Origin of the sequence: Faecalicatena contorta (assembly GCF_021531995.1) — a bacterium.
Lineage (GTDB): Bacteria > Bacillota > Clostridia > Lachnospirales > Lachnospiraceae > Dorea_A > Dorea_A contorta_A.
Map to the genome: position 1 here is coordinate 1 of NZ_JAFBIZ010000011.1, position 44,726 is coordinate 44,726.

Here is a 44,726-nt window from a genome sequence, read left to right on the forward strand (position 1 = left end):
GTATACTTTAAAATTGTTAACGCAATCCCATTGCGTTATTCTACAATTCATACTCAAAATCAAAACAATATATGAAGAAAGGAAATGAAAAACATGACAATTTATCAGGCAGAAAATTATCAGGACATGAGCCGTAAAGCCGCAAATATTATCTCAGCACAGATTATTATGAAGCCAAACTGTGTTCTCGGTCTGGCGACCGGTTCCTCACCTGTAGGAACTTACCAGCAGCTGATTGAATGGTACAAAAAAGGAGACCTTGATTTTTCCCAGGTAACAAGCATTAATCTGGATGAATATAAGGGATTGGGACCTGACAACGATCAGAGCTATCGCTACTTTATGAATACCAATCTTTTCAACCATGTAAATATCGATAAAACACGTACTTTTGTGCCGGACGGGCTGGAAGCTGATTCAGAAAAGGCATGTAGTGAGTACAATCAGATCATTACCCGTGAAGGAGGCATCGACCTCCAGTTACTTGGCCTTGGACATAATGGACACATTGGATTCAATGAACCTGGTGCTGCATTCGAAAAGGAAACACATTGTGTAGATTTAACAGAAAGCACGATAGAAGCAAACAAACGCTTCTTTGACTCTGAGGACGAAGTTCCAAAGCAGGCTTATACCATGGGAATCAAAAGCATCATGCAGGCCAGAAAGATCCTTGTGATTGTAAGTGGTGAAAGCAAAGCCGAGATTCTGAATGAGGTTCTTCACGGTCCGATCACTCCTGCTGTTCCGGCTTCGATTCTCCAGTTACATAACGATGTAACCATCGTTGCAGACAAAGCAGCACTTTCCAGGATTTCCGGATTATAAAGTTCAACAAAAAAGCGGGTGTTTCAAAACCATGATTTATCATTTTCATAGTTTTGAAACACCCGCTTTTTCTCCCGCGAGATGACTCTATATTTCTTTTTTACATTTTCTGCGATTATATAATATCAATACCAGCGAGACGATCACGATCACTCCTGCAAGCATCTGTGAAACCGGCAGTCCAATCTTCGGAAGAAGCAGCTGATCCGTTCGAAGGCCTTCAATCCAGACTCTTCCCAGTCCATATCCCAGTAAATATACCAGAAACACTTCTCCGTCAAACTTTTTATGTTTACGATACAGCAGCATGATCACCAATACCATCAGACACCACAACGACTCATACAGATACGTCGGATGTACCTGTATATAATTCACGCCCTTTATGGTTGCCATATTCTGCCGCATCAGTTCCGTAATATCAGACTGTCGCACCGCATCCTCAGGAAGCCGCATCGCAAGAAGACTGTCCGTATATTCTCCAAATGCCTCTCTGTTAAAGAAATTACCCCATCTTCCGATCATCTGACCGGCCACCAGTCCCAAACCGGCTGTATCAAAGATCAGATACGGTGACAACTTTCTCACTTTTGCAAACACAAAAACCGTAATAATTGCCGCAATCACACCTCCGTAGATTGCAAGTCCTCCCTGCCTGATATTCAGAATGCTCTTCAGATCATCCTTATACATATTCCATGAGAAGATCACATAATACAATCTGGCTCCTATGATAGAAAAAATGACAGCATATATAACCAGATCATAGTATACTTCCGGATTCTGACCGCTCCTTTTTGCTTCGGCAACAGCAATCAAAAGTCCCGCAAGAATTCCAAGTCCTATAACGATTCCATAATATGCAATATCAAAGCCAAAGATAGTGATATGATCTCCGACGGATGTTAAATGAATCCCGATATTCGGGAAATCTATTGTTCTGTGCATCTGTTAACCGACTTCCTTTTACTCATTTCTTATACATTGAACCGGAACAGCATGATATCGCCGTCCTGCACAACATAATCCTTTCCTTCCAGACGGATCAGCCCCTTTTCCTTTGCCGCCGCATGAGTTCCACACGCAATCAGATCATCATAGGATACCACTTCCGCACGGATAAATCCTCTTTCAAAATCAGAGTGAATCTTTCCTGCTGCCTGAGGTGCTTTTGTTCCTCTGGTAATCGTCCATGCACGAACTTCCGGCTCGCCTGCTGTCAGGTAACTGATCAACCCGAGAAGTTTATAACTTGCTTTAATCAATTTTTCCAGACCTGACTCAGAAAGCCCGAGATCCTCCAGAAACATCTTCTTTTCATCATCGTCCAGCTCCGCAATCTCCTGTTCGATCTGTGCACATACCACAAAGACCTCACTTTCTTCAGATGCCGCATATTCTCGTACAGCCTGAACCCCTGCATTAGAAACACCATCATCTGCCAAATCATCTTCTGCGACATTTGCCGCATAGATCACCGGCTTGTAAGTCAGCAGATTATAGCTCTCCAACCATGCCTGCTCATCCTCATCTTCTGCACCGTCAAATGTTTTTGCAAGCTTTCCTTCTTCCAGATGTTCTTTGATCTTTTTCAGCAGCTCCAGTTCTTTCGCTGCAGATTTATCATTTCTTGCAACCTTGACTGTCTTGGCAATTCTTCTTTCCAATATCTCAAGATCAGAAAAAATAAGCTCAAAATTAATTGTCTCAATGTCTCTCAGCGGATTAATACTGCCATCTACATGCACAATATTCGTATCCTCAAAGCATCTTACTACATGTACAATCGCATCTACTTCACGAATATTTGCAAGAAACTGGTTTCCAAGCCCCTCTCCTTTGGAAGCGCCTTTTACCAGACCTGCAATATCAACAAATTCGATTGCAGCCGGAATAATCTTTTTCGTATGATACATCTCTCCCAAGACATTCAGTCTCTCATCCGGTACTGTAACCACACCCACATTCGGATCAATGGTACAGAATGGATAGTTGGCCGATTCCGCTCCCGCTTTTGTCAACGAATTAAACAATGTACTTTTTCCCACATTTGGTAATCCAACGATACCTAATTTCATCTTCTATATTACCTCCTCAAAGCCTGATAATCCAAACACAACGATAATCAGTATATCATATTCGGACTTTTTTGTGAATAAATCAGAATAACATCTCTTCTACTTTTCCTGATCCCGTGTCTGCATCAGAATCACTGTTCCGGTCGGAAAACTGATCGTCACCTCATCACCCTCGATCTGATTGCTGACACAGAGACTGTTATACGGCGTCAGTATATGGTTACTGAGCGGGTATTTCGCCCCTGTGATACTGAAGCCGAAGATCTCTTCTCCAAGCGGAAATACTGAAAAATACGGTCCGTACGCTTCTTCTTTTTTCAGTACAGTCTTCCCTCCTCCGATCAGGCGGATCAGATTCTGACTGTCCAGAATCACGGCATCGATCCCTGCCTTAAATGGAATGCTGAGACTCTGCACATTGGCCCAGAGATGATCGATTCGTCCTCCGGTAGCACCAAGGATAATCAATTCTTTACAGCCAATCGTCATGGCAAGCCGTATTGCAATCTCCGTATCAGACGCATCTTTTACCGGATTAAACTCCCTGATCGGAACACTGGTTTCATTGCGATAATAATCCGCAATTTCCTCTTTCACACTGTCAAAATCTCCCACTATATAATTCGGAAGGATCTTATGGCGATACAGGAATTCCATTCCTTTGTCCACACCAATAATCCAGTCATTTTTCTCCTTATTCAAAACAGAAAGAGCAAACTCCTCATTCAGTTTCCCTCCGCTGATTATCACAATCCTCTTACTCATAATCCTTTAATATCTCCATAAACTCTTTTGTATTCTGTCCCGCATCGCCTTTGAAAACTGCCGATCCGGCAACAATCACATTTGCTCCTGCATCCAGAACTTCCCGGACATTACCGAGATGAACCCCTCCGTCCACCTGTATGTCAGCAAAAACTTCTCTTTTTTCCACCATATCACGTACCTTACGAATCTTATCTAGTGATTCCGGAATAAACTTCTGTCCGCCAAATCCGGGATGTACACTCATAACCAGAATCATGTCCACATCTGCAAGATAGGGTTCAAGCGCTTCTGCCTCTGTCTCCGGACAGATGGATAATCCGGCTTTCATACCACACGCATGGATCTTATCCAGAGTCGCCTTCACATCTTCACAGGCTTCCAGGTGGATTGTAACAATGTCTGCTCCTGCCTTTTGAAATTCCTCAATATAACGGAACGGCTCCTGTATCATCAGATGTACATCCATTACCTGTTCCGTCGCACTGTGAATGGAAGCCAGGACCGGAATTCCAAAAGATATACTCGGCACAAATAATCCATCCATAACATCAAAATGAATATATCCAGCACCATTTTTTTCGGTTTTTCTCATTTCCTCCCCCAGTATTTTAAAGTCTGCCGAAAGAATGGACGGGGATAATACATATTTCACCGCTAATACCTCCTCTTATTCTTCATTTCTTCATATATTTCAAGATAATCCTCATATCGGATCCTGTGAATCTTCCCTTCATTTACCGCCTGCTTTACTGCACAGTCCGGTTCGTGCACATGGTCACATCCCTGAAACCTGCACATGCCTTCATACTCCATAAACTCCGGAAAACAGTACTTCAGTTCCTCTTTTTCAAAATCATTTACATAGAGCGAACTGAATCCCGGTGTATCCATGATATATGAGTTTTCATCAATTGCAAATAATTCAGAATGTCTTGTGGTGTGTCTGCCTCTCTCAATCTTGCTGCTGATTGCTCCGGTCTCCATATTTGCTTCCGGCTGCAGCAGATTGATGATTGAAGATTTACCCACACCGGAAGGCCCGGCAATTGCAGTCATCTTTCCATGCAGCATACGACGGATCTGTTCTATATTCTGTTCTTCCTTCGCACTGACAAAAAGCAGAGGACATCCACATTTTCCATACACGGACTTTAATTGTTCCACCTGTGATTCCTCTGCAATATCCTCTTTATTAAAGCAAAGGATAACCGGTATCTCCTTACTTTCCATCATAACCAGAAAACGATCCAGGAGATTAAAGTGTGGATCGGGCTTGGCGATTGCAAACACAACCAGCGCCTGGTCAATATTAGCTACCGCCGGACGTATCAGTTCATTCTTTCGCGGAAGAAGCCTTACAATATTACCGGTCCTGGAGTTCTCATCCAGCACCTCGATCTCCACATTATCGCCTACCAGAGGTTTTACTTTTTCCTTGCGAAACACACCTTTTGCTTTGCATTCATAAACAGCGGATTCTACTACATGAACGTAGTAGAATCCTGCAATACCCTTTATAATCTTTCCCTTCATAAAATAATCCTGTCTGACTATTCTTTCTGTTTTTAATTCGTATCTGTTCCTTCCGAATCACCGGACTGGCTTGGTCCAAGGCTGATGATATAACTAATTGTCTCCCCCTTGGATACACTTCCGGACGGTGGACTCTGAGAGATAATACATCCCTTCGGATAAGTATCACTGTGCTGTGAACCGGATACATTGGTATACAGACCATTGGATGCAGCCCAGTTTTTCAGTTCACTTTCCGCTTTACCTACAAAGCTCTGCACCTGTATCTTTTCTTCCGGTTTTGCACCGTTACTTACCACAATGTCAATCTCTGTACCTTCCGCAACCTTAGAACCTGCGTCCACTGACTGTGATACCACCTGTCCCTTAGGAACATTGTCATTATAATCATACGTCACTTTTCCGACGGACAGTCCTGCACTCTTGATCATACTCTGTGCTTCGGAATCTTCTTTTCCGAGAAGATTTGGAACCGTCTTCTTATCGCTTCCCTTGCTGACCTTCATAACGATCTCTGTTTCCTTGGTTGCTTCTGCTCCTGCTGACGGTGTGGTTCCAATCACTTTTCCCTCTTCTACGTCGTCACTGTATTCAAACTCGGAAGATATCTTATTGAATCCCGCATTTTTCAATGCTTTCTGAGCCTCATCTTCACTCTTTCCGCTTACATCCGGAACAGGGATCTTATCTCCGACCAGCCCCGAGCTGATCACCACGTGGATCGTTGTGTTTTTCGCTACTCTTTCTCCAGCCTCTGTTTTCTGCTCGGATACTGTTCCTTCTTCATATTTTTTAGATTCTTTCCGTTCATCCACCTTAAAGCCAAGGCCCTTTTTATTCAGAGTTTCTTTTGCCTCCTCTTCTGTCATTCCCACAACGTTTGGCACTTTGACCTTCTCTTCTGTCTCCTCAGAACTGAGTGACGGTCCAAACTTGAATACACCTGCTGCTTTACCAATGGTAAATACCAGTATGAATACAATGATCACAGCGACCACGATTGTCAGGATCTTCATAATCTTTCCCATGCGTGGATTTACTTCATCGGAAGATCTCCCCTTTTTCCCACGTCTTGGCGCATAATCATCGTCGTCGTAATCATCATCGTCATCATCATCGTCGTCATCGTAATCATCATACTCATCGTCATATTCGTCGTCGTAATCATCATCATCATCATATGAACTGCGGATATTATCCAGTTCATCATCCGTGATAATGACTGTATCTGCATTCCGAAGCGGCGGAATTACTACAAAGTCACCGTCCGGATCCACAAGTGAACGCTTCAGATCCTGAATCAGTTCCCCGGTACTCTTATATCTTCGTTCAGAATTTTTCTGCGTACATTTTAATATGATCTGTTCCAGACTGTACGGAATATCCGGAACCAGATCGGAAGGCGGCGTGATCTCCTGCTGAAGATGCTTCATCGCAACCGCCACGGTAGAATCCCCATCAAATGGCACCTGTCCCGTTACCATCTCAAAGAGCGTAATACCAATAGAATAGATGTCACTCTTCTGATCACTGAATCCACCTCTTGCCTGCTCCGGAGAAGTATAATGAACGGAACCCATTGCATTGGTACTGACCGTATTGGAAGTTGTTGCCTTGGCAATTCCAAAATCCGTTACTTTTACCTTCCCATCTCTGGATATAATAATATTATGCGGTTTAATATCTCTGTGAATGATATTTGCCGCATGTGCCGCGCCAATACCGCTGCACATCTGTATTGCAATACTGATCGTCTCTTTGTGGGACAATCTTCCTTTTCTTTCAATGTATTCCTTTAACGTAATTCCCTCGACCAACTCCATAACCATATAATTCAGGCCGCGGTCTTCACCAACATCGTATACATTCACAATATTCGGATGCATAAGCCCCGCTGCCGCCTGTGCTTCAGAACGGAATTTACGCACAAAATTCTCATCTTCTTTGTACTCTTTCTTTAATACTTTGATCGCCACGTAACGATTCAGCATGGTATCTTTGCCTTTATAGACATCCGCCATACCGCCGGCACCAATCTTGCTGAGCACTTCATATCGTTTTCCCAGAAATATTCCATCTTTTACCATACACTCACCTCATCTGCAAGTGGCTCTGCTATGATAACCCCTATATTATCTCTCCCACCATTGCTATTTGCCTTTTCAATCAACATCTGCACTGCTTCTACTACATCCCGGGCACCCTTTACAATGTCAAACATATCCTCGTCTTCAACCATATTGCTGAGTCCATCTGTACACATCAATATCGTATCTCCCCTTTTCAGACGATATTCATAGATATCTGCTTCTACGTCTTTCTTTACTCCGATTGCCCGTGTAATAATATTCTTGTCCGGATGATTTCTGGCCTCTTCGGCTTTGATTCCTCCGAGACGAACCATCTCCTCTACAAGGGAATGATCCTTGGAAAGCTGACGAATCTTATCATTGATCAGATACAGCCTGCTGTCTCCCACATTTGCAAAATACAGTGTATTACCAACGATTGTCGCAGCAACCAGTGTCGTACCCATTCCTTCCAGTTTAATATCAGTTGCCGCAGCTTCAATCAGCTTATGGTTTGCAACACTGACTACGTTGCGCAGGATCTCCTCAGGCTTATTCAAAGGTGTCTGCTGAAGTTCTTCTTTCAACACATTCACTGTATATTTGGACGCAAAATCTCCTGCCTTGTGGCCTCCCATTCCATCGGCAACCGCAAGCAGGTTGGGGAATGGACCAATCGGTTGATCCGTCACATATACATAATCCTGATTGACCTCGCGTTTCCTTCCCACATCAGTCATTGCATATAATTTCATCTGCTTCTCCTTTATCGGCGGCAGCATGTCGTCTCCGCAGCTGTCCGCAGGCCCCGTCAATATCAGAGCCTCTTTCCCTTCTTATAGTAACATTAATTCCGTTTTTTTCAAGTTTATTTTTGAATTCCAGGGCATTTTTCCTGTCTGGTTTCTTAAAATCTCTTTCTTTGATCGGATTGACCGGAATCAGATTCAGATGACAGTTTCTTTTTTTCAGAATCGCTGTCAGTTCTCTGACGTCATCCGGCTGATCATTCACACCTTTAACCAGACTGTATTCAAATGTAATTCTTCTTCCTGTCTTTTCAAAATAGTAATCACATGCCTCCAGAACTTCTTCCAATTGATACTTATTAGCCACCGGCATCAGCTTCTTTCGTTTTTCCTGACTGGAACCATGAAGTGACAGTGCAAGCGTAATCTGAAGCCCCTCTTCTGCAAGCCGTTTCATATTTGGTACGATTCCACAGGTCGATGCCGTAATATTACGCTGACCGATATTCAGCCCATGTTCATCGCTCAGCATATGAATAAATTTCACAAAATTATCGTAATTATCCAGTGGTTCTCCCGTTCCCATGACTACCACGTTCGATATTCTCTCCCCAGACACCTTCTGTATATGATAGATTTGTCTGAGCATCTCCGAAGGCTCCAGATTTCTCTCCAGACCACCGATCGTGGATGCACAGAAACGGCATCCCATCCGGCATCCCGCCTGCGAAGAAATACATACGGAATTACCATAATTATATTTCATTAAAACACTTTCAATCATATTGCCGTCATTCAGTTCAAACAAAAACTTTTCTGTCGGATCCACTTCTGATATCTGATGTTCGATCATCTTTACCTTACGGATCTCATAGTGCGTATCCAGCTTTTCCCTCAGGCTCTTGGACAGATTGGTCATCTCCTCAAAACTGTCGGCAAGCTTCACATGAAGCCACTCATAGATCTGCTTACTTCGGAACGCTTTCTCTCCGATTTCTAACATCTCTTCTTTTAACTCTTCATAATTACAGGAACATATATCTTTTTTATCCATGATCTTTCCTCTGAAACATTGCAATATAGAATCCGTCTCCGGCATCGTTTCCCGGAAGCATCTGCTTCTCTCTTACCAGATCGAATTCCGGAAATGTCTCCTGAAACCAGCAGGCATTCTCTTCGTTCTCTCCTCTGTTGATCGTACAGGTACTGTACAGCAGCTTCCCACCGGGCTTTACATACGTCTGTACAACAGACAGTATCTGACGCTGAAGCTTCTCCAGATCTTTTTGCGTCTGCTCGGTCATCTTATATTTCAGATCCGGCTTTTTCCCGAGAACTCCAAGCCCTGAACACGGAAGATCGGCAATTACTATATCAGCTTTTCCGGACGCATCCGCATCATACACCGTTGCATCCCTGCAGACCGCCTCTATATTCGTGAGTCCGCTTCTTAAGATATTATCCCGAATCAGCCCTGTCTTGTACTCTGACAGATCTCTGGCTTCCACATGACCGGTACCATTCAAAAGCTCTGCGATGTGAAGCGCTTTGCCTCCCGGAGCCGCACACACATCTATGACATAATCATCCCTCCTGGGGTCTGCCCACAGCGCAACCTGCATGGAGCTTAAGTCCTGTACCTGAAAAAGACCCTCCTGAAAGCTTGGAAGCCCAGACAGGTGATCATATCCTGACAGATACATTGCACACTGGATATTCGGATCCTCCCTCACAGTCACTCCTTCTTTCTCCAGTCTGCGAAGGAACTCTTCCCGACCGACCTTTCTTTCGTTGTATCTGACTGTCAATGGCTTTTCCTCCAGAAATTCTGCTGCCATACGCTCCACAGTCTCCCTGTCATATACAGAAAGCCATTCTTTCAGAATCCATTCCGGCAAAGAATATCGCATCGACAGCCATGCCAGCGTATCCTCCTCATCCGGATACTGTATCTTGTCTTTATTTCTTCCTATATTACGAAGAACACCGTTGACGAATCCCTTCAGGTTCACGAACCCCCGTTTCTGTGCAAGCTTGACTGCCTCATTGCATACGGCTGAATCCGGCACGCTGTCCATATAAAGCATCTGATATACTGACAATCTCAGGATAGTCCGTATCACCGGTTTCATCTTATTCACTCTTACTTTGGAAAACTGATTGATGACTGCATCGATTTCTATCATGCGTTCAAGCGTGCCATTTACCACTCTCGTGATAAACGCACGCTCCTTTTTCTCAAGATATTGATATTGGTCCAGAACATTTTTCAGAACAATGTGACTGTATTCCCCATCCCTCGTAATCATTAACAGCGTATCCAGCACAAGTTCCCGCTCATTCACAGACGACGCCATAGCTTATCCTCCATCTCATTCCTCTTCTCACCTAATCGTTCCTTCTGCCGCCCGTCAGCAATATAATACGTAAAAGCTGCAGGATTGCAGAAGCAGTACCGGCTACATAGGTAAGCGCCGCTGCCGTCAGAACTTTTCTGGTATCCTTTACTTCATTCTCATAGAGCAGACCGCTGCCTCCAAGAATCCGAAGCGCACGGCTGGATGCATTGAATTCTACCGGAAGTGTCACGATCTGGAATAATACAGCGAAAGAAAATGCCAGTATTCCAAGATTGATCAGAAGCGACGATGAATTACCGCCAATAAACAGTCCGATGATGATCAGCGGCCATGCGATCGTACTCCCGAAATTAGCCACCGGCACCAGGCTGCCTCGAATCTTCAGAGGTGCATAACCAGTCGCATGCTGTACAGCATGTCCGCACTCATGTGCCGCCACTCCAAGTGCAGCAACAGAAACGGAATTATATGTTGCATCTGACAATCTTAATACTTTATTCTTCGGATCGTAGTGATCTGTCAGATTGCCGGACACATGTTCCACTCTTACATCATAGATACCGGATCTGCGAAGAATCTGTTCTGCAGCTTCTCTTCCGGTAATTCCGGAATGATTTCTTATTCTTGAATACTTGTTAAAGGTCGAATTCATCTTTGCCGAAGCTGCCATGCAGAGAATCACACCCAGTAATACAAGCATATATGTCGGATCAAAATACATTGGATAATACATATTTCTGCCTCCTTACCACTCATCTGATATCTTATAGTATATATGAAAAACTGGCAGAAAAACTGCTTTTCATACTTTTTTAACAATTCTTAATGATTTCTGAAGAAAATCTGTTTCCCACTTCAATCTGATATCCTCTCAGAAAAGCATCTGCTTCCATACGTTTCTTGCCCGGTATCTGAAGGGCCAGTACTTTCAGCAGGCCGTCACCTGTCTGAACCAGGAATCCATCCTTTTCCACCCGGACAATCGTGCCACAGGCTTCGGATGTCTGCTCTTTTACGACCTTTGCCTCCCAGATCTTCATTACCTTGCCATTCCAGTCTGTATATGCACTCGGCCACGGATTCAATCCGCGGATCAGTCGCTCAATCGACACAGCATCCTTGCTCCAGTCGATATCTCCCAGCTTTTTATCCAGCATTTTTGCATATTCCGTTGTGCTTTCTCCCTGTTTTTCCCAGACAGCCGTCTTGTTTTCAAGCGCTTCCAGCGTCTTCACACAGAGCCTTGCCCCTGCCTGCGCAAGCTTGTCGTGAAGACTTCCTCCGGTTTCATCTTCTTCTAATGCAATCTCTTCCTTCATGATCATATCGCCGGTATCCAGGCCTTCATCCATCTGCATGGTTGTTACGCCGGATACCTTTTCTCCGTTGATTACTGCCCATTGTATCGGAGCAGCTCCGCGGTACGCCGGCAGAAGTGATGCATGTACATTGATGCATCCATATGGCGTCATTTCCAGAATTTCTTTTGGAAGAATCTGCCCGAAAGCAATGACCACCATCACATCCGCTTCGTATTTTCTCAGTTCCTCAATACATGCCGGATCCCGTACTTTTTTCGGCTGGAATACCGGAATCCCATGAGAGACTGCTGCTTCTTTAACCGGTGTATACTGCATTTTGCCGCCTCGTCCTTTGGGCTTATCCGGCTGCGTCACGGCCAGCACCACCTCATGCCCGGCCTTCACCAGTGCTTCCAGGGTTCCCACCGAAAAGTCAGGAGTTCCCATAAATATCACTTTCATTCTATTCTTCCTCCCCGTAACTCACATCATGAATTCCACCCTCTGCAAGCTCTACATACATCTTTCCCTCCAGGTGGTCGATCTCATGGCAGAATGCTCTTGCAAGAAGTCCTTCACCTTCCAGCTCAACCTCTTCCATCTCTTCATTCAGTGCTTTGACTTTCACATAGTTTGGACGAGTCACAACTCCGGCTTTTCCCGGAACACTCAGACATCCTTCTTCGCCTGTCTGTTCTCCGCTCTGCTCTATAATCTGTGGATTGAGCATTACAATCGGGCCATCACCCACATCAATCACTACGATACGTTTCAGAATACCCACCTGTGGTGCTGCAAGGCCTACCCCCATTGCCTCATACATTGTATCCAGCATATCATTGATCAAAATCTTCGTCCGAAGGGTCATCTTGGTAACTTCCTTACATTTTTTTGTGAGAACCTCGTCTCCAAGTTCTCGAATCGTTCGAATTGCCATGTTATTCTCTCCTTTTGCTAAAATATATTCATTGGGTTAAAATCAAACTGAATTCTCAGCGATGCAAATCCCCGATTAATCTCTATATAACGCTCCATCTGATTCTTAGCCTCCACAAGAACCTGATACTCTTCACACTTCAGATAGAGCACCAGACGATAGACATCATTTACCCTGCCTACATAAGGACTTGCCGGTCCGATGAGCTGAATCTGCTGATTCCGGTCAATATGATTCACATACTTTTTCAGGTACTCTGCCGCCAGTTGCAGCTGCTCCTCATCTGCACCTGTCATCAGAACTGCCAGAAGCTGAGAGACCGGCGGATAACCCATCAGTTCCCGGTACCGCATCTCTTCTTCATAGAACCCTTCGTAATCCTGCTTTGCTGCCATCTGTATGCTGTAATGTTCCGGATTATATGACTGTATCACCACTTCTCCCGGCCGATTTCCTCTGCCGGCTCTTCCGGCCGCCTGTGTCAGAAGCTGAAAAGTACGTTCTCCGGACCGGTAATCGTCTGCGTACAAAGACATATCCGCCGCAAGAATTCCAACCAGTGTAACATTCGGAAAATCATGACCTTTTACGATCATCTGCGTTCCAATGAGAACATCTGCTTCTTCACTTGCAAAGGATTCCAGTATCTGTTCATGTCCTTCCTTTGTTCTGGTCGTGTCCATATCCATACGAAGCACCCTCGCTTCCGGGAATTCCCTTTTCACCAGATCTTCAATCTGCTGTGTTCCTGCCCGGAATCCACCAATGTAAGAAGATCCGCAGGATGGGCATGTGGATACAGACGGCATCTCATATCCGCAGTAATGGCAGACCATCTTTCCTCCCCGATGTGCAGATAAAGACACATCACAATGAGGACATTTTACTACATATCCACAGGCTCTGCAAGAAACAAACCCCGCATATCCTCTGCGATTCAGAAACAGCATGATCTGTTCTTTCTTCTTCAGCCTCTCACACATCATCTCCTTCAGACGGTCTCCCAGTATCGACCGGTTTCCTTTTTTCAGTTCTTCTCTCATGTCCGTAACATAGACCTGCGGAAGCTTTGTATTCCCCGCTCTCTCTGTAAGTTTCAACATCTGATACTTTCCACACTGGCACGCATAGAAAGCTTCCAGAGAAGGAGTTGCCGAACCCAGAACCACACTGGCCCCCTCCTGCCTGGCACGTCTGATTGCAGTTTCTCTTGCATGATACCTCGGCACCTGCTCACTTTTGTAGGCTCCCTCCTGCTCCTCATCGATCACGATCAGGCCCAGATTGGGAAAAGGGGTGAAAAGTGCTGATCTTGGTCCGATCATCACATCCACTTCTTCTGCCTTCACACGTTCGATCTGATCATAACGTTCCCCCTGTGACATCCTGGAATTCAGAACAGACACACGATCCCCAAAACGACCGTAAAAACGCATAACTGTCTGATACGTCAGCGCGATCTCCGGAATCAGAACGATCACCTGCTTTCCCTGTCTCAGCACCTCTGCAATCATCTCCATGTAGACTTCTGTCTTACCGCTCCCGGTTACTCCGTATAAAAGATACGTATCCCGAACTCCCGTGCAATAGTCTTTCCTGAACCGCTCCATCGCATGGATCTGTTCCTTTGTATAGACATATTCCTTCTGTTCTTTCTTTCTGTAATGGATCGGATTACGGTATGCCTTTTCAGATTCCAGCACCAGAACCTTCTGCTCTTCCAATGCTCTGACCACGGATCTCGTCACATTCAACTTCCGAATCATCAGATCATAATCCTGTTCCGGCTGTTCCAGAAGTGCTGCCAGAAGTCTTGCTCTCGCTTTCTGATTCTTATGAAGATAAATATCCAGCTGTCTTTTCCCCTCTTTCTCATCCAGAAGAAGCCGAAGACGCCGTTTTTCTCTGACTTTTTCTTCTTTTTTAATTGGCAGCACCGTTTTCAATGCCTGAATCATCGTTCCGCCATAGTATTCTTTCATCCAGGCAGCAAGCGTTACCAGTTTCGCTTCTATCGCAACGCTCTTTTCAGCGATCTTTAAGATCTCTTTTATTCTGGCAGTGTCATACTCTGTGCTTTCTGAAAAGCCTACGATGTACCCTCTGGTCTCTTTATTGCTTCTCCCAAAAGGAACGATAACTTCCGTACCAACCTTAAGCATCCCCTCCAACTGAGAGGGGATGCGATATTGAAATATCTTATCTAATTTTTCGTGCGTAATATCGATAATAATATCAGCGTACATGTAACTCCTCTAATACTTCCTGAATCAGGACTCTTTCATCCATATCATATTTGATTCCCTTAATCTCCTGATATGTCTCGTGTCCTTTGCCGGCCAGGATAATGACGTCTCCCGGCTGCCCGTGTTCAATCGCATACTTGATTGCTTCTTTTCTGTCACAGATCGCAATATAGGATCCATCCGTCTTCTCCATTCCGACAATGATGTCATCTATGATTGCCTGCGGCTCTTCAAATCTCGGATTATCCGATGTTATGATCGTAAAGTCTGACAGACGTCCGGCAACTTCTCCCATCTCATAACGTCGTGTCTTCGAGCGGTTACCTCCGCACCCGAACACGGTAACGATCCGCTCCGGATGGTAATCTCTGAGTGTCAGAAGAAGGCTCTCCAGAGCCATTGCATTGTGTGCATAATCGATCATCAGCGTAAAATCATCGGATACCTTGATCATCTCAATCCTGCCTTTTACTTTTGCCACCTTAAGTGCCTGCTTAATATTATCCTCCGGCACTGCAAAATGTCTGCAGACTGCAATCGCGGTCAATGAATTATACACACTGAAATCCCCGGGTATGTCAATCTCTACATCAAAATCCATAAGTCCGCTTACATGATACTTTACTCCCAGATATCCCGGTCTTGAAATGTGTTCTACATTTGTCGCACGAAGATCTGCCTTTTCAGAGAATCCAAAGGTCTCCACCTGACAAGTAGCTCCCCGAAACACATCTTCATACCATGGATCGTCTACATTGGCAATTCCGATCCTGCACTGTCTGAACAGAAGTCCTTTACAACGCTTATAATCCTCAAAATCTTTATGTTCATTCGGTCCGATGTGATCTTCTCCAAGATTCGTAAAGATTCCAATCTCAAACGGGATTCCGGCTGTTCTGTGCAGCATCAGCCCCTGCGAAGACACTTCCATTACAACACTGTCACATCCGGCATCTACCATCTGTGCAAAATACTTCTGGATCGTATAGGACTCCGGAGTTGTATTATTCGCCGGAATCGTCTGATCTCCGATGATGGCTTCGATCGTACCGATCAGTCCCACTTTATGGCCGACTCCTTCAAGAATGGACTTTACCATATACGTTGTCGTCGTCTTTCCTTTGGTTCCCGTAATTCCGATGACTTTCAGTTTCTCTGCGGGATATCCGAAGTATGCACATGACATCAGTGCAAGCGCGTAACGGGTATCTTCCACACGGATCACCGTAAGAGATTCCGGTGCCTCCACATCCTTTTCCACGATCACCGCCGATGCACCTTTGCCTGCAACCTCCTGCACATAAGTATGTCCGTCAGACACTGCTCCGCTGATACACACGAACACACTTCCATCCGTCACCTTCCGCGAGTCATTGATCAGCTCTGTGATCTCAATATCATCCTTTCCCTGTATTACTTCATATTGTAAACGTTCTAACAACTGAGTTAATTTCATCGCATGATACCTCCTTCGTTATCGAATCAATTGCTTCGCTGTAACACTTCGCAACATTCTTTTTACAGTATACCATCATTTCTTTGTGCAGCAAAGAAAAAATTGTGCTATAGTAATATGAGAAAACAATTACACATGAAAAGGGGAATGTTACTATGAAAGCTTATGAAAGATTACTAAAATATGTAATCATCCGTACACCAAGTGATGAAAACAGTGATACGGTACCATCATCCCAATGTCAGTTTGATCTGGCAAAAGTCCTGGAAGCAGAGATGAAAGAACTGGGACTTACAGATGTCTTCCTGGACGACCAGTGCTATCTGTATGGAAAGCTTCCTGCAACTGAAGGCTATGAAGATAAGCCGGTTATCGGATTTATTGCTCATATGGATACCGTATCCGACTTCTGTGATCACGATATCAAACCGGTCATCACAGAAAACTACGACGGCGAAGAACTGGCTCTTGGAGACAGTGGAATCAGCTTAAGCCCTGATACCTTTGCTCACCTGAAGGATCTGAAAGGACAGACACTCATTACTTCTGACGGAACAACTGTACTTGGCGCTGATGATAAGGCAGGTATTGCTGAGATTCTTACGATGATTGAACGCATACAGGCTGAAAATATCCCGCACGGCCCACTGCGCGTTGCGTTTACTCCGGATGAAGAGATCGGTACCGGCGCATCTCACTTTGATGTCGAGCGTTTCAACGCTGACTATGCATACACACTGGATGGAAGTACAGAGGGCGAGATCCAGTACGAGAACTTCAATGCCTGCAAGGCAGATTTCCACATCAAGGGATTCAATGTTCATCCTGGTACTTCCAAGGATACCATGATCAATGCAAGCCTTGTTGCCATGGAGATCAATTCTATGCTCCCGGGTATGGAAACACCACGCGGAACCGAGGATTATGAAGGTTTCTATCATCTGACGAGTATGAGTGGTGAAGTTGGAGAAGCAACTCTGAATTATATTGTAAGAGATCATGACAAGAACTTCTTTGAAGCAAGAAAGCGCACACTGAGACTGATTGAGAAAGACATGAATGAGAAATGGGGCGATGGAACCGTAACTCTCACCATTACTGATCAGTATAAGAATATGGCAGAGATTATCGCAGACTGCATGCATCTGGTTGACAATGCAAAAACTGCCTGTGAAAAAGCCGGTGTTGCACCGCTGGTAATTCCAATCCGCGGCGGTACAGACGGATGTCAGTTAAGCTTCAAGGGACTTCCTTGTCCGAATCTCGGAACCGGTGGACACGCTTACCACGGCCCATATGAGCATATTACCGTTGAAGGCATGGATAAGAGTGTAGACGTTATTACAGAACTCGTAAAATTATACACTGAATAAAATAATTTCTATTACATAATAAAGGGACTGCTGCAAAATATGGAATACTCCATATGGACCCTTTACACTTTGCAGCAGTCCCTCATTACGTTATGCACTTTACAAAATGACACAGACAGGTCTGTGATCAGATCTCTGATATTTCTTCTTTGAATCCTTCTCCCACTACTTCATTGGATTCCATAATGATCGTAAATGCTTTCGGATCGATTTCATGTACCATTTTTTTGATGGTATACATCTGCTTGTTATTGCAGGCACACATCACTACATCCTTTGGCTGTTTTGAGTAGCTTCCCACGCCCTTCAGGATAGTGGAACCTCTTCCGGAATATTCATCAATCCGCTTTGCGACTTCATCTCCATGCTCCGTCACGATCAGTGTCATCTTTCCTTCATCAATTCCGTACATGATCCGATCCATAACGATCGCCATCAAATATGTTACGATAATACCGTATATCAGCCCATCTACATCCTTAAATACCAATATGGTTCCCAGAATAATTGTACACATATCCAGTCCAAATGTAATAATTCCCAATGTAATATGTGGCTTCACTTTTTTTATTGCAACACTGATAAAGTCCTGACCGCCGGTGGAGGAGCCTCTCATAAAGATGATGGCATAGCCTGCACCTGCCAGTATCCCCATACAAAGTGCCGCCAGAAACCTGCTTCCCTCATAGACCGGAAACAGAGGCGCTACATAATCCATAAAGAAAGATGATATAAGCATCGATTTTACAGATTTCAGGAAAAACTGTTTCCCCAGAAATTTGTAGCAGAAGATCGACACCGGAACATTCAACAGAATTGTCCCCGCACCGACCGGAAGGCCAAACAAGTGATATAAAATAATCGCAATCCCTGAAAAACCCGCAACCGGAAAGTTCGCATGCAATGCAAAATTATATACACCTACCGCAATCAGAATACTTGCTCCAATATCTACAAGTATGTCAATCATTACCTCTTTCCACTTTATATTTTTCATACCAATTTTTCTCCTTTACCAGAATGTTTTCATAATATATTTTCCCAACTCCATAAACAGAATGTGCATTGTCGCACACAGTGCATTTTGCGTAACATGAGAATTCCAAAAAAATTCCTGTTACACAAAAAAGCAGCCGCAAACTATATAAATATAATCCGCAACTGCTCTTATGTGACTAAGTATAGCTACAATTAATTTACTTGTCAAGGGGTGATTTGCCCGGGCCCTTCGTCACGATGTTTGTACCGTATTTTCCCCGTATCTTTTCCAGTGCTTCGTTCAACTGTTTCTTTTTCTTTCTCACCTCTTCCGATTCAAACTCCATATCAAACAGACTCAACTGCTCCGGTTCCCCTTCTTCTGCAAGTTTGGAACTTCGGATCCCCAAGAGCCGGATCGGTTCCTGATTCCATAATTCCCGAAAAAGCAGTACAGATGCCTCATAGATGTCTGCGTCCTGATTGGTCAGCCGTTCCAGCTGCTTCTGATGGGAAGCGCTTTTAAATGTATGATACTTGATCTCCACGCTCAGCATTCCCGCCTTCTGACCGGCTTTCCTGAGTCTCCCGCCTACGCTTGCTGCCAGTTCCTTTAATACTGCCTTTGCTGCTTCTTCTGTAATCACATCTCTTGGCAATGTTATAGAATTCCCAATTCCTTTCGCCTCTGCTTTCTCCGTCTCTACCTGAGAATGATCGATTCCATTGGCAAATTCCCACAATTTCCTGCCGTGACTTTTCAGATGCAGTTCCAGTATCACAGGATCCGTATGTGCAAGATCACCGATTGTATGAATCTCCAGCTTCTTAAGTGTCTCTACACTGGAACGACCCGCCATATAGAGTTCTATGATTGGAAGCGGCCACATTTTTTCTGGAATTTCTTCCGGAAACAGCGTGTGTACTTTGTTCGGTTTTTCAAAATCAGATGCCATCTTGGCCAGCAGCTTATTGTTCGAAATTCCTATATTAACAGTGAATCCAAATCTTCTGTACACTTCATTTTTTATCTCCAGAGCACCTTCCACCGGAGAATGAAAACATCCTGCTATATCCGTAAAATCCATATAACATTCATCCACACTGACCTGTTCAATTTTGTCAGTATAACTTCGAAGGAACTCCATCAGTCTCTCACTGTACCTGTGATACAGCTTATGATCCGGCGGTTCCATTCGAAGATTCGGACACTTACGAAAAGCATTCACAACAGGTTCCCCCGTGTGAATGCCATATTTTTTCGCCGGAATGGACTTCGCAAGTACCACGCCATGGCGGGACTTCTGATCCCCTCCAATGATCGCCGGTACGGTACGAATATCCACTTCGGCTCCATGTTTCAATTGTTCTACCGCACTCCAGCTAAGATAAGCGGAATTTACATCGATATGAAATATTATTGACACACGCTCTGACTCCCTGCAACAAGTTTTCCGTCTTCTACGTCTATGACGATCATATCTTCTGCACCCACGTCTCCCTGAAGCATCAGCCTTGCAGCCAGCGTCTCTACATGCTTCTGCAGATAACGCTTCAGAGGTCTTGCCCCGTAAGTCGGATCATAACCGCCTTCCACCACATAATTCTTTGCGGCATCTGTAAGGAATACTGAGATTTCTTTATCAGCAAGACGTTTATTGACATCTGCTACTAATAAGTCAATAATGTCATAAATATTATCTTTCGTCAATGGTTTGAACATAATCGTCTCATCCAGACGATTCAAAAATTCCGGTCTGAAATGTGCCCTCAGATCTTCCATAACCGCTTTCTGGCTTGCCTCGCTGATATTACCGCAGGCGTCGATTCCATCCAGAAGATAAGAAGAACCTATATTAGAAGTCATGATCAGGATCGTATTCTTGAAATCTACTGTCCTGCCCTGTGAATCTGTAATTCTTCCGTCATCCAGTACCTGAAGTAATACATTGAATACATCCGGATGTGCTTTTTCAATCTCATCAAATAATACAACAGAATACGGTTTTCTTCTGACTGCTTCTGTCAGCTGACCACCTTCGTCATATCCGACATATCCCGGAGGCGCTCCGATCAGACGGGACACGGAGTATTTCTCCATATACTCGCTCATATCGATACGAACCATATTGTTTTCATCATCAAAAAGACTTGCTGCCAATGCCTTGGCAAGTTCTGTCTTACCCACACCGGTAGGACCAAGGAACAGGAAGGATCCAATCGGCTTTGTAGGGTCTTTGATTCCTGCTTTGGATCGGATAATTGCTTCTGTTACCAGTTCCACACCTTCATCCTGTCCAATGACCCGCTTATGAAGCTCTTCCGCCAGATGCAGCGTCTTGCTTCTCTCACTTTCATTTAACTTCGCAACCGGAATTCCCGTCCAACGAGATACAATCCGTCCGATCTCATCATCCGTTACACTTTCATGTACCAGTGACAGATCCTCATCCTTTACCTTATCCTCTTCTGCCTCCAGCTGTTTCTGCAGCTGCGGAAGTCTTCCATACTGCAGCTCTGCCGCCTTTTCCAGATCATAGGAATGCTGTGCTTTTTCAATCTCTTTGTTCACCTGCTCAATCTCTTCCCGCAGCTTCTGAACACGTTCAATCCCGACTTTTTCATTGTCCCACTGCGCTTTCTTTCCGGCAAATTCTTCCCGAAGTTCTGCCAGCTCCTGCTGCAGGTGTTCCAGTCTTTCCTTGCTCAGACGATCGTCCTCTTTTTTCAGTGCCGCCTCTTCAATCTCAAGCTGCATGATCTTACGCTGCAGTTCATCCATCTCTGCCGGCATAGAATCCAGCTCCGTCTTGACAAGTGCACATGCTTCATCTACCAGGTCAATCGCTTTATCCGGAAGGAAACGGTCTGAGATATATCGATCTGACAATGTCGCAGCTGCTACCAGCGCTCCATCCGTAATCTTTACTCCATGGAACACTTCATACCGTTCTTTCAGACCACGCAGAATAGAGATCGAATCCTCTACGGTCGGCTCATCTACCTGAACCGGCTGGAACCGACGCTCCAGTGCCGCATCTTTCTCAATGTATTTCCGGTATTCATCCAGTGTGGTTGCCCCGATACAATGCAGCTCTCCTCTTGCCAGCATTGGCTTGAGCATATTGCCCGCATCCATAGCGCCGTCTGTCTTTCCCGCGCCAACGATTGTGTGAAGCTCATCAATGAAGAGTATAATCCTACCGTCGCTGTTTTTTACTTCTTCCAGAACGGCTTTCAGTCGCTCTTCGAATTCTCCCCGGTACTTCGCACCTGCAACCAGTGCACCCATATCCAGTGAAAAAATGGTCTTTTCTTTTAATCCTTCCGGCACATCCCCGCGTACAATTCGCTGTGCCAGTCCTTCTACTACCGCCGTCTTACCAACACCGGGTTCTCCGATCAGAACCGGATTGTTCTTTGTCTTACGGGAAAGTATCCGAATAATATTACGAATCTCAGAATCACGTCCGATCACCGGATCCAGTTTCTGGTCTCTGGCACGCTCCACCAGATCAATTCCGTATTTATTCAGGGTATCATAAGTCGCTTCCGGATTATCACTGGTAACACGCTGATTGCCACGAACCGTGGATAATGCCTGCAGGAACCCCTCGCGACTGATCCCTATCTCCCGGAATATCGTTTTCATCTCTCTGCTCGCGTATTTCAAAACAGAAAGGAAAAGGTGTTCTACCGATACATATTCATCCCCCATCTGTTTTGCCTCATCCTCTGCATGTACCAGAGCATTGTTCAGATCCTGACCAACATACTGCTGCCCTCCCTGAACCTTCGGACGCTTCCGAATGGCTTCTTCTACCCGGTTCGTCACGACATTTTTATCAAGTCCCATTTTTTCCGTCAGTTTCGCAATTAAACTGTCATCCTGTGTCAGCAGCGCATAAAGCAGGTGCTCCTGTGCAATCTCCTGGTTGCCATAGTCCATTGCGATGCGCTCACAGTCCTGAACAGCCTGTAATGATTTCTGCGTAAATTTATTTATGTTCATATAGACAACCTCCTTTGGTATCATTGTGTTCTATTTACGATATAACAATACATCGTTTTGTTAGCACTGTCAAGTGTTGAGTGCTAATTATCTGGAAATGAATAAAAAAAGATTATGCAACTCCCTTTGCAGAACCGCTACATGCTTTTTCAAACTCCCGAAGCTTTTTCTTCGCCTCTTCACTCAGATTCTTCGGCACCTGTATCTGCACCGTTACATACTGATCTCCCCGTTCATTTGGATTCTTCATGGACACAATTCCTTTTCCCTTCAATCGTATCCTTGTTCCCGACTGTGTTCCCGGCTTTATCTTGCACATCACATTTCCGTACAACGTCGGTACAATTGCCTCACCGCCAAGTACTGCCACGGAAAACGGAATATTTATCGTTGTATAGACATCCTGCCCCTTTCGTTCATATCCCGGCCGGCTTCCTACCGTTACCTTAAGCAGCAAATCTCCCGGTTTTCCACCACCGGTTCCCGGCATTCCTTTTCCGCGCAGTCGGATACTCTTTCCTGTATCAATTCCTGCAGGAATGTGCACTTTTAATGCTTTTCCTGTTCCGTTCCGAAAGCTTTCTCCCGACAGATTCACTACCTTTTCGCAACCAAACACCGCTTCGTCAAAGCTTACCGATATCTCCGCCTGCAGATCTGATCCATTCTGTCTGAATCCCTGTCTATGAAAGCCGCCGTTTCCATAACCATTGTTTCCAAAGTCACTTTCTTCAAAACCACCATTATTATGACTGTAATTCTTAAATCCGCCTCTTGAAAAATCTTTTCCAAAGAAATTTTTCAAGATGTCATCCATATCTCCGCCTTCAAAGTGATATTCATGATACGTTCCATCCGGCCCGGTATATCGATATGCACCTGTCCTTCCATTTTCTCTATATCCGTATGCTCCTGCGTCTCCGTAGGTTCCCGCACCTCCGGCACCGGCATCAAACGCCGCATGGCCATACCTGTCATACAGCTTTCTCTTTTCCGGGTCTGTCAGTATCGTATATGCCTCGGTTGCTTCTTTGAATTTTTCAGCAGCCTGCTCATTGTCAGTATTGGTATCCGGATGATACTTTTTTGCAATCTTTCGGTAAGCTTTTTTAATTACAGTCTCATCCGCATCTCTGCTTACACCTAACACTTCATAATAGTCTCGTTTCCGCACTATTCCTTTCCCTCCTTTCTTTTCCTGTTTCCGTTATTCTAATTTCTATTTTATTCGGATATTGATCGAAAGTGGCAAAACACCCCGCAAGAACGCGCCTGCGGGGTACTTCTTTTTTCCGGAATCTTATCCCTCAATAGAGATATATTTATCTTCTTCCACTTTTTTCTTTTCATCTTTCGGCAATTTAAATGAAAGAATCCCATTCTCATACTTTGCACGAATATCTTTTTCTTTAATATTCTCTCCTACATAAAAGCTTCGGCTTACATTTCCGGCGTAGCGTTCACGCCTTACATATCTGCCTTCCTTATCCTTCTCATCTTTATTCAGCCCTTTCTCCGCACTGACTGTCAGATATCCGTCTTTCAGCTGCATGGTAATCTCATCTTTCTTAAATCCAGGCAGATCCATATCAACCTCATACTCATCGTCAGTTTCCTTCACATCCGTCTTCATGAGATTTTTTGCACGCTTGCCATATAAAGCTCTGTCCGCGTCCCGAAGTACAGGAAATGTAAAATCATCCATAAATTCATCAAACAAATTTTCTCCAAAAATACTAGGCATCATCATAAGTCATATCTCCCTTCAATGATAAATTAAATTATTATTAGCACTATCGGAGAATCCGAGGTGTTGTGTACATGAACAAAAGGATTACAAATCTATTTCTCTTTTGTTCTAGTTGTAATATAACACTTATTATTAGCACTGTCAAGTGCAGAGTGCTAATATTTTTTATTTTTTATCTTTTACACTCTTTATTTATCTTTTTCAGATGACTTCAATAGCAAAAAATCTCTATTAAGTCATCTCGAATGCCTTTCTCAATTGACCGCATTTACAAAATTCTTCTTTCAGATCAATTCCAAAATCTTATAATGTCCCAAAAGGAAACTCAGCCGGAAGATAATGTAAAAAAAGAAATCCGTCACATAACACGAAGTGATGACGTTACGGCGAACGGCATACAAATGTTATGTAGGCAGATTTCTTTTATAGTTGAGACCGGGCACTTTGCGCCTTCGTGCGCAGTCTCATTTTATTCTCTTATCTCTTCTAACAGAATCTATGATATCTGTCAGCTTCCTAAGCCTTATAATCACTGCAGAGTTCTTCTGCCAATGCAGACACCTGTGCTCTGCTCTCATCATTCAGTGCGGACAGAATACGTACAGTTGTCTCTGCAACAGTCAGTTTCTTACTTCCTTCCAGCATACCGCTCATGACTTTTGCAGCAGTCGGTGCCCAGGAACCATTTTCTATAAAAGCAACGGTACGATTCTGATAATTTCTCTCCGTCAGATGATTGATAAATTCTCTCATGAACGGGAAGATATCTGCATTATAAGTTGTCGTGGCAAGTACCAGTTTATTATAACGAAATGCGTCTTCCACGGCTTCTGCCATGTCAGTACGTGCCAGGTCATGAACCGTAACCTTCGGGCATCCTTTTGCAAGGAGTTCCTGTTCCAGAAGTTCAGCCGCATTTTTCGTATTTCCATATACAGATGTATATGCGATCACAACGCCTTCAGACTCCGGTTCGTAGGAAGTCCAGGTCTGATAAAGTCCCAGATAATATTCCAGATTCTCTGTCAATACAGGTCCGTGCAGAGGACAGATTGTCTGAATGTCCAGTCCGGAAGCCTTCTGAAGAAGCTTCTGTGCCTGCATTCCATATTTTCCAACAATGCCAATATAATAACGGCGTGCTTCACATGCCCAGTCTTCTTCCACATCCAACGCTCCGAATTTTCCAAAAGCATCTGCGGAAAACAGAACTTTATCAAAGGAATCATAAGTAACCATAACCTCCGGCCAGTGAACCATCGGCGCTGCAACAAATTGAAGCGTATGTGTTCCCAGAGAAAGTGTATCCCCCTCTTTGATCACCATACTTCTATCTTCAAATGCGGTTCCAAAAAACTGCTTCATCATGGTAAATGCTTTGGCACTTGCAACAATCGTTGTATGTGCATATTCTTTCATAAAAGCTGCAATATTCGCGGAATGATCCGGTTCCATATGCTGCACGATCAGATAATCCGGCTCTCTGTCACCAAGAGATGTGTTAATATGATCCAGCCATTCCTGTTTAAAACGTGCATCCACCGTATCCATGACAACCGTTTTCTCATCCATGATTACATATGAGTTATATGCCATGCCATTTGGAACAATGTACTGACCTTCAAACAGATCAATTTCATGGTCATTTACACCTACGTACTTAATATCGTTCGTAATTTCCATTTCGCATTATCTCCTTTTCATTTTCATGTAAAACAGTTTATCATGATTTTTTATCAGCAACAACCCCATCCGGCATAATATCGTGTGCTTTTTTTTATACATGAAAGACATATTTATCCAGTCTTTCAAATGCCTCACGGACTCTGGCAAGCGGCAATGCAAGATTCATACGGATGCCATATGGTGCCTGAAACATCCTTCCGTCCTGCCATGCTACTCCGACATCCCATCCTGCCTTGATCAGTTCATCCATAGACTGATTCTGTTCTTTACACCACTCTTCACAATCCAGGAACAGCATATACGTTCCCTGCGGTTTACATAGCTGGATTCCACGATAGTTCTCCACGATGTGCCTGTATGCATAATCTACATTTCCTGAAAGGACCTGACACAATTCATTGACCCATTCATATCCCTCTGCCTGATATGCTCCGATCAGTGCATGCATGGAAAGTACATTCATCGAATTATAATGTGATTTACTGCTCTTTGCCCGAACCCGGTCTCTGAGACACTTGTTAAAGATAATATGGTAACTTCCCACCAGTCCCGCAAGATTAAATGTCTTACTCGGTGCATAGACCGCAACCGTTCGGTTACGGGCATCCGGACTGACTGACTGTGTCGGAACGTGCTGATACCCTTTTAGAATCAGATCTGACCATATCTCATCAGAGATTACAACACAATCATTATTCTTATATACTTCCATCGCCTGCTCGATTTCCCATCTTTCCCATACTCTTCCACATGGATTATGCGGACTGCAGAATACAGCCACATGAATCTTATTGGCCTTTAATTTTGCGTCCATATCCTCATAATCCATTCTCCAGATTCCTTTTTCATCTTTTTTCAGCGGACTGTGTACGATCCGGTATCCGTTGTTAGTGATACTCTTGGTAAATCCAACATATGTCGGACTGTGAAGAAGCACTGCATCTCCCGGTGCAGCATAGGCAGTCAGCGTCGATATCACACATCCAAGAACACCATTCTCATATCCGATATATTCCGGCAAAAGTCCTACCACATTGTTGCGGATCTTATGCCACCGGATAATAGAATCATAATATTCTTCTGTCGCATCAAAATATCCGAAAGCCGGATGTTCCAATCTATCCCTGATTGCCTTCTGTACGGTCGGAACCGTCGGAAAATTCATATCTGCAACCCACATCGGAATGACATCAAATCCTTCTTTCGGCGGGTCTGGCGCAAATCCCTCTTTCTTTCCGATTCCATCTACTGCAAGCGCATCTTTTCCATGACGATCCAGAATCGTCGTAAAATCATATTTTATCATCATGTAACCTCCTGTATCCTATGGTTTGGAATATATCCACATTGCTTTAATCTGCTCCTTAATATCTGCAAATACCCACATTTTATCACTGTTGGTCTGGCTGAAAGGATCATTTACTGCTACACTTCCATTTTCATATCCGGTCAGAACAATAAAATGTCCGATCTTTGTAAAATCTCCGGGACCTACACTGCAGATGATCGGATGTCCTGCTGTCAGTTCCGCACTCACCTGCTTCTCATTCAGATTCCCCTCATAACAGTTAAGATTCCAGGTGGCACCGGCCTCTTTCATAAATGCCCAGTATGTATTGTTCTCTTCATCTACATATCCATTCTGCGTTCCGTAAGCCGCCACCTTATCCGGAGTGATTGAAGGATCCTGATTCAGACCGGATGCCACCATCGCCATGCAGGTAGGACCGCATCCGCTGACTGCCACAATACTCGTTCCATATGGAGCATAGCCCCATCTTTCATCCCACTGAAGCAGTAACGGAATCGAACCATCCTGCGGCAGCTCACCGATTGATTCCGCACATGGCATATCTTTTTTTTCTTCATAGTCTTCTACAAAGCCTACAGTCTCCGGGTTCTTATCCAGCAGTTCAATCACTCCTGCCGGATATTGTGCCTGTTCTGCCTGCTCCCGGACACGCTCCACTTTCTCTTCCTGTGTTTCTTCTTTACTCTGCGATTCATTCTGCTTCTCTTCTATACTCTCCCCTTCATATTTTGCTGTTTCTCCTTTCTGGCTGTCTGCATCCTTCGCTGTCCGGACTGCATTCTCTGTTCCTTTTCCTATCTGCGACAGACTGCTTCCTGACCCTACAATTCCCAAAAGCAATACCACCGTTCCACAGATTACAAGTCTCTGATACAACTGCTGTTTTCTTCTTCTCTTTGAAAATGATTCTTTCTTCTTTGGCTCCATTTATATTCATCCCCTGAAAAATCGACTTGTTTCGTAAAATTTACGCTGTTTATTATACAACACGTCCGTTTCTGTTACAACTTAAGGTTTCCTAAAGATTGTCTTAGTGCTAATTTTTTAACATTTTTTACATTTTTTTAAATTAGGGGTTGCTTTTTCCTCTGAATGATGTTATTATTTAATTCGTTCGCAGGACAGATAAAAACAAAAAACAACGGGGTGTGGCTCAGTTTGGCTAGAGCGCCTGGTTTGGGACCAGGAGGCCGCAGGTTCGAATCCTGTCACCCCGATATGATTTATGCGGGTGTAGTTCAATGGTAGAACACCAGCCTTCCAAGCTGGATACGTGGGTTCGATTCCCATCACCCGCTTTTTTGCTGCTCATTTACAGGAATGAATAAAAAGGGATTGTTACAAAATCAATGCCAATAAGATTCGGACATTGATTTTGCAACAATCCCTTTTATTCATTTCTTTTACGATGGGGTTCCAGCAGCTTCTTTCCTGCCATCACAAGCATTCCGGCTGCCAGATAAGTATCTCCCAGATTTGCAGTCACATCCGCCAGACATCCAGGTCCGGAATTCCACCCGATATAATCAACCACTCTGCCCCGCACCAGTCTGTCAAAGATATTGCTTGCGGCGCCTGCACTGACCAGTGCCATTCCTGTTTTTTCTATCCAGTGTCCTTTCCTGGAAAACCAATATATATCTTCTGCAAGAACACTGACTCCGGATGCAATCGTAACATTTTTTACAACGGATGGATACCGATCCAGAAAATTCAACATAAAGCCTTTATTATACACCTTTCGCAGTACCAGTCCGGTATCTCCAAGACTCTTTTCTGCCCCCGTATCTATGGTCTCCTCTACATACTGCTTGATAAGCATATCCACCGCAAACAGCATCGCTGATGCCTGCAGTGTCCACGTATTACGCATCTATTCTTCTCCCTTGATTCTGACAATCATTGCTTCCTGCTTTTCTATCTCTGCCTCTCTCTTTTCAATCTCCTCGCAGAGATCCACACAGTCCATATCCGACACTGCACCAGCCTGAAACTTTTCATATATCATTTTGCCGATATCCATCAGGTCTCTCTCATTTGCTCTTTTCAAAGAGCGGATATCTCCTTTTATTTTCTGGATTTCCAGAGTATCTCCTGTCTTCTTTCCAATATCTGATGCCACATCAGATAACTTTTTTCCTAAACCCTCAAAAAAATCTGCCATATCTATCCTCTCCTTATTCTTCTGTTTTACAACTTTCGCAGTATATCCAGGGAACGATACAGATTCATGGTTCCATATCCCCATTCGCGATTCGGATACTCCGTTTCCTGTCTCCTGTCCGCACCCATAATAATGATATTTCTCACCTGACTTGAACTTACACTCACTGTTTGTGGCTGAACCAGGATCCAATTCATCATAAGAGCGGCACCGCCTGCCGCAATTGCCGTTGCACCACTGGATCCAGTGCGATTAATAAATCTTCCATCCGGATGTACTCCTGTAATTTCTGCTCCCGGCACTGCAAAATCCGGTTTTACAATTCCATCTCTAGTATACCCCCTGCCGGAATTAATATCAACTCCATTCTCAAAGCTGTTATAGTAGGCTACCGTCATTGCCATTCTGCAGCTTCCGGGTTCTGTTATGGTATTATCAGGATCTGATTCCAGGAAATACACCTCCCCTTCTAAAAAGCCTTCAATCGGAAGCCAGATATGAAAATCACCATCTTCGTTCAGCAGTGGCGTCACCTCAATCTTCCAGATACCTGGAACCGCATTGGAGAACCGGATAAACACCAGCTGCGAATCATTATTCTCCTGTAAAAGTCTGGATTCTATGGTAAGCATTGTTCTCTCAAACGAAAAGAGATACTGGTATCTTGCTCCCAACCGAAATGGAATGTTCCCTGTCCGCTCTCCGGATGGAGAGACTACAGACACAGTTACTACCGTCGGAAGAGCACTCCATAGTTCCGCCACAAATCCCGTTACCCCGGCTCCAACCCGGATTTCCACAGAATCCACATCCATACGATCCCGGAACGAATGATAATAATGGTGTCTTAAGGCAGCCTCATTACCAGTTCCGATGACAACACTTCGATTCATGATCATAGAATAACGATCCAGAATCGTTGATAAAAGCGACGTCCCATTATGTCCTCCAAAATTCGTTCCCAAATCCATACATATCACAAGAGGCATCTTCCTTTCTCTTGCCAGCATATTCAGATACTTCAGCGCCGTCATGATATCATTTTCCTGAAAACACAATGCATCCTCACGAATCGCATAAAATTCTTTCAGATATGTTTTTGCCGGTTTTAACTTTACAACTGCAATTGCTGCTTCCGGAGCCACTCCTGTAAACTGATGTTCCACGTCCGCTCCTCCTGCGGCAACACTGGCAATATAAGTACCGTGTCCATCCTCATCCGTACTGGGAACCTTTGAAAACGGATCGTCCAGCAGAAGCGCTTCATTAATCATAGACTCTGTATACGCACTCCCATATAGTATCCCCGGAGGAGGCGTTCCTTCCTGTATGGTCTGATCCCAGATCCCTGCAATTCTCGTCGTTCCATCCAGATTACGGAATATCCCGTTTTTATAATCGATCCCGGTATCTACAAAACCGATCATGATTCCCTTCCCCAAAAGCTGAATCGTCGGATAATTCTGCAGCTGTATAATTCCGGCTTGCGACAGCGGCTGCGTATCCAGCGGTACATAACATTGCGGAATCGAATTGTACCAATATCGTTCTATCGTGAGTGGATCAAGTACCCGACTGTCAATATATGCTGTTTTATATCCAAAGTCCATCGCTTGTATACAATATCTCTCCGGTGATATTCCTTCCAGCTCTTCTTCTCTGTATAACGGAACCAGAAAATCCCAGAATTCCTGCGACAGGATCTTGTCTCTGCATGTTTGTTCTGCCATAAAAATCCCCCATATACTTATCACTTCAGTATATGAGAGATTCCTTTTCTTCTATTCACTTATTTATTTGCTTGATCTTTCTCTGCTTTCGGATGGTTCACATGTTGATTCAGCATACGTTCAATAATATCGACAGACTCTTCGATCCCATAACTTGCACTGTTGAAGCAGATGTCGTAATTCATGGCATTGCCCCATTTCAGGCCCGTAAAATGATGATAATATTTTTCATGCATGCGATCGTGTTTCTTTAGCAATTTCCATGCTTTCTTATAATCAATATTGTTTACCTCCATAATACGATGCACTCTCTGCTCAAATGGTGCAGTAATAAAGATACTGATATGTGGGATTCGGTTATTGGCAAGAATCACGTCCGCGCACCTTCCCATCACAATAAAGTCCTCTTCTTTTGCCATCTTACATAACAGATCACTCTGATTAAAGAATATCGCGTCCTCTTTGGTAAGACCGTGATAACGGTCAAATTCTCTTATTCTATCCTTCAGGCTTCTCGCAGTATTAAACCCTCTCTGATATTTATTCTGTATCATTCCGGTTCCATAATCAGAGATGTCCCTCACAGACCCTTTTTCCGCCTCCAGACGTCTGAGTACTTCTGCAAATATCTCCACATCATAATAATTGATGCGCAGCGCATCTGCCAGCGCAAATCCAATATCATTTCCTGCACTGCCCTGTGTACGCCCGATACAGATAATCAAATGGTCATCTTTTGAAAACTTCTGTCGCAGATTAGCCGTATTTAATTTTGCACGTTTCTGATCTACGATTTCCACCTGTCCAAAACTGGTCGGAAGACTCTCCACTTCTTTCAGAATATCATCATATTTTTTCATGATACGCGACTTTTCCTGTGGATTTCGAATTGTCCTCGCCATATTACTGATCATCGCAAGTTCACTTCTAAGCAGGTGTCCCTGCGGTCTGGTGCTCATAAGACTCGCCAGATTTTCAACACACGTTCTTCGATCCTGCGTAAATGTACGCCCCAGCGAAGAACCTACACACTCATATACTTCAATGTCCAGATCATAGATACGTTCTGCAAGCTCCAGACATTTTTTACCATTTTCCTGCATTTCTTCGCCCCCTTATCGAAAGAATATCAGTGTATCCAGAACAAATACCGGAACCAGACATGCCACAGACCACAAAATATATCCAAAAAACGACGGCATACGAATACCGTTTTCATCCGATATCGCCTTGACCATAAAGTTCGGGGCATTTCCAATATAGGTGTTTGCCCCCATAAACACTGCACCGCAGGAAATTGCGGTCAATAGATGTACCGGAACAGTTCCTACCACTGTTGACATCCCGCTCTGATACCCCAAAGCTCCGGCAGTCGTTAAGAACACCAGATAGGTTGGTGTATTATCCAGAAAGCTCGACAATGCACCCGTAGTCCAGAACATCTGATAAGGCTCCGTAATTCCAAGATCTGCCCCTTTTGCTTTCAAAAGCATGAGTGCCGGCTGCATAGTAATAAAAATACCTATGAAAAGAACCGCAACTTCCCGAATCGCACCCCACGTAAAATGGTTTCTTACACGTATATTGGCATTTGTTGTATAAAATGACAGAAATGCGGCCGACAAAATAATTCCAATCTCAATCAGAGACGGATATCCAAGCGTAACCTCACCAAACAAATGGAGCCCTTTTACGGTCCCGTCTGCATTCCGGAACGCTTCCATTCCCGGAAGCACACCACTTAATATCACAGCTCCCACAATCATTGCCACAAAGATCAGATTATGTAATCCATCAATGTGAAAATTTGTTCCCGGTTTACTGATATCCGGCTTCAGACCACGCGCAATATCTTTTCGGTATGCCTGCATATCCAGATGATAAAATCCAAACAATAAGATCACCATATTAAAGATCAGAATCTTAAAAAGATGCATACTCCAGAAAAAAGGAATGCCTCTCATAAATCCCATCAAAAGCGGCGGATCTCCGATCGGAGTCAGACAGCCTCCCATGTTTGATATTAAAAAGATAAAAAATATCATAATATGCCGTTTTCTTCTTCGCCAGGAATTCATCTTAATAAATGGACGCACCAGAAGCATACTGGCTCCGGTAGTTCCAATCACACTTGAAAGCAATGTGCCGATTGCCAGAAGTCCTGTATTGATTCTCGGAGAGCCTGCAAACTCTCCTTCCAGCGTAATATTACCCGCAACACAAAAGAGCCCGAATAATAATACGATAAATGTCAGGTAATCATTAACCACACACTCCAATACCGTCTCGGCCGCCGTCGGAACCCCATAGCAAAATGCAAATGGAACTACAAACAAAATTGACCACATTGCCACAACCAACGGCTGATACCTTTCCCATAGCTTTGGAATGACCAGCGGCATTACTGCAATACTGAGCAAAAGGCCTGCAAATGGAATGCAAAGCCAGATACTCACCGATGTTATTTCTTCCATATTCTCCTCCTCTTACTCTCTTCATACAAACGATAACATCCCAGTCTCAGTTCTCTTCTTTGAGCCAACTGCACCTGAACTGTTATAACACTCTTATTGATATTCTACGGAAGTCTCGGAACTTCCTGCCCCCGCAGCAGGATCACCGGACCCCCGGTTCCTTCTATGTATTCTCTGGTGATAATTACCTCACCGATACTGTCATCTTTCGGGATCTCATACATAATATCCAGCATGAATTCTTCTATGATTGCGCGAAGTGCTCTTGCACCGGTATCTTTCTTCATGGCTTTCTTTGCGATCGCTTCCAATGCACCATCATCAAATTCCAGCTTCACCTCATCCAGAGCCAGAAGCTTCTGGTACTGCTTTAATATCGCGTTTTTAGGCTCCTTCAGAATCTTGATCAGCATCTCCTCATTCATTCCCTGCAGAGTAAATACAATCGGAAGTCGTCCCAGAAATTCCGGAATCATTCCAAAATTACGAAGATCCTCTGTTGTAACTTTCTGCAGAATATTCTTATCTTTATCATACTTGTCCTTCAGATCTGCTCCAAAACCGATCATCGACTGCTTCGTAAGACGTTCCTTGATGATACCTTCCAGATCCGGGAATGCACCTCCACAGATAAACAGAATATTTCTGGTATTTACGGTAGTCAGAGGAACCATCGCATTTTTGCTGTTCGCTCCGACCGGAACCTCTACATCACTTCCTTCCAGAAGCTTCAGCATTCCCTGCTGTACAGATTCACCGCTTACATCTCTCTGGCTGGAGTTTTTCTTTTTAGCAATCTTATCAATCTCATCGATAAAGATAATTCCCTGCTCTGCTTTTTCTACATCATTGCCTGCAGCCGCAAGAAGCTTAGACACTACGCTTTCAATATCATCACCAATATATCCGGCTTCTGTAAGAGAAGTCGCATCGGTGATTGCAAGCGGCACATCCAGAAGCCTTGCAAGCGTCTTAACAAGATATGTCTTACCGGAACCTGTAGGTCCTATCATCAACATATTGGATTTTTCAATCTCTATATCATCCATCGTATCTGTCGCAACCCGCTTATAATGGTTATATACCGCAACAGATATTGCCTTTTTGGCATATTCCTGTCCCACAACATACTCATCAAGTTTCGCTTTGATCTTATGCGGAGCAGGAAGATTTTTAATGTCGACCAGCGGTTTTTTTTCTTCTCCCGCTTTCTTCTTCTTAATCTTCTGGGGCTTCGGAATGTTCTGTTCCATATCTGCCATATTAAATACCTGTATTCCAGGTATGTTCATCAACTGGCTGAAATCCATCTGTCCGTTAGACATGATATCAAAACTTTTCTGCATACAGTCACTGCACACAGAGATATGATTAGGAAGATCGATCATCTTTCCGGCAATACTTTCCGGTCGATGGCAGATAAAACAAACTTTTTCATAGTCATCGTCATTATTCTGTTTCTTGTCTTCCACTTGAACTTCAGTATCTTTTACTTTTTCGATTTCCTGATCGTCTCTGTTATCCTGTTCAGACATTTTTTCTCCTTCTTTCTATTGTAATTTTTCCTCGCGATTCACCATAGACAGAAATGTTTCTTCCGATATGATAGGGATTCCCATCTCATTGGCCTTTTTATTCTTAGATGATGTTGACGTCACGTCATTATTGATCAGGTAATTCGTCTTCGAAGTAACCGAACCTGTGACCTTTCCTCCCAGGCTTTCTATTAGCTCTTTGACTTCACCCCGATTGGCAAAATGCGTAACGCTTCCGGTAATTACAAAATTCACTCCGGCAAAGATCTGCTGCTTCGTTTCTTTTTCCTCATCCGGGATCACAAGTTCTGCAAGGAGTCTGCGAAAACGTTCCACATGCACTTCATCTGCAAAATAATCAACATACGCTTTTGCAATCACTTCACCAATTCCTGCAATTTTGCTTAACTCTTCTTCATCTGCACGCAGCATTGCTTCCACATCATACCGGAATTCCCGACAGATGACTTTTGCATTTGCCAGACCAATATTGGCAATTCCCAATGCATAGATGACTCTTGGCAGCGTTGTTGTCCTTGCTTTTTCGATACTGTCCATCAGATTTTTGTATGATTTTTCCCCGAACCCTTCCATCTTCTGAATCTCTTCCTGATATTGATCCAGATGAAAGATATCTGCAAATGTCCGGATATATCCTCTTGAAATGAACTTTTCCAGAGTTGCTTCTGACAGTCCTTCTATATTAAGCGCATCTCTGCTTACAAACAAAGAAAATGACTTGACATGCTTTGCCTGACATTCCGGATTGAGGCAATACAGAGCCTTTGCATTGCTGACTTTGCGAATCTTTGTCTGGCCCTGACAGACCGGACATTTTTCCGGGATGTCCTTCACACCGCTTCTTGTCAGATTCTGAGCAATCTGCGGAATAATCATATTCGCCTTATAAACTTCTATGGTATCTCCAATTCCCAGTTCCAGTTCTTCCATAATGCTGATATTATGCACACTGGCTCGGCTTACCGTTGTTCCTTCCAGTTCCACCGGTTCAAATATAGCGACCGGATTGATCAGTCCCGTTCTTGACGGACTCCACTCGATCTCCAGAAGCTTCGTCTGGCGAACTTCATCTGCCCATTTAAAAGCATAAGAATCCCGTGGAAATTTTGAAGTCCTGCCCAGAGACTGTCCATACGCTATATCATCATATACTAACACAAGTCCATCCGATGGAAAATCATTTTTTTCAATTTTTTTTGAAAAATTAACAACTTCCTGCTCTACGGTGTCTTTTGTCACCATATGAAATTCCACGATCTCAAATCCCTGCTCCTTTAACCAGTTCATCTGACACTCTCTGGAATTTTGAAAATCTACATCTTCTGCCTGCACCAGCGTAAATGCATAAAACTTTACATTTCGTCTGGCCGTGATCTCGTTATTCAGCTGACGCACAGAACCGCTGCACAGGTTTCTTGGATTTTTATATTTTGCATCTACATCTTCGATCTCTTCATTGATCTTCTCAAAGTCACGATATCCGATCACCGCTTCTCCCCGCAGGATCAATTCTCCCTGGTATGCAATCTGAAGAGGGATATTTCTGAATACTCTTGCATTGTTGGTAATTACTTCTCCAACTTCTCCGTTTCCTCTTGTAACTGCTTTATAAAGCTTTCCTTCACGGTAAGTCAGAACGATCGTCAGTCCATCCATCTTCCACGACATCAAAGCTTTCTGATCCCCTACAAACTTTTTCAGATCTTCTACATCCTTGGTTTTATCCAGAGACAGCATAGGCCTCTCATGGCGTTCCTTCGGAAGCTCACTGAGCACCTCATATCCTACATTTACAGTTGGGCTGTTGGAAAGTGTGATACCCAGCTCCCTTTCTAACTCCTGAAGTTCATCATATAACCGGTCATACTCATAATTACTCATGATTTCTTCTGCATCCTGATAGTATGCCCGACCTGCCCTATTCAGTAATTCTACCAGTTCCTGCATTCTGGCCTTTTTCCAATCGCTCATATAATTCTATCAACTCCTGTTTCGTTAATTCTCTGCGTTCTCCCGGTTTCATTGCTCCCAGTTCTACATTCATGATCCTGGTTCTCTTTAATCTGGTCACTTTATATCCCAGTGCCTCACACATTCTCCGGATCTGACGATTCAGTCCCTGCGTAAGAATGATGGAAAATGTATAGGTTCCCACTTTTTCTACATCACATGGCCTGGTAATCGCATCCAGATGTTTTTCTCTGTCGGTAATCCTGACACCTTTTCGCATATTTTCCAGAAAAGAATCGGTAACAGGTCTGTCTACAGTTACTTTATATTCTTTTTCGTGGCAATACCTCGCCCGCATCATTCCATTAATCAGATCCCCGTCATTCGTCATGATCAGAAGTCCCTCGGAATCTTTATCAAGCCTGCCGGCATAAGTAACTCTGACCGGATAATTCAGGAAACGGATAATATTCCTTTTCTCCCTTTTGTCTTCTGTGCAAACAATCCCGGCAGGCTTGTACACCGCCAGGACTGTCTTTTCTTCCCTGCATACAATCTTCTTTTTTCCGATCCTGACTTCCTGCTGCGGACCAACTTTCATTCCCTGAACCGCTTTCCTGCCGTCTACAGTCACTCTTCCACTTTCAATCAGACGATCCGCTTCTCTTCTGGAACAGATGCCGGCATCACTGATATATTTATTCAGTCGCATCATTTTCAAGCACCCCGTTGATACAATTATCTTCTACGAACGTATTTCCATTATATAAGAACAGAACACTCGTTATCTTATTACTCTCCATAACCTCTGTAATGTCCCCATAATAGTACCTCGGATCGATAATGATGATCTCTCTGTAATACGGCACGAGAAACGGAACCAGACAGTTTGCATATGAATCCTTGATCAGAAGAAGCCGATCCGTCGTATCTGCCGTTGTACGAATATCAATCATCGGATAATTACCGCCCAGAAACATCGCGTACTTATCCTTTTCCTCCAGCTTGGAAGAATCATACAGTGTAGCCGTTTTTTTCTTCTCATTCACATAATTTACAACTACCTCCGGAGCATCCTCGATATTCTCAGGAGCATAGATATAGATGGGTTCTTCATATCCTGTCTCATATCCGCTTGTCGCAGACAACGTACCATTAAAATCGCTGGTAACTGCATAAGATTTCCATTCAGATACCTTTGTAGTATCCAGCTTCATGGAAGAAGCAAGTTCCTGAAAAGCATGAAAAGCTCCAAGCGTCGTCCAGTGATGATCTGTACGATAATATATATCTTCCGCCCTATGCTTTTTCAGAGTTTTTGTCACATCCACCCAGGTAATATAATCTCCCAGTTCTTTTTTAATATTCTGGAATATCTGATTCTGATCTTCTGTGACTGCAAATCCGGGGAGTTTTTCCGATTCTATATTTGCCGCATTCGGAACCAGCATCATATACATTGGAATGTCCCGGTATTTATTTTCAAATGACTCTATTGCATCAAGATTTTGCGCCATCTGTTCCTGATCCGGCGATGCAATATCCTCCAGCAGATAGTGATTCTTTCCTTTAAAAACACCATTAGACTCTCTTCTCCCCGCCAGAAGATCTATACGAGTTTTCAAAGACACCCAAAAGTTTCTTCCAACAAACTGATCAGACAGATAACTTTCATATTGTTCCATCAGACGTCCGCTTTCAATTCCCGCTAAAGTAAATTGAGGCCTCTGCTGCAGCATACGATTTTCCTTTTCCGAATATTCCTTATCCCCGGAAACAAGATTGAGCAGACAGATAATTCCCAGCATCATTAAAAAAAGTAAAGCGGCCAGCTTCCTTCTATGCAGTTTTCTTTTCGTTTTTTTTGACTCGCTCATATGATCTCCTAAAATCTGAAATACAGAAATGGGTTATACGTCTCCGTTACCAGATACGCAACGCACAGAATAAACAGAACCGCATATATCATACAGTTCACAATTACTTTCTCCTGCTCTTTTCTGCAGACAACAGCTTCATATCTTTTATGTACCACAGGTGTGGAACCAAGGATCAGTATCACCCACAGGATCAGATTCGTCGTGAGGAGATAAATCCCCTCCCGGTCAACGATTCCATGTGCTCCTGCTCCGAACATCATCCCTATATATCCTGCTGCACTTCCAAACGACGGACTGAAGAATAAAACCCATCCGATCATTACAAGCAGCAGACTGTAAATATGACCAAAAAACCTCGGAAGTTTCTCAAGAACCGGTGTCAGCAGATATTTTTCAATAATCAGTATCACTCCATAATATAATCCCCATGCCACAAAATTCCATGCAGCTCCATGCCATAATCCTGTCATGAACCATACAATCAGCAGATTCCTGATATGTTTTCCAACCGACACACGGTTGCCGCCCAGCGGAATGTACAGATATTCTCTGAACCAGGTACTCAGTGAGATATGCCATCTGCGCCAGAATTCTGTAATACTTGCGGAAGTATAGGGATAATCAAAGTTTTTCTCAAATTCAAACCCAAACATCTTACCCAGACCGACAGCCATATCCGAATAACCACTGAAGTCAAAATAGATCTGGAACGTATATGCCGCACACCCAAGCCATGCGCTCAGAACAGAAACCTGTCCTGCCGGAAGTCCCGCCACCTCATCGAACACCATTCCGATCGTATTGGCAAGCAGAACTTTTTTGGAGAGTCCCCGGATGAAAAACATTGCACCGTCTCCGAACTTATTCCACGACGTCCTGCGGGCATGCAGCTGCTTCTCTATCTCTGCATATTTTACGATCGGTCCGGCAATCAACTGCGGAAACATTGTTACATACAATGCAAAATCCATAAAATTCTTCTGTACCTTTACATTTTCTCTGTAAACATCTATAATGTATGACAATATCTGAAATGTATAAAATGAGATTCCGATCGGGAGCGGCAGTTCCTGATATGAAATATGGAAGGGAAGCACTGCATTCAGTGAATCCAGTACAAAGCCCTCATATTTAAAAAACCCCAGCACGCACAGATTCACCACAATATTAAAGACAAGGCTCCTCTTTTTCGCATGTCTGTTCCTCAGATTTCTTGCAATGTCCAGTCCACTGACATAATTGAAAATAATTGAGAAAATCATCAGGAATATATAGACCGGTTCTCCCCATGCATAAAACAAAAGGCTCCCCAGCAACAGCACCAGGTTTTTGATTCGTCCCGGCGCAATGTAATATAATATTAAAATAATCGGCAAAAATGTAAATAAAAATACAATACTGCTAAATAACATCCCTTTTAGATTCCTCTTTATATACTTTTTTATATACTTTTCTTAAACGCTTCATAGATTGCATCTGCATCTTCCGAAATTGTAAACAGAACATAATATCCTCTGCTCACCATTACAGAAGAATTAATCAGCTTCGTCTGTTGTACACCATAGCCTTCAAAACTGTTTTTCTGTGTCTTTCTTCGATTTTCTACCGCTTTTTCCACTTCTTCTGCCTGTGACCGATCCTTCAGCTTTACCACAAGAATTTCATTTACACTCATGACATCGTCCGGAATATAAAGCATAACACCGTCAAAATCATTGGAATTTAAACCGTAATATTTCTTCAGATCCTGCGTTGTTCCTTTCGTCATTCCTTCCGTTTTCGCCACTTTCAGGATATTCTCGCTGATCGTCTTTACCGTCACATTATTACCACCCTGCCTTGACACAAGAAATATAATATAGACAACAAATACGAGAACCATTCCATATTTTAACATGTTGATCAGATCTATCTTTCTTCTTTTCATTATAATTCTGCGACCTCCGCCATACGATTCACCCATGCCGTATAAAAAGCCGGTGCCATGTGTATTCCGTCATCCGCATAATACTCACTTTTCACAAGATCTGTATTATCGATAAATGTTACTCTCTCCTTTTCACACAGTTCTTTCAGTTTCTGATTAAATTCCGGAATATTTCCATACCATTCATTCCTGTCAATTGCTGACTGCGCCGCCGGAAGGATACTGTTAATATAGATCTTCGTATCCGGCAGCGATTTTTTCAGGTCCTCAATGATCGGACGATAGTTATCCTGAAATGCATCTGCATCTCCGCGCACTGCCTCCACATCATTCATTCCATATGCCAGAAACAGCACCTGCGGATTCAGCTCTTTTACTTTTTCTATATGTTCCTCAATCTTATTACTGTTATTTTTTGACACTTCCGTTCCTCGATCTGCCATGACATTCGCCTGATCCAGAACTCCATATTCATACAGCCCCTGTGTAATGGAATCCCCGATGATAAATGCATCTGCAAACTTTTCTTTCACCGGACGATTAGCCCATTCCTCATCTGCCGCCCGCTCCTCATCTTCCAGGGCCTGCACCTTCTTTTCTACTGTCGCCACATCTGTCTTATCCATCTTTTTCAGGATTGCCGTCCCCTGGTCCGTATCCACTTTCGGATTCATAAGTTTTACAGCCACAATAATCATTCCGATTGCCAGAAGTGCGATAACTGTGATCACAGCAACACGAAGCACATTATCCTTTTCTTCCAGTTTTTCTATCTTTTTTTTCATTTTATCGTTCACTTAATATCAATATCTCCTCATTTGCACATATAGTTTATTTTACTGTTTTCCCCTATAAAAGTCAAATATATGTTATACTATTACTACTGTTCAATGATTTATCTATCAGAAAAGGAGTTATCCATATGAATGTATATACATTATCCGCAAAAAACTGCATGGCTCATCTGCTGCTTCGGGAAACCTTTGACTCATTTCTGTTTATCGAAGGCAATATCACCACCTTCAACAGATTCTCGATCGATGGATTTCTGCAGAAAGACTTTTTTGATGATCCTCCGGAACATACCTACTCACTCTGGAAACATGTACGAGAATTTTGTCTGAGTATCATTCGCGGCAAACGTACCCCTCTGAACTTTAAGATTGTTCTGGCTCTACCGCCATCTTCAGTTCCGGAATTTCTTCTTCAGAAGGGGCTCACCGGATATCGTCCGGAAGATATCCAGGGACTGTATCTGAACTTTCATTATGATGGAACTACCCTTCAATGTATTACCGGAACCTCCATGCACACGTTTACACTGAACAAAACACTGGAACGGGAATGGGATTCTTATATCGAAGAGCTGCTTCACTTTATGCGCACAGATTTCTGATATTCACAGCAACTCATAAAAAATGAGCAACTGTATCTGTACAGTTACTCATTTTTTATTTCAATTATTATTTTGCAAGAAGCATCATAATCTCATTGCTTCTGTTTACAAATGCCGTCATTTCATCCGGGTTCAGCGGTTTATGCGCCAGCATTGCAAGGTCATACAACTGCTTGCAGATCAGTCCTGTATTTTCCTCTTCCTTATGCTCTGCTACATATTTTACCAGCGGATGGTTCGCATTCAGGATCAGTGTACTTTCTCCACCCATATCCATGCCGCTCATACCGTACATTTTCATCATTTCCTGCATACGGCGATTCTGTTCAGACAGCGTCATCATAGACGCAACATTATTATCTTTTAATTTCTCAATCTTAACATCCAGTTTTTCATTGCCAAGTTCTTTGCGGAAGATCTCAATCAGGCTGTCTGATGTCTTCTTAAACTCTTCCTTCTCTTCCTCTGCCACTTCTTCTTTTACATGCTCGGTAACATCGGCGTCAATTCTCTGGAAACGGATCTTTGGATTGCGCTGTTCCAGCTGAGTGATAAATGGAGAATCGATATTGTGTCCCAGAATAACCGCATCCTGTCCCTGGTTCCTGAACATATTGATATACTGACTCTGCTGAACCTCATCAGTTACATAATAAATGGTTGTTTTAATCTCTTCTACATTGTTCTCATCTGTATTTTCTTCATCTTTCTTCTCATTCGGTTCTACAACTTCCCCGCCGTTTTCTTCTATGCAGTCCTTCAGAGTCAGATATTTGTGATCCAGATTCTTAAACAATATTGCATCTTTCATCTTATCACAGAACTTTTCATCTTTCAGGCAACCAAATTTGATGAACGGACTGATGCTGTCCCAGTATTTTTCATATTCTTCTCTCTTTGTCTTGCACATTCCGGCCAGTTTATCTGCAACCTTTTTGGAAATATACTCGGAGATCTTATTTACAAATCCATCATTCTGAAGCGCACTTCTGGATACGTTCAGCGGCAGATCCGGGCAGTCAATAACTCCCTTTAATACCATCAGGTACTCCGGAATGACTTCCTTAATATTATCGGCAATAAATACCTGGTTATTATACAATTTGATCGTTCCTTCTATGGAATCGTATTCGGTATTGATTCTCGGAAAATACAGAATGCCCTTTAAGTTAAACGGATAATCCATGTTCAGATGGATCCAGAACAATGGCTCCTTATAATCCATAAATACTTTTCTATAGAATTCCTTATAATCTTCATCTGAGCATTCATTTGGATGCTTTGTCCACAGCGGATGGATATCACTCAATGAGACCGGACGTTTTTCGATCTTAACCTTCTCTTTGGCAGGCTCAACTTCTACCATTTCCTTCTCGCCGTTTTCATTTTCTTTTTCTTCCATCTTTGCTTCTTCATGGATATGCTCAACGACCACATCATCTTCTTTCAGCTCTGCTTCATCAATTGTCTCATACTCAGGCTCTGCATTCGCTTTGCTAAGGAAGATCTCTACCGGCATGAAAGAACAGTATTTATCAATTACTTCTCTCATCCGATACTCATTTGCAAATTCCAGGCTGTCCTCGTTCAGGTACAATGTCATAGTGGAGCCTACCGTGTCCTTGTCGCCATCTTCCATCTCATATTCGGTACCGCCATTGCTTACCCAGTGTACCGGCTTTGCGCCTTCTTTATAAGAAAGAGTATCGATGTGAACTTCATCCGCAACCATGAAAGCGGAATAGAATCCCAGACCAAAATGACCAATCATATCGTCTTCTGTTGTCTTGTCTTTATATTTCTCAAGAAACTGTGTTGCACCTGAAAAAGCAATCTGTGTAATATACTCCTCTACTTCATCAGCTGTCATACCAAGACCATTATCCGTAAACTTCAACGTCTTTTCTTCCGGATTCACTTCAATCTGGATGGCTGGTTTATAACCATCCGGAAGTTGATATTCTCCCATCATATCCAGCTTCTTTAACTTTGTGATCGCATCACATCCGTTTGATACCATCTCACGGGCAAAAATATCGTGATCAGAATACACCCATTTCTTTATAATCGGAAATATATTCTCACTGCTGATTGACAAACTACCTTTTTTTACTTCCATGCTTACCACTCCTGTTTATTACATTTTTTATTACATTAAAGTCTTCGTTTTGTTCAAGAGATATGATAATACCGAAAAAAATAAAAGTCAATAG

At 43.4% G+C, this 44,726-nt stretch carries 38 protein-coding genes and 2 tRNA genes; 5 read left to right on the forward strand and 35 right to left on the reverse strand.

The features are described from left to right. The first annotated feature begins 93 nt into the window (after positions 1–93). Positions 94–828, forward strand: coding sequence for a glucosamine-6-phosphate deaminase (gene nagB / locus JQM82_RS02710; RefSeq protein ID WP_235248448.1), 735 nt, complete (start codon positions 94–96; stop codon positions 826–828). Positions 829–915: 87 nt separating this feature from the next. Here the strand turns inward: nagB and lgt are convergent, their stop codons facing one another. The 14 genes from lgt to JQM82_RS02780 form a co-directional block, all read right to left on the reverse strand. After that, positions 916–1,776, reverse strand: coding sequence for a prolipoprotein diacylglyceryl transferase (gene lgt, locus JQM82_RS02715; protein ID WP_235248450.1), 861 nt, complete (start codon positions 1,774–1,776; stop codon positions 916–918). 29 nt (positions 1,777–1,805) lie between these two features. Then, positions 1,806–2,906, reverse strand: coding sequence for a redox-regulated ATPase YchF (ychF, locus tag JQM82_RS02720; RefSeq protein WP_235248451.1), 1,101 nt, complete (start codon positions 2,904–2,906; stop codon positions 1,806–1,808). Positions 2,907–3,005: 99 nt separating this feature from the next. Next, positions 3,006–3,671 carry a thiamine diphosphokinase gene (locus JQM82_RS02725; protein ID WP_235248453.1) on the reverse strand — a complete coding sequence of 222 codons (666 nt, stop codon included), beginning with the start codon at positions 3,669–3,671 and terminating at the stop codon, positions 3,006–3,008. Continuing rightward, on the reverse strand, positions 3,664–4,326 hold the full coding sequence (gene rpe / locus JQM82_RS02730; protein WP_235248455.1) for a ribulose-phosphate 3-epimerase: 663 nt from the start codon (positions 4,324–4,326) through the stop codon (positions 3,664–3,666). The genes JQM82_RS02725 and rpe overlap by 8 nt, the downstream gene beginning before the upstream one ends. A gap of 2 nt (positions 4,327–4,328) precedes the next feature. Further along, positions 4,329–5,207, reverse strand: coding sequence for a ribosome small subunit-dependent GTPase A (gene rsgA / locus JQM82_RS02735; protein WP_235248457.1), 879 nt, complete (start codon positions 5,205–5,207; stop codon positions 4,329–4,331). A gap of 32 nt (positions 5,208–5,239) precedes the next feature. Beyond that, entirely contained in the window at positions 5,240–7,294 is a 2,055-nt protein-coding gene (gene pknB, locus JQM82_RS02740; protein ID WP_235248459.1) for a Stk1 family PASTA domain-containing Ser/Thr kinase, read from the reverse strand. After that, on the reverse strand, positions 7,288–8,031 hold the full coding sequence (locus JQM82_RS02745; protein ID WP_235248461.1) for a Stp1/IreP family PP2C-type Ser/Thr phosphatase: 744 nt from the start codon (positions 8,029–8,031) through the stop codon (positions 7,288–7,290). Before JQM82_RS02745 ends, pknB begins: the two co-directional genes overlap by 7 nt. After that, positions 8,009–9,079, reverse strand: coding sequence for a 23S rRNA (adenine(2503)-C(2))-methyltransferase RlmN (rlmN, locus tag JQM82_RS02750; RefSeq protein WP_235248463.1), 1,071 nt, complete (start codon positions 9,077–9,079; stop codon positions 8,009–8,011). Before rlmN ends, JQM82_RS02745 begins: the two co-directional genes overlap by 23 nt. Continuing rightward, entirely contained in the window at positions 9,072–10,382 is a 1,311-nt protein-coding gene (gene rsmB, locus JQM82_RS02755; protein WP_235248465.1) for a 16S rRNA (cytosine(967)-C(5))-methyltransferase RsmB, read from the reverse strand. Before rsmB ends, rlmN begins: the two co-directional genes overlap by 8 nt. 31 nt (positions 10,383–10,413) lie before the next feature. Then, complete coding sequence (locus JQM82_RS02760; protein ID WP_235248466.1) at positions 10,414–11,118, reverse strand: zinc metallopeptidase; 705 nt, start codon at positions 11,116–11,118, stop codon at positions 10,414–10,416. A gap of 79 nt (positions 11,119–11,197) precedes the next feature. Next, positions 11,198–12,148 carry a methionyl-tRNA formyltransferase gene (gene fmt / locus JQM82_RS02765; protein ID WP_235248467.1) on the reverse strand — a complete coding sequence of 317 codons (951 nt, stop codon included), beginning with the start codon at positions 12,146–12,148 and terminating at the stop codon, positions 11,198–11,200. 1 nt (position 12,149) lies between these two features. Further along, positions 12,150–12,623 (reverse strand): peptide deformylase, encoded by a 474-nt coding sequence (def, locus tag JQM82_RS02770; RefSeq protein ID WP_235248468.1) that lies wholly within the window; start codon positions 12,621–12,623, stop codon positions 12,150–12,152. 17 nt (positions 12,624–12,640) lie between these two features. Further along, positions 12,641–14,869: a replication restart helicase PriA gene (gene priA / locus JQM82_RS02775; RefSeq protein WP_235248469.1), complete on the reverse strand. Its 2,229-nt coding sequence runs from the start codon at positions 14,867–14,869 to the stop codon at positions 12,641–12,643. Further along, a complete protein-coding gene (locus tag JQM82_RS02780) occupies positions 14,859–16,325 on the reverse strand; it encodes a UDP-N-acetylmuramoyl-L-alanyl-D-glutamate--2,6-diaminopimelate ligase (RefSeq protein WP_235248470.1) in 1,467 nt (488 codons plus the stop codon). Before JQM82_RS02780 ends, priA begins: the two co-directional genes overlap by 11 nt. Positions 16,326–16,480: 155 nt before the next feature. Here JQM82_RS02780 and pepT point away from each other — a divergent pair, with 155 nt between their 5' ends. After that, positions 16,481–17,698 (forward strand): peptidase T, encoded by a 1,218-nt coding sequence (gene pepT, locus JQM82_RS02785; protein WP_235248471.1) that lies wholly within the window; start codon positions 16,481–16,483, stop codon positions 17,696–17,698. 127 nt (positions 17,699–17,825) lie between these two features. Here the strand turns inward: pepT and JQM82_RS02790 are convergent, their stop codons facing one another. The 8 genes from JQM82_RS02790 to JQM82_RS02825 all read right to left on the reverse strand — a co-directional run bounded on the left by JQM82_RS02790 (position 17,826) and on the right by JQM82_RS02825 (position 28,363). Continuing rightward, positions 17,826–18,695, reverse strand: coding sequence for a YitT family protein (locus tag JQM82_RS02790; RefSeq protein WP_235248472.1), 870 nt, complete (start codon positions 18,693–18,695; stop codon positions 17,826–17,828). A 199-nt stretch (positions 18,696–18,894) separates the two neighbouring features. Then, a complete protein-coding gene (locus JQM82_RS02795; RefSeq protein ID WP_235248473.1) occupies positions 18,895–20,103 on the reverse strand; it encodes a DNA polymerase Y family protein in 1,209 nt (402 codons plus the stop codon). After that, positions 20,094–22,688, reverse strand: coding sequence for an ATP-dependent chaperone ClpB (clpB, locus tag JQM82_RS02800; protein ID WP_235248474.1), 2,595 nt, complete (start codon positions 22,686–22,688; stop codon positions 20,094–20,096). The genes JQM82_RS02795 and clpB overlap by 10 nt, the downstream gene beginning before the upstream one ends. 112 nt (positions 22,689–22,800) lie before the next feature. Next, positions 22,801–23,865, reverse strand: a complete 1,065-nt coding sequence (locus JQM82_RS02805; RefSeq protein ID WP_235248498.1) for a DnaJ C-terminal domain-containing protein — start codon at positions 23,863–23,865, stop codon at positions 22,801–22,803. Between the two features lie 123 nt (positions 23,866–23,988). Beyond that, a complete protein-coding gene (locus JQM82_RS02810) occupies positions 23,989–24,438 on the reverse strand; it encodes an Hsp20/alpha crystallin family protein (RefSeq protein ID WP_235248476.1) in 450 nt (149 codons plus the stop codon). Positions 24,439–24,954: 516 nt separating this feature from the next. After that, complete coding sequence (locus JQM82_RS02815; protein WP_235248478.1) at positions 24,955–26,121, reverse strand: FprA family A-type flavoprotein; 1,167 nt, start codon at positions 26,119–26,121, stop codon at positions 24,955–24,957. Positions 26,122–26,215: 94 nt separating this feature from the next. Further along, positions 26,216–27,427: a MalY/PatB family protein gene (locus JQM82_RS02820; protein WP_235248499.1), complete on the reverse strand. Its 1,212-nt coding sequence runs from the start codon at positions 27,425–27,427 to the stop codon at positions 26,216–26,218. 21 nt (positions 27,428–27,448) lie between these two features. After that, positions 27,449–28,363 (reverse strand): C39 family peptidase, encoded by a 915-nt coding sequence (locus JQM82_RS02825; protein ID WP_235248479.1) that lies wholly within the window; start codon positions 28,361–28,363, stop codon positions 27,449–27,451. Positions 28,364–28,578: 215 nt separating this feature from the next. Here JQM82_RS02825 and JQM82_RS02830 point away from each other — a divergent pair. Next, a tRNA-Pro gene (locus tag JQM82_RS02830) sits at positions 28,579–28,653 on the forward strand. Positions 28,654–28,663: 10 nt separating this feature from the next. Continuing rightward, positions 28,664–28,734, forward strand: a tRNA-Gly gene (locus JQM82_RS02835). A gap of 92 nt (positions 28,735–28,826) precedes the next feature. Here JQM82_RS02835 and JQM82_RS02840 read toward each other — a convergent pair. The 12 genes from JQM82_RS02840 to JQM82_RS02895 all read right to left on the reverse strand — a co-directional run bounded on the left by JQM82_RS02840 (position 28,827) and on the right by JQM82_RS02895 (position 41,902). Then, positions 28,827–29,309, reverse strand: a complete 483-nt coding sequence (locus tag JQM82_RS02840; RefSeq protein ID WP_235248480.1) for a signal peptidase II — start codon at positions 29,307–29,309, stop codon at positions 28,827–28,829. Beyond that, the gene (locus JQM82_RS02845; protein WP_235248481.1) at positions 29,310–29,600 is read right to left on the reverse strand and encodes a hypothetical protein; all 291 of its coding nucleotides are present in this window, start codon (positions 29,598–29,600) and stop codon (positions 29,310–29,312) included. A gap of 26 nt (positions 29,601–29,626) precedes the next feature. Beyond that, positions 29,627–31,330, reverse strand: a complete 1,704-nt coding sequence (locus tag JQM82_RS02850) for a S8 family peptidase (RefSeq protein WP_235248482.1) — start codon at positions 31,328–31,330, stop codon at positions 29,627–29,629. 59 nt (positions 31,331–31,389) lie between these two features. Continuing rightward, positions 31,390–32,433: an AAA family ATPase gene (locus tag JQM82_RS02855; RefSeq protein ID WP_235248483.1), complete on the reverse strand. Its 1,044-nt coding sequence runs from the start codon at positions 32,431–32,433 to the stop codon at positions 31,390–31,392. A 12-nt stretch (positions 32,434–32,445) separates the two neighbouring features. Continuing rightward, complete coding sequence (locus tag JQM82_RS02860; protein ID WP_235248484.1) at positions 32,446–33,804, reverse strand: sodium:proton antiporter; 1,359 nt, start codon at positions 33,802–33,804, stop codon at positions 32,446–32,448. Between the two features lie 104 nt (positions 33,805–33,908). Next, positions 33,909–35,339 carry an ATP-dependent Clp protease ATP-binding subunit ClpX gene (gene clpX / locus JQM82_RS02865; protein WP_235248486.1) on the reverse strand — a complete coding sequence of 477 codons (1,431 nt, stop codon included), beginning with the start codon at positions 35,337–35,339 and terminating at the stop codon, positions 33,909–33,911. Between the two features lie 15 nt (positions 35,340–35,354). Then, the gene (gene ligA, locus JQM82_RS02870) at positions 35,355–37,307 is read right to left on the reverse strand and encodes an NAD-dependent DNA ligase LigA (protein WP_420370601.1); all 1,953 of its coding nucleotides are present in this window, start codon (positions 37,305–37,307) and stop codon (positions 35,355–35,357) included. After that, complete coding sequence (locus JQM82_RS02875) at positions 37,279–38,025, reverse strand: pseudouridine synthase (RefSeq protein ID WP_235248490.1); 747 nt, start codon at positions 38,023–38,025, stop codon at positions 37,279–37,281. The genes ligA and JQM82_RS02875 overlap by 29 nt, the downstream gene beginning before the upstream one ends. Next, positions 38,009–39,187: a DHHW family protein gene (locus tag JQM82_RS02880; protein ID WP_235248492.1), complete on the reverse strand. Its 1,179-nt coding sequence runs from the start codon at positions 39,185–39,187 to the stop codon at positions 38,009–38,011. Before JQM82_RS02880 ends, JQM82_RS02875 begins: the two co-directional genes overlap by 17 nt. 8 nt (positions 39,188–39,195) lie before the next feature. Next, complete coding sequence (locus tag JQM82_RS02885; RefSeq protein ID WP_235248493.1) at positions 39,196–40,602, reverse strand: MBOAT family O-acyltransferase; 1,407 nt, start codon at positions 40,600–40,602, stop codon at positions 39,196–39,198. 29 nt (positions 40,603–40,631) lie between these two features. Then, the gene (locus tag JQM82_RS02890; protein ID WP_235248494.1) at positions 40,632–41,117 is read right to left on the reverse strand and encodes a DUF4358 domain-containing protein; all 486 of its coding nucleotides are present in this window, start codon (positions 41,115–41,117) and stop codon (positions 40,632–40,634) included. Next, on the reverse strand, positions 41,117–41,902 hold the full coding sequence (locus tag JQM82_RS02895; RefSeq protein WP_235248495.1) for a GDSL-type esterase/lipase family protein: 786 nt from the start codon (positions 41,900–41,902) through the stop codon (positions 41,117–41,119). The genes JQM82_RS02890 and JQM82_RS02895 overlap by 1 nt, the downstream gene beginning before the upstream one ends. A 137-nt stretch (positions 41,903–42,039) precedes the next feature. Between JQM82_RS02895 and JQM82_RS02900 the strand changes: the two genes are divergently transcribed. After that, positions 42,040–42,513, forward strand: a complete 474-nt coding sequence (locus JQM82_RS02900; protein WP_235248496.1) for a DUF5721 family protein — start codon at positions 42,040–42,042, stop codon at positions 42,511–42,513. Between the two features lie 67 nt (positions 42,514–42,580). Here JQM82_RS02900 and htpG read toward each other — a convergent pair whose 3' ends face one another. Next, on the reverse strand, positions 42,581–44,632 hold the full coding sequence (gene htpG, locus JQM82_RS02905) for a molecular chaperone HtpG (protein ID WP_235248497.1): 2,052 nt from the start codon (positions 44,630–44,632) through the stop codon (positions 42,581–42,583). Positions 44,633–44,726 lie beyond the last annotated feature (94 nt).

Excerpts from the sequence above, each read along its gene's own strand:
- JQM82_RS02780 (WP_235248470.1), bottom strand. The coding sequence starts at position 16,325 with ATGAAATTAACTCAGTTGTTAGAACGTTTACAATATGAAGTAATACAG.
- def (WP_235248468.1), bottom strand. The coding sequence starts at position 12,623 with ATGGCAATTCGAACGATTCGAGAACTTGGAGACGAGGTTCTCACAAAA.
- priA (WP_235248469.1), bottom strand. The coding sequence starts at position 14,869 with ATGTACGCTGATATTATTATCGATATTACGCACGAAAAATTAGATAAG.
- JQM82_RS02855 (WP_235248483.1), bottom strand. The coding sequence starts at position 32,433 with ATGCAGGAAAATGGTAAAAAATGTCTGGAGCTTGCAGAACGTATCTAT.
- rlmN (WP_235248463.1), bottom strand. The coding sequence starts at position 9,079 with ATGGATAAAAAAGATATATGTTCCTGTAATTATGAAGAGTTAAAAGAA.
- JQM82_RS02725 (WP_235248453.1), bottom strand. The coding sequence starts at position 3,671 with ATGAGTAAGAGGATTGTGATAATCAGCGGAGGGAAACTGAATGAGGAG.
- htpG (WP_235248497.1), bottom strand. The coding sequence starts at position 44,632 with ATGGAAGTAAAAAAAGGTAGTTTGTCAATCAGCAGTGAGAATATATTT.
- pknB (WP_235248459.1), bottom strand. The coding sequence starts at position 7,294 with ATGGTAAAAGATGGAATATTTCTGGGAAAACGATATGAAGTGCTCAGC.
- ligA (WP_420370601.1), bottom strand. The coding sequence starts at position 37,307 with ATGCAGGAACTGGTAGAATTACTGAATAGGGCAGGTCGGGCATACTAT.
- JQM82_RS02790 (WP_235248472.1), bottom strand. The coding sequence starts at position 18,695 with ATGAAAAATATAAAGTGGAAAGAGGTAATGATTGACATACTTGTAGAT.
- JQM82_RS02895 (WP_235248495.1), bottom strand. The coding sequence starts at position 41,902 with ATGAAAAAAAAGATAGAAAAACTGGAAGAAAAGGATAATGTGCTTCGT.
- JQM82_RS02760 (WP_235248466.1), bottom strand. The coding sequence starts at position 11,118 with ATGTATTATCCAATGTATTTTGATCCGACATATATGCTTGTATTACTG.
- rsmB (WP_235248465.1), bottom strand. The coding sequence starts at position 10,382 with ATGGCGTCGTCTGTGAATGAGCGGGAACTTGTGCTGGATACGCTGTTA.
- JQM82_RS02885 (WP_235248493.1), bottom strand. The coding sequence starts at position 40,602 with ATGTTATTTAGCAGTATTGTATTTTTATTTACATTTTTGCCGATTATT.
- JQM82_RS02845 (WP_235248481.1), bottom strand. The coding sequence starts at position 29,600 with ATGGCAGATTTTTTTGAGGGTTTAGGAAAAAAGTTATCTGATGTGGCA.
- JQM82_RS02900 (WP_235248496.1), top strand. The coding sequence starts at position 42,040 with ATGAATGTATATACATTATCCGCAAAAAACTGCATGGCTCATCTGCTG.
- JQM82_RS02850 (WP_235248482.1), bottom strand. The coding sequence starts at position 31,330 with ATGGCAGAACAAACATGCAGAGACAAGATCCTGTCGCAGGAATTCTGG.
- lgt (WP_235248450.1), bottom strand. The coding sequence starts at position 1,776 with ATGCACAGAACAATAGATTTCCCGAATATCGGGATTCATTTAACATCC.
- JQM82_RS02810 (WP_235248476.1), bottom strand. The coding sequence starts at position 24,438 with ATGATGATGCCTAGTATTTTTGGAGAAAATTTGTTTGATGAATTTATG.
- JQM82_RS02825 (WP_235248479.1), bottom strand. The coding sequence starts at position 28,363 with ATGGAGCCAAAGAAGAAAGAATCATTTTCAAAGAGAAGAAGAAAACAG.
- JQM82_RS02815 (WP_235248478.1), bottom strand. The coding sequence starts at position 26,121 with ATGGAAATTACGAACGATATTAAGTACGTAGGTGTAAATGACCATGAA.
- JQM82_RS02840 (WP_235248480.1), bottom strand. The coding sequence starts at position 29,309 with ATGCGTAATACGTGGACACTGCAGGCATCAGCGATGCTGTTTGCGGTG.
- JQM82_RS02875 (WP_235248490.1), bottom strand. The coding sequence starts at position 38,025 with ATGATGCGACTGAATAAATATATCAGTGATGCCGGCATCTGTTCCAGA.
- JQM82_RS02880 (WP_235248492.1), bottom strand. The coding sequence starts at position 39,187 with ATGAGCGAGTCAAAAAAAACGAAAAGAAAACTGCATAGAAGGAAGCTG.
- JQM82_RS02745 (WP_235248461.1), bottom strand. The coding sequence starts at position 8,031 with ATGAAATTATATGCAATGACTGATGTGGGAAGGAAACGCGAGGTCAAT.
- pepT (WP_235248471.1), top strand. The coding sequence starts at position 16,481 with ATGAAAGCTTATGAAAGATTACTAAAATATGTAATCATCCGTACACCA.
- rsgA (WP_235248457.1), bottom strand. The coding sequence starts at position 5,207 with ATGAAGGGAAAGATTATAAAGGGTATTGCAGGATTCTACTACGTTCAT.
- fmt (WP_235248467.1), bottom strand. The coding sequence starts at position 12,148 with ATGAAAGTGATATTTATGGGAACTCCTGACTTTTCGGTGGGAACCCTG.
- nagB (WP_235248448.1), top strand. The coding sequence starts at position 94 with ATGACAATTTATCAGGCAGAAAATTATCAGGACATGAGCCGTAAAGCC.
- ychF (WP_235248451.1), bottom strand. The coding sequence starts at position 2,906 with ATGAAATTAGGTATCGTTGGATTACCAAATGTGGGAAAAAGTACATTG.
- JQM82_RS02860 (WP_235248484.1), bottom strand. The coding sequence starts at position 33,804 with ATGGAAGAAATAACATCGGTGAGTATCTGGCTTTGCATTCCATTTGCA.
- JQM82_RS02890 (WP_235248494.1), bottom strand. The coding sequence starts at position 41,117 with ATGAAAAGAAGAAAGATAGATCTGATCAACATGTTAAAATATGGAATG.
- clpB (WP_235248474.1), bottom strand. The coding sequence starts at position 22,688 with ATGAACATAAATAAATTTACGCAGAAATCATTACAGGCTGTTCAGGAC.
- clpX (WP_235248486.1), bottom strand. The coding sequence starts at position 35,339 with ATGTCTGAACAGGATAACAGAGACGATCAGGAAATCGAAAAAGTAAAA.